Origin of the sequence: Litchfieldia stipae, assembly GCF_014837155.1 — a bacterium.
GTDB lineage: Bacteria > Bacillota > Bacilli > Bacillales > Bacillaceae_L > Litchfieldia.
The window spans coordinates 1-57,671 of sequence record NZ_JACYHA010000018.1 but is presented as its reverse complement, the minus strand read 5'-3'; the positions used below and the strand labels follow the sequence as shown (position 1 = coordinate 57,671).

Sequence of the window (57,671 nt, the reverse complement as noted above, 5' to 3'; positions counted from 1 at the left end):
GACAATGTCCGCAGAATCTGCTGCAAAACAGAAGGCGATGACCATTGTAAGTTCATCTTTGATTTAGCTTAGTATAAGTAGAATACAACAACACCCTAGTTGCCTAGGGTGTTTTACTTAGTCTGTTTTCTAGAAGATTGTTGCATTAGACTTAAATATAGAGAAAACGTGGTCTCTAGCAGCCTGACTACATGGAGACTCCCGTGGGATGCGTGAGCAAAGTGAGACCCCGCAGGAGCATTACGACGAGGAGATTCACCGGTCACCCCACAGGACGAGGAGTGTATTCAGGCTGCGACGTCATTAGCAACATTTTATGGGGAACAGCCTTTACTTATTTTCATGCTATTTATCTTCTTTAAATACATCTAAAGAATCTAATTTATTTCCATCAAAATCAAATAACGTTAGGTTTGCCCATCCATTGTCATGGCCAACTGACCATTCTTTCTTTGACGGAATCCAACAAGGCTCCCAATAATACACCCCTACCCCATGTTGATTTGGCGTATTCTTAATGATCTTAATTAAATCCTTTAAATACGCTGATTGTCCCTCGACTGTCGCTGGATAACCATCGATTAATTGTTCCTCTGAGTTAAAAATATTCTCAACACTAGGATCAGCAGATGCTAATGTCCAAGGATATGCAACTTCCACTACCACAATATCTTTTTCATATCGGGTAGCTAGATCGTTTAGATTCTCCTCTAAATCACTCATCGTTCCATGCCACCATGGATAAAAGGAAAGACCAATCACATCATATGTAACGTCTAGCTGATGAATCTTATCGAAAAACTTTCGACTGTTTTTATTGTCACCACCGCGATCAATATGAATCATTGTTTCAACATGATCCTCAGAAGTTAAAGCATCATGCAGACCAGACAACCCCGCTTTTATCAATCGAGCTAAATTCTCCCACTGCTTATCGTTATCAAAGCCGTCTTCCATGACTCTTCCTTCATCCCAAAGCATTCCGTTAATGATTTCATTCCCTATTTGAACCATATCAGGTAAGACAGCTTCACTTTTAAGAGTTTGAATGGTGTCCTTTGTAAAGGTATGTACAGCTTCAGTTAATTCAGTAAAAGATAGGTTTGCCCAATCCTTCGGTTTTGTTTGCTTCCCTGGATCTGCCCAGTAGTCCGAATAGTGGAAATCTAGTAAAAAATGTAAGCCATTCTCTTTGATTCGCTTTGCAACTTGTATCGTTCTCTCTAAATTACAATAGCCACCTGTAGGTTCGTTCCAAAGCCGCAAGCGGATTGAATTCACACCAGATAGCTTTAATAAAGCGATTACATCTACTTCTTTATTATTATCATAGAATTTCCCGCCCTCTGTCTCAATCTCATCAACAAATGAAATATCTACGCCATTTAAGAAACGTCTACTCATTTTTCAACCTCCAAATTGAATGTAGGAATCTATTATTTTGTGTGTCATATCTATTTTGACAGAAATTCATTGTTATGGGAATTACAAAAAAAGCCCGAACATAGATGTCATCCACAAAAGGGCATTCATCCATGCTCAGGCCTTATTTTCCATTCAGTCCACTTTGTAAAACTAGCATTTCCTCAGCCAGTTTCTGAATCCGACTTTCGATGTCTTTATCTGTTATTTCATTTTCGTCATTGAATGCATCATTGTGGATAAAAACATTTCCTGTTGGCACGACTCCCTTTAAGAAGGTAAGGATTGGTCTGAGTTGAAAATCAGATACAAGAAAATGTTTGTCTGAACCACCCGTTGACACAATTCCAGTCACTTTTGATTTAAAAGCATCTGTTGGAATGTGATCAAGCAAATTCTTTAACGCTCCTGTTATCGAGGCCTGATAAATCGGTGTCCCAAATACCAGTATATCAGCAGATATAATCTTATTTACGACTGATACAGTGTCATCATTATAATATGAAAGAGGGGTTCCACGAACAAACTCCACATCATACTCCTTCAAATCGATTAATTCTATTTCAATGCTTGAATCAATTCGTTTTGCAGCTTGTAACACTTCAAATACAATCTTTGATGTTTTCGCTCCGATTAATGAACCAGATACTCCTACTAGTTTCACTAGAAAACCTCCTTTGTTAAATGGAGAACTGTAGAAATTCTAAAACGATTATGCATAGAAATCTAATTCAGCTTGAATTTGTTTCTTGATTTTGTCCAAACACTCTTCAGTTGTCTTTGCAAAGATTCGTTTTCCATTTACAATAGCATATGGTAATTTCGCGCACATTCCACAGAAAGATAAGCAATCGCTTGTTAATACTGCTACTTCCGGAAATTCGTCTTCTAACATTCCCTCTACATCGATTTGTGTAATTAGACTACCATCGCATATTTCAACAACTACAATTCCCATCTCTAACTGATCCCTTCTATTAATCCAATCTACAAAACGTTTACTCTATAAATCCCAAAATTTCCTCTGCCTCTTTTTTATCCTGCTGCATTTGATGAATAAGTGACTCAAGTCCATCAAACTTGATTTCACCCCGTAAATATCTGATGAAGGAAACAGCAACCGTTTTCCCATACAAATCACCAGAATAATTAAGCAGATGCGCTTCAATTAAATATCCTTCACCATTAACCGTTGGGCGGTAGCCCGCACTGATCAGGCAGGCCCAGGATTCTCTCACCATACCTTCTTCATAAATCTCCGCAGTTCCAACATAGACACCTGGCTTTGGAAGAACATATGATTCAAGCTTCCCTAAATTGATCGTGGGAAAACCTAGCTCTCTACCTAAAGCATTCCCATGTATTACTTCTCCAATCACACGATACCGACGATTTAGGAGGACTTGTGCGGCCTCAACTTTGCCATTGCTGATCAAAGAGCGAATATCAGTGCTGCTTATCTTCATTCCATTTTCTCTAAAAAAAGGAATAACTGATACTTGTATATTTATTTTTTCACAGAGACGGATCAATTCATCTGTGCCAGCCCTACCCCCTGCACCAAAACGGAAGTCTTCTCCAACAATAAGTCTTTTCACATTTAATTGACTCAAATGCTCAAGGACAAATTCATCTGCAGGAATCTTAGCGTATTCCTTTGTAAATTCAACGTGATACAAGCGTTGAACACCATATTCTTTTAGAATCGAGACTTTATCCTTTAATGGAGTAAGATCATGTTCAAATTCTGGATCCTCATTCAACACATACTGTGGATGCTTTGAAAAGCTCCAAACAGCTAACATATCATCCTCTTGAATATATTCTTTTGCCTCATGTAAAAGTAATTGATGCCCTTTATGAATACCATCTAATTTTCCAATCACTAGCACAAGTGATGTTAAATCATGCGGTGGCTTAGTGGTTACATTTATAATCTCCATCTTATCCCTCATTTAGAATCAGTAAGTATGTCTTACTTATTTTTTTGGACTTCATGTCCGCCAAATTCATTACGGAGAGCTGCGACCACCTTTCCTGTGAACGTATCATTTTCTAATGAACGATATCTCATTAATAATGACATCGCGATGACAGGAGTCGCTGCTTGTAAATCAAGGGCCGTTTCAACAGTCCATTTTCCCTCACCCGAAGAATTCATGACACCTTTGATTTCATCTAAGTTGGCATCCTTTGAAAAGGCTCTTTCAGTTAATTCCATTAACCATGAACGTATAACTGATCCATTGTTCCAAACTCTTGCTACTTGTTCATAATCAAAATCAAAATCGCTCTTTTCAAGGACTTCAAATCCTTCTCCAATCGCAGCCATCATTCCATACTCAATACCATTGTGAACCATTTTTAAGAAATGACCACTCCCTGCTTTTCCAGCATATAAATAGCCGTTTTCAACTGAGGTATCTCTAAAGAGCGGCTCAACGATCTCCCAAGCTTCTTGATCTCCACCAACCATATAGCAGGCACCATTTCGCGCCCCTTCCATTCCACCAGAGGTACCCACATCCATAAAATGCACTCCGAGGTCTTTGAGTTGGTTATATCTACGAACAGATTCTTTATAATGAGAATTACCCGCTTCGATGACAATATCCCCTTTAGATAAGAACGGGGTGATTTCAGCAATAACATGATCAACAACAGCATGTGGAACCATCATCCACACAACTCTTGGAGCCTCTAATGATTCAATTAGCCCTTGTAGACTATTCACTCCTGCTGCACCATATGTTCTCATGTCTTCAACTGCTTGTTCATTTACATCAAAGGCAACCACCTTATGATGTTGATCGATTAAATTCTGTCCCAAATTTAATCCCATTTTACCTAATCCTATTAAACCGACTTTCAAACGAAAAACCTCCAATGATGTTATAAATATTTTGAACGTAACTCTTACAAAAAAAGTTGAGTGTTTTTTCTTAATTCCTAACTTCAGCTATTTCTTTATCTAACCACCAAGAAAAACCGTCTTGTTCTAGTAGCCTTCTAGAAGCTTCAGGACCATTTGATCCTGATGAATACTCAAATAATGGCAGTTGATTTTCTTGAAAAGCTTCCAAAATAGGTTGAATCCACGACCAAGATAGCTCTACTTCATCCCAATGAGCAAAGAAAGTGGAGTCTCCACAAATCGCATCAAAGATTAACCGTTCATATGCTTCTGGATTGTTTTCTTGCGTTGCTACAACATCCATATTCATTGGGTTAGTAGATAACTCTTGTTTCAGACTTTGACTCTTAAATTGGAAATAGGCTCTTTCATTCGGAGCCATTTCAATAATTAACAAGTTCGGCTCACCTTGTTCTTTATGCTCATTTAATGGTGTTTTGAACTCAATCACGATACGAGTTGATTTTTCCTTCATCCTTTTCCCAGTTCGGATATAGAAAGGAATCCCCTGCCAATATGGATCATCAATGACTAATTTCGCAGCAACAAATGTATCTGTTTGTGAAGTAGGAGCAACTCCTGGTTCACTTCTATAATCATTTACTTCCCGTCCATTAACATTCCCGGAATGATACTGTCCACGTATGATGCTTAACTTGGCATCACTTATTCTTACTGGACGAAGCGCTTGGACGATTCTCTTCTTTTCTTCATGTATGTTAATAACTTCCGCTCTATTTGGTTGATTAATTGCAACTAGCATCACCAATTGAAGAATATGATTTTGGAACATATCCCGAATGGCACCAGAGTGGTCATAATATGCAGCCCTTTCTTCGACCCCTACTACTTCACTTGCTGTAATTTGGACATTCGCTATTTGATATTTGCTCCATAATGTTTGCATTAACGGATTGGCACTAACTAATGACTCTAGTTTTTGTACCATTGTTTTTCCAAGGTAATGGTCAATCCGATAAATTTCCTCTTCTTTGAAAGCTTTACTTAAATTCTTGTTCAGCTCCCATGCTGATGGTAGATCTCGCCCAAATGGCTTCTCAATCATCAGTCGCTTCCAGCCTTTTGTTGTACCTAGTCCACTTTCATTGATATGTAAGGCAATTAAATCAAAAAAGTCTGGAGCTACTGAAAGGTAGAACATTCTATTTTCAGGGATATTCAATTCTTCTTCACGTTCTTTTACTACTTGTAGAAGTGATTGATAATCTTCAGCTTTTGTCACCTCTAACGTACAATAACGAAACCACTGAAGAAATGACTCCATTTTTGGATCATCCTGAATAGGTCTTCTTGAAAAATCCTGGATTGATTTTTTTACCTGTGCTTGAAAATCATGATCTGCGATATTCCGTCTTCCTAGACCAATTACCGAAATGGGCTTTTCTATCTTTTGGTCAATGAATAAATTATATAAAGCTGGGTAAATTTTTCGCTTCGCTAAATCCCCAGTTGCTCCAAACAAGACAAATGTCATAGATTCCATAGTGATAACTCCTTTAAAATCAATTTAATCCCGATTTCTTTTTATACCATAAAGTATAAAAATGTTGTTTATATTACAACATAGCCAAATAAGATTATCAATCTATTTGCTTAGACTATTCTGCTACCTTCGATAAATGAAAAAGCATAGCGAGAAGCTATGCCTTCCTATTCAAAAAGATGATTTATTAAAAATCATATTGTGCTTCGTTTCGTTTTCTTATCTCAGCAAAGGTCTCCGTTAATACCATCGTATCCTCAACCAATCGCTCAATTCTGAATAGAACATCATGATTGGTAATTTCTTTTCTGTAGAAGTCTTCTTCCCCAATAAATACATATGTCTGTACAATCTGTGCTTTCATATAAGCCAAAATCGGTTTTAATTGTTGCTCAGCCACTAGGTAATGCTTTGAGGAACCTGCTGTCACTAACATGCTGACTACTTTATCACGAAATGCATTTTGCGGTAACAAATCAAAGATGTTTTTTAATGTAGCTGGAATGGACGCTTGAAATACGGGTGTCCCAATAATGATTGCGTCTGCTTCCATGATGCTTTTCGTCACGTAGCCTGTGTCACCTTCATACTCTAAATAATTACGCCCATCACTGAATTGAATATCATAATCAGCTAGATCCAGCAAAGTCACTTCAGTATCAGGATACTTACTAGATATTTCTTTCACGGTGTAGTCCATGGCAATTCTTGTTTTTGAGCCAACCTTCGAACCCGCTAATGCAACAATCTTCATGTCCTATTCCTCCGATTTTCTTGTGTATTTTTTAATCGCTGGTAAAATTTCTGTACCAATTAATTCAATATTTTTCATTAAGCGCTCAAAAGGCACTCCACCAAAATCGATTTGCGCAATATATCTCTGATGTCCAAAAACTTCATGCTGATAGAGAATTTTCTCGATGATTTGCTGTGGACTTCCGATATTCATAATATTATGCGGGTCGACTCCTTGAGCAAAATGCTGTTTCGGGAATCCTGCACCGTTTGTCTTCTTCATTCCTTCGTTGATATGAGGGTACATATCCTTCAACGCCTGCTGAGAGCTTTCAGCTGCATAGAAGAACCCAGCTGTTGCTACTGGTAATTCTGCAGGGTCAAAGCCTTTGCTTTTAGCTGCTTCACGATAAGCATCAATCGTACGCTTAAAGACGGAAGCTGGTCCACCTAAATGTGCCATAAACATTGGAGCACCTGCATAACCAGCTTTAATCGCACTTGCAGGAGTACCACCTACTGCTCGCCAAATTGGAAGATGACCATTTTGTGGTCGCGGTAAAATCTGTGCATTTCTTAAAGGAGCACGGAACTCGCCCCGCCAATTCACACTCTCGTCTTCGTTAATCTTCATTAATAATTCGAACTTCTCTTCGAATAGCTCTTCATAATTTCTAAGGTCATATCCTAATAATTCAAATAGCCCAACTCTCGACGCCCGACCAGCGATAATCTCAGCTCGGCCTTTAGAGATTAAATCAAGTGTTGCGAAATCTTCATAGACCCTGACAGGATCTGATGTACTTATAATCGTTGAAGAACTACCAATCTTTATGTTATTAGTTGCTTGAGCAATCGCTGATAGAACAACTGAATGTGCTTGAGTAACAAAATATTCTTGATGACTCTCACCAACACTAAAAAAATCAAGACCTGCTTGATCAGCTAGCTTAGCATATTCAATAATTTCATGAACGCGTTGCTCTGCTGAAATTCTCTCACCTGTTAGTGGGTTGGGTAAATGGTCTCCGAGAGTATAAATTCCAAACTCCAACCCTTTACTTGGATCAATGCCGTATTTTTGCATATATATCACCCGTTTTATCCTATAGTTTTTCTCACATTGAGAATATTTTAAAATCGCATACTTACTAGTATTTCCTAACAAACTGTATATCGTGCAAAGTAATTTCATGGTGCTTTGCTTTATAGCTTTTGGAATTAATGTTGTTTTTTCACATCAGAATAGATGGAGTTTGCTATCGTTCTAATATAAACCTCTGATGTTTGAAATAACAAATAATTTGCTTTAACCAACTAAAAGAAGCTTCTCCTAAGTTCAAGAGAAGCTTCTTTAATAATCAAATTTTGAACCTATATAACAGGATTCTTTGAGCTAACGATTATCTTCCCGTTTTCTTCTTTGACAGGAATAATGATTGGACGTTCTTCTGGTGTTTTATTTGGCGAATGTAAAGTTAACATCAAGGAATCTTCAAATGTATGGAATAGCATTCCATGACCACCGTTGTCCTGATAAATAGTCTCCGAATCATGTTCCCAGGGTCCGGTCAGCTTTCCACTAGATGAGCGTGAAATCCCTTGAGCGTATGATTTATTTTTCATACTTGCCCAGAGCATTAATAATTCCCCGTTAGATGCCTTATACATAAATGGCCCATCTGTCACATAATTATCTCTTTCTCTAACTTCTTCATCAGGATAATTTAGAGGTAACTCTAGCTGAGTTGGCCATGGAGCCTCTGAAGCTTGAAACAATAGAACAGGATCATCGATAGCCTGCTTCAAATCCTCAGACAATCTCACTGCACAAATTTCACCATCGCCAACCTGTAACCATTCATGACAGAATACCATCCATGGCTGTTCATCTTCATCAATATACAAAGTCCCGTCCAAGGAGAGCCAGTCTTCTGGCGTAACTGAGCCTTCACTATGTGGTTCAAATGGTCCTAGTAAACTCTCAGATCGCAAAATCGCCGTTCCTCTGTGTTTACCATCATTTCTGAGAAAAGTAGCAAACATATAGTAACTACCTCTGTACTCATGAACCTCAGGAGCCCAGAATTGCTTGTTCGAATAGAAGTCTTCTTTTGGTGCAAAGACCTGAAATGGTCCTTCCCAGTTTTCTAAATCATCTCCCACATACACATCAAAGCCTGTACCGTCAGTCCAGACATTTTTATCTGTACTACCATATAAGTAATACTTCCCATCTTTTTTATTTGTAAAGATAAACGGGTCTCTCATTTGAATATCCTTGTTTTCTATCATTTGAACATCGTCTCCTTATTCTTGAAAGATGACTATCTTACATTCGGAATTCATGCTGTTCTGACTTAAGATGCTATTCTTTTTCAACCTACATAAATACTATCATAATGCAGCATTATGTAGGTGATCTAAAGTAGTGAGACACACTTTTTTCATTTTGAAGAGGGTTCTCCCAAAAAAAGTTGAACATTATTAGTAAAGGCTGTTTTCTCAAAGATTGTTGTTTTTTGAAGTTAATTATTTGAGTATAGATTTCTAGCAGACTGAATACACGGGGGACTCCCGTGGGACTAGTTGGCTCCCACAGGACGCGGAGTGTATTCAGGCTGCGGTATCAAAAGCAACAATATATACGAAAACAGCCTTAGTAAAAGAATTCAAAAGGTGGAATGTTTATGAATACATCTGTTTCTCCCCTTGCTTCTAAGATTAATAATGTATTTATTCATGTAAGTGACTTAAGGAAATCAGCAGAGTGGTATAGTGACTTACTTGGGATACCGTTTCATCATGATAAAGTCAGTTCTCCAGTGTACAATATCCCAGTAAGCTCTGAAACAGGACTTACTTTAGACGATCACACATTTGACCCAGATTTCAAATTTAATCCTGCAGAGCACGTGTTATTTAATTTCTATTCCAAAGATGTTGATGAGGCCTACCGATTTGTTAAAAGTAAAGGGGGAATCGTTGTTAAAGAAATAGAGCGTATAGGTGATTTTGCCTATTTCAACTTCAAAGATTTAGATGGTAATGTTTTAATGATCTGTAATGGATAAATAATCTACGGACTATTTATCCATATAAAAAGACTACCTCCTCCATGTTGAGAAAGTAGTCTTTTCGCCTTTTGTCTCTTTATTCGTTTAAATCTTCAATCGAATCAATGTCCATGTATGCTGGTACAACTAATCCCAGCTTTGTTCCAGTTAGGTTCGCACCTAGGTCTTCAAACTTTCCTTCGTATTCTGCATAGTAATCAGCATGCGTTGTTGGTAACCATGCACCAACCATTGCATCTCCACTACCGTCTGCTACACCAGCCCACATTGGCCCTGCATCAACCTGAATGAGGTTAACGTCATATCCAACACTCTCAAGTGCTTGCTCAACAACATGTGTACTTGCAATAACATCATCCCATGCTACGTATAGTAGCTTAATCTCGTCACCATCAACTTCATTTACACCCTCAGTCCAAGCGCTAACTAGGTCTGCGTTATCACTCACCCACTGTGCTGCTGCTTCAGCTGGTTCACTACCTTCTTGAATTAAATTCATCACCGTTTCAATATGCTCTGGCTCCCAGTTAAATTGATCAAGAAGCTTATAAGCATCAGGATGATCATCACTCAATCCTTGACGAACGATTGTATTCACATCTTCGGCTCCACCATATACTCCTTTTGGATCCTCAAGATATTTTAAATCATAGCTTGCGAACTTCCAGTGTGGGCTCCAACCAGTGATAATAATTGGCTCCTCTTTGTCATACGCTTTTTTCAAGGCTGCTGCCATCGCTGCACCAGAACCTTCAACCACTGACCAATCATCTAAGCCATACTCTGGTAAAACTTCGTTAATTGTTAAATTCATGATACCTGCACCTGGATCTATTCCGACAATTTTGTAATCAACCTGATCTCCTACTGAATCTGATGTGCTTCCAGCTTGATCTGATCCACATGCGGCTAAACCAAAAGTAAGTGCTAGTGCTGAAGTAACTCCAACTAATTTCTTTAACATTATACAGTTCCCCCTTGTTTTTTCTTTCCTATATTTTGTGTTATTCGGTCTAGTAAAATAGCAATAACAACGATTGCCAAACCAGCCTCAAACCCGACACCTGTTTTAATTTGCGTAACGGCACGATAAACCTCTGTACCTAATCCTGGAGCTCCAACCATTGATGCAATAACGACCATTGATAGAGCTAACATGATACTTTGATTGATCCCCGCCATAATGGTAGGCATCGCAAGCGGAAGCTGTACCTTCAATAGCTTCTGCTTGGTTGTAGAGCCAAATGCTTCTGTTGCTTCTATTAAATCTTCTGGTACCTGCTTAATTCCTAGAATCGTTAAACGAATCGTTGGAGGCATCGCGAAAATAACAGATGCAATAACCCCAGGAACCACTCCGATACTGAAGAAAAAGATTGCTGGTAGTAAGTATACAAATGCAGGCATTGTCTGCATTAAATCAAGAATTGGTGTGACGACCTGTCTAACCTTTTCACTTTGAGATGCCCAGATCCCAACTGGAATCCCAATGACAATTGAAATTAACACAGCTGTTAATACAAGAGCTAACGTTTGTAGCATGTGTTGCCAGTAACCTAAATTATCAATAAGTAATAAACCTAATAGTGCAAATAAGGCAATTCTCCAATTACAAACCTTCCAAGCTAGTAAACTCACGATAATAATAAGAAGAATAGTTGGGATAAAACCTAAGCCTGATACAATTCCTTCAACAAAAAATTGAACTCCATCTGATATGCCATCAAACAATCCACCAAAAGTAACAGTCATCCAATCTACTAAAACATCAATCCAACTCGCTAAGGGAAGCTTTGGTAAAATTCCTTCCATCTTACATCACCTCCTTAGCTACTGCTACTGCTGCCTCAGGATCAGGATCAGAATCCTTAACCTCATTGATATATTGTTCATTTCCAGTTAATGCACCGATTACTGCACCCTTAATTAAAATTCCTTTTAATCGATTATTTTCATCTGTTACAGCAACTGGGATGGTTGATGTTGAAACTTTATCAAATAAATCAATCAACAATGTATCTGTTCCAACCACATTTGTGTCCTTATCAAGGATGTCCATTAATGACTTGTTTTCATCAGCGGCTTGTGAAGCATCCTTTGCCGTAATAGCTCCAAGAAGCTTCTGCTGTTTATCAACAACATAGATAGAAGAAATCCCAAGACCCTTCATTAGTTTAAGGGCGACACGTGGACCTTTATCAACCTGAACCGTCTCTGCTCGCTTCATCACATGACCGGCAGTTAGAACCTTCGAAAGATCGACATCCTCTACGAATCTCTCAACATATTCATTAGAAGGATTCATCAATATTTCCTCAGGTGTTCCAATCTGGACGATGTTCCCATCCTTCATCAGAGCAATTCTGTCACCAATACGAAGAGCTTCATCTAAATCATGGGTAATAAATACGATCGTTTTTTCCATCGTAGATTGTAATTCTAGCAACTCATCCTGCATATCTTTTCGTATCAACGGATCCAATGCGCTAAAAGCTTCGTCCATTAAAAGAACATCAGGATCATTTGCCAGTGCTCTCGCTAATCCCACACGCTGTTGCATACCACCACTTAGTTGACTTGGGTATTGATTCTCATATCCTTTAAGTCCGACTAATTCTAGTGCTTCTAATGCTTTTTTATTTCTTTCATCCTTTTCAACACCCTGAATCTCCAACCCATATTCAGTGTTCTCTAGCACTGTTCTATGTGGAAATAAGGCAAACTTTTGAAAGACCATACTAATTTTCTTTCTTCTAACTTCTCTTAATTCTTCCTTATTCATCTTCACGACATCTTTACCATCAATTTGGACCTGGCCAATTGTTGGTTCAATCAGTCGATTCAACAAACGAACTAACGTAGATTTACCACTCCCTGATAAGCCCATAATCACGAAGATTTCGCCTGACTTCACTTCGAAAGACGCTCGGTTAACCCCGACTGTACATCCAGTTTCCTTTAGTATTTGTTCTTTTGTCTTTCCATCCTTTATTAATTGTATTGCCTTCTTTGTTGACCTCCCAAAAATCTTGGTGACGTCATTTACCTTTATTTTTATATGGTTTTCTTCCATTCCTTCACCTCATTTGTTTCTTCACTTGTTACTTTATTAAGTATAGACTATTCATTGTTTCTAACTCAAACAGTGTATTCCGTGATAATCGTCTATATCGTACGTACAGAAATAACTGTACGTACTAATCACAAAAAATTCTTAATAATCCTCCTATATGCTCCCATTTCCTTCAACAAGAAGCACTTTACTTTTAACCAATAAATATGTACTCTATAAGCTAACTACTGATTTCAAATATATAGGATGTGACATAGTTGAAAGACAATGAACGATTAGCAAGAACCAGGTCAATGGTTATAGATGCGATTGCTCAAAATATGAATCTTTATGGAATTACACCTTCAGCAGGACGACTATACGGCCTCCTTTTTTTCTCCGATAAACCGCTTACACTTGATGAAATGAAAGACGAGCTTGGGATGAGCAAAACAAGCATGAGCACCGCCGTCAGAAGCTTACTCGATTTAAATATGGTGGAAAAGGTTTGGGTAAAGGGTGAACGAAAGGATTTATATACGATAAAAGAAGATTGGTATCAATGCTTTTTTGATTACTTCACGATCAAATGGCGAACAGCCATTACAATGAATAGCATTGCGATGGAGAAATCCATCAAAAACTTACAAGCACTTATTGCCGACCCTACTACTTCTGAAGAAACCCGTGGACAAGCCGAAATCGATATAACCAAGCTTCAAGAACGACTCGACTATTACGACTGGCAAGACAGACTGATCGACAGCTTTGAAACAAAGGACATTCTAGACTTTGTTCCGATTGAAAAGAAGAAGGATTAACACAAGAAAGACTACTTTCTGAAATGGAAGTAGTCTTTCTTGTGTATTCCTCTTAGATCATCCGCATAATGGTATTTAACTCTACTCTTGAATCTTCGATACTATTATTTCTTTTCCAAAGGTTCCACCACAATCTCAACCCTACGGTTTTTCTCTCTACCTTCCTCTGACTCGTTTGTGGCAATCGGCTTTGTTTGACCATAACCTTTCGTTTCTAAATTTATGTTCTCCACATTTACTTTTTTCTCTAAGTAGCTTTGTACTTCTCTTGCCCGCTCTTCTGACAACTTTTGATTATACGTCTCTTCTCCTTGGCTATCAGTATGTCCGTAAATCAATACATTTGCACCCTCATATTCATTGAGATCCTGACTCAACTGGTCGAGTGTTTCAATGACATCTGATTTCAACTCACTTTTGTCAAAGTCAAATAACAAATGACTTGGTACCTCAATAATGATTTCATTCTCCTCCACCGAGACAGTTACATTTGAATCAAATTTCCCAGGTGAAAATGTACCCGGCTTGAATGTTCCTGGCTTAAAATTGCCAGGCTTAAATGTTCCCACCTCAAACTTTCCTGGCTTAAAGTTTCCAGGTGAAAATGTACCTGGTTTAAATTGTTGATCCTCCTCCCCTTCATTTACCTTTGCTTCGCTCGCCTTACTAGAATTCTCATTAATACCTGTTTCTTGGTTTTTCTCAGTGCAGCCTACAATTAAGAAAACAGCTGAAATAGCTAAAAAAACCATGTGGATAGATTTCACTTACAAAGAGCCTCCTTTGCCATTGATTTTTTCACAAGTTTATTGCTCTTCCTACTTCACTTTAACCTCAACTTTCGTGGGATACATGAGGAAAGCGTGACGTGAGCAGGAGCACCGCGACACGGAGTGTATTCTAGAATGTGGCTTCAAAAGCAACATTTTATTCGAAAACACCCCTTCTTTTATAATCACCTGTGCGTTTTTTATAGATTTCTTCAATTTTATTACAATATATTATGCAGATAGCGTCAATAAAACAGCAGTTCCATTAAAGATCGCATGAATAATAATCGCTGGTAAAATAGATCCTGTTCTTTCATACGTCCATGCAAACACGAGGCCAGAAACAAAGTTGATCGGTAATGTATTGTAAGTGGGAATATGGACTAACATGAAAATGATCGAACTAATCAACAGACCTGCACCTACTCCCCATTTTCCACGAAACCATTTATAGAGAAAGCCTCGATAAAAAATTTCCTCATAGATTGGCGAAATAATGGCAGCAGACACAAAGCCAATTAAGATCGTGAACCAATTAATATTTCTCTGGATTGATTCAGTTTTTCCATTTTCCCAACTGATATTAAATACATCCATCACTATCACAATCATGACACTAACAATGATTAACACAATCAGCCATACCGCAATCCACTTCCAATATTTAGATGGAAATCGAGTTACTCCAACTGATTTCCACGTAAGTCCATGTGGCTTTAAAGCAACGAGATATAATAAGGTGGTAAAAACTAATGCCATAATCAACCCTGTTAGTGTCCCTGAATACAGACTATCTTGAAAGATACGATATAAAAAATCATGCGTTATATTTTCAATTAGTACGGGTACAACCACAAATGTAACAAAAAGTAAGATGAGAACCTCTTTCCAAGACCATTTCATTGGTTTAATCATCAATTTATCCTCCTAAATATGTTATGTTAGATTTAGTATATTTGGTGACGTAACGTCACCTGCAAACACTTTTTTAGGAGGGATACAATGACTCTGTTTTCAACTGGGGAAGTTTCACAAAAACTTAATTTATCATTACGAACATTGCGCTATTACGATCAAATTGGATTAGCCGTACCATCGATTAAAGAAGAGAGCGGCAAACGGTACTACTCAGAAGAGGATATGTTACTTTTAGAAAAAATCATCCTATTAAAGTCTACATCTATGTCTCTTAAAGACATAAAGAATATGATTAATCACGTAACAATCGATAAAATTTTGTCAGTACATAGCAAGCAGCTAGAACTACACATTGAACAGTTAACCCAATCCCTCCAGCACACAACCACATTATTAAACATATTCAAATTAGAGGGTAAACTCGAATGGGAGCAGCTATTACCACTGCTTTCAGAAGATGAAAACAGAAAAAACAAAGAAAGAGAAAAGCAATTCTGGAATCAGCTATTCACCACAGAAGAACAATCAATCATATCTGAAAACCTCCCAAAAATGGAAGATCCACTAATTATTAAATGGATTAACATTATAAAACGAATCGAGCTATGCATAGAAAAAGGACACACTCCTAGTTCAATAGAAGCACATCTAATTGTAGTCGATGTTGACTTATTAACGAAAGAATCCTTTGGAGACAATCCCGAGTTAATAGAGAAATTTTGGACAGTACGAAAATCAGAAGAAGCTTCAGCTCAATTAAACTTATATCCTATTAAAAAAGAAGTATTGGACTTTCTAGAAGAGGCTATTGTTTATTATGAAGGGACTTTGAGGGAAAATAGTTAAATAGTTGATGAAATATAAGAAGGCCTTGTTATGTGCTAAGACATTGCAGGGCCTTGTAGGGAAAACACTTAAAGCCTAATCTTAACTTCCGTGCCATCACTTGTTTTTACATCTACCAAAACAAGCCCTTTGTGTTTTTTTAGTTCTTTGAGTATTGGCTTTAGAATGTTTTTATCAATTTGCGGAATCGTAATATCCACGTTTTTTCTTTCCCGATGATCCTTCGTCCATTTCTCCATTTGTCTCTGTAGTAATTTCGAAGACAAAATGGAAACAGCCACATTTAGAATCACACTAGGTATTGGAATCGTGAATCGAGTGTCTTTTGTTTTCACTTTTATCGTCAACATTGGAAATCACTATTCAATGATGACAGAAACGGAATCTCCGTTTGCTGACTTAACATCAACAATTTGGCCATCTAATTCGTTTTCAATTGCTTCGATAATAAGATTTATATCAATATCTTTCACATATTTCTCTGATTCTGGCATACTCGATGCAATGCTATGCCCTGCCATTAACACTACCTTTACAAGTTTTATTGGCAAATTGACTGTGACATTATCATTTTCAGTTGAAACTACACGAATTTTTAATGTTTTGTCTAAATACTTCCCTGTCTTTACTGGTTGCTTGCTACCTGTTTCGTCTTTTTCTCTTAATAATTGAATCAGTTCTGAGCCCTTATCCGCATCAATCTTTCCTTCTTGCACCATTGTTAACACTCTTAAAATTTCCTCTTTCATAAAAAACGCCCCCTTACTCATTTTTTAATAGTTTAATGGCTTCCTCTGGAGTGATTTCACCATTTTCTAACATGGTCACAACCTTTTTCTCGTCTACTTCATTTTTCTTCTTCTGTTCATAACCAAGGGCTGAAATAATGTCAGTGAGTTTACCTCGAACAGTCGGATACGAAATCCCCAATTCTTTTTCAACTTCTTTGATATTCCCTCTACATGTTAGAAATACTTCGACAAAATGAAGCTGATCGTTTGATAATGATGCTAGTTTGGATAACTCAAATTCATTTTCGATTGTCGTACTACAATGAGTACACTGCAACTTTGTTATCTTCAATGTTTTACTACATACAGGACAATTAGTGATTACTTTATAAGCCATTTTGAATTCCTTTCCTTGAATTTAATTTGATTATACGTCACAAATATTAATGTGTAAATTGAAATATTAAATATTTTTCACAAAAATATTAAAATAATTAACAACAAAATTAATTTTTTCGCACCCCCCTAAATAAAATACCTTTAAATAAGTTTGTTATGTTTTAGGGGAATTCACAAATACTTCCACAATAAACCTATTAACAATACGACCAATCATGTCGAAATTACTGTTAGGGAATAGTTTTATTCCTATAGGCAGCCTAGACCAACAGAAAAAGGAGAAACATCTATGAATTGGATTAAAAATATTAAAATCACTCAAAAATTTCTATTTCTATTAATCGTTACTCTATTAAGCCTTTCAACGATAGGAATTATAAGTTTTATGGAATTAAAAAAAATGGGAAATAAATTGGAGGATATGTATCATAATCGACTAATTCCCATTGAAACAATTAGTACAATGAAAAATAATCAGCAATATGTTCGTTTAGCACTCATTGAATTAATGGTCAATACGGAAGAAGCTCGTAACGAGGAGCTTTTAACTGCGGTCGAGACTAGAATTGAACAAAATCAAGAACTTATGGAATCCTATAAATCAAGTAACCCAAACGAGATAGAATTACTAGAAAGAAATACTGAATTAATAAATGAATTTCTAGGAATCAAGGATGAATTACTAGATTTAACGTTGAAAAATCAAAATCAAGAAGCTTATGGACTCTATGTTGCTAACTTAGCTCCCATATTAAATGAAGTTGATGATTTGTACACGGAACTTATTCAACTAAATAGTAATATCGCTCAAACAACCAATGAGGAAAACACGGATGCAATTCGCTCATCTATTATATTATTAATTGGCTTCATTACTCTTGCGTTAGTCCTGTATATTGTCATTAGTTGGACCATTGTCCGTTTCATTTCTAATCCAATTAAAGAAATGGAAGAATTGATAAAAGAGGCTGAGAACGGAAACTTAACTGTTCAAAGCAACTATGAATCTAAAGATGAAATAGGCTCGCTTGCCCATTCATTTAATGGGATGCTTAATCAATTAAGAAGCTTAATCATGCAGGTACGAGAATCATCAGATCAAGTCGCTGCCTCTTCTGAACAATTAATGGCAAGTGCAGAAGAAACGAACAATGCAGCTGAACATATTGCGGAGACTAGTACGCTGCTAGCATCAGGTGCAGAAACTTCTGTAAAAGGAACAGAAAGTGTATCTATTTCCATGCAAGAAATGGCTATGGGAATCAATAATATAGCAAATTCCATTTCTCTTGTTCATGAACATTCGAATGCAACTACAGATGAATCCGAAAAAGGAAATATAGCTTTAAATAAAACTATCAATCAAATGAGATCCATTAACGAGACTGTACTATCTTCATCTAATATCATTAAAGAACTTGGTAACCGCTCAACGGAAGTTGAAAAAATAGTAGCTGTCATTTCTGGAATTTCTGAACAAACAAACCTATTAGCACTAAATGCGTCTATTGAAGCTGCAAGAGCTGGAGAACATGGGAAAGGTTTTGCAGTCGTTGCTAACGAAGTAAAAAAACTTGCAGAAGAATCTAGACGTTCAGCAGAACATATTACTCACTTAATTCATGATATTCAACGAAACACGATGGATGCTGTAGCTACAATGGAAGATTGTACAAGTGAAGTAAAAGAAGGACTTGAGTTAATTAATCTAACAGGGAAATCATTTAGTAGCATTCTCTATTCTGCTACCGATGTATCAAAACAATCACAAGAGGTATCTGCGGCGGCAGAGCAAATATCGGCTAGTGTTGAACAAATGGCTTCCAATATTCTTGGCATTTCCAAAAATGCTGAGGAAGCATCCTTCAATTCTCAAAATGTTGCAGCAGGTGCAGAGGAACAACTTGCCTCTATGGAGGAAATTACTGCTTCTGCAAATGCCCTAGCAAAAATGGCTGAAGACCTCAAAAATATGGTAGCCATCTTTAAAATTTCATAAGAAGCTGCTAAGAAATCTATAATCAAAGCAAATAAATCAATGATATGTTGATTTATTTGCTTTTTCTTTTACCAGAATTCGTATCCCTACATTTTATAATGAAGGATATTAACCAATTGGACATTCATTTCATCAGCCGATTCTTGAAAATCATGGCGATACCATTCAATAATTAATCCGATAATGGCATTAGCTGAATAGGAGTACAAGTATTCAGTTGGATTTCCAGAGTGGACGATATTTTTATCTTCAATACAAAGAGAACGGATGGCATCAAATAGCATGTAATAATATTCCGTGGATACTTCTTTGGATAGGATGATTTTATAAAAATCCTCATATTTTTTAATATGATGAAAAATACGCACAGTTTTGGGGTCCAAATTTTCAGCGGTAAAAAAAGCCTTATGACGATAGGGTTCATTGTAAGACTTCTGTAGATCTGACATAATTTCTTCAAATAACTCCTTGAAGACATCCCCCACTTCCTGATAATGAAAGTAAAATGTACCACGATTTATTGATGCTTCCTTACAAAGCTCGGTTACTTTTATAAGAGTTAATGGTTTATTTTTTAGTAGGTTCGTTAATGCTACATGTATATTTTGTTTTGTTTTTAGAACCCGTAAATCATTTTTATTCAAGTAGCCCGCTCCTTTATTAAACACTTTCTGTTTTTTTGTTCAATATTGTACACTATGTATTTTTTTGCTTATTGAATGCGATTACAATTTAATACTATTATTTTAGTTACAAACGTGCAAACGTTCAATACCAAAGGAGGTCTTTTTCAATGAGATTACAAAATAAAGTAGCTATTGTAACTGGTGCAGCTTCAGGAATGGGAAAAGCAATTGCCGAGCTTTATGCAAAAGAAGGAGCAAAAGTAGTCGTTTCTGACTATAATTTTGAAGGAGCAAAAGCCGTTGCTGAGCAAATTAATAGCGTTGGTGGAACTGCAATCGCTAACCGCACAAACGTTGCTGAATTATCTGACTTAGAGCAACTATTTACTGAAACAAAAGAAGCTTTTGGTAAGCTAGATATTCTAGTGAACAACGCAGGTATTATGGACGGAATGGAACCAGTTGGAGAAATTTCTGATGAGAAATGGGATCGTGTATTTGCCGTTAACACAACTGGTGTGATGCGTGCAATGCGAATTGCTACAAATATCTTCTTAGAACAAGGTCATGGTGTCATCGTAAATAACATTTCAGCAGGTGGCTTACGTGGTGCACGTGCAGGTGCAGCATATACCGCTTCTAAACATGCTGTAACTGGATTAACAAAAAACACTGCCTACATGTATGCTCTTTCTGGTATACGTTGTAACGGAATTGCCCCTGGTGGTGTCGAAACGAACATCGGTTCATCGATGACAAGTATCTCCGAATTTGGATATGGTCGTCAAATGACTGGATCAGGTACAATGCCGCGTGTTGGAAAGCCTGATGAAATTGCTCAACTTGCTGTATTCTTAGGTTCTGATGAATCAAGCTTCGTAAATGGACAAGTCATTGCTGCAGATGCAGGGTGGACTGCTTACTAATTTTTGAGGCTAACATACAAACAGATTCACTCTATTTGAAAAATAAACGAAAAATTTCCTGTTATATTTGGAAACTACTATATTTCCCTAATAATAAAGGAAGTTTTTCCGGTTATATTGCCAAAATCAATGAATTTTGACTTATTTTGAACAGATAACCGGAAAAACTTCGCTTATTTACGCTACTTTAGCCCCAATATGTAAATTAGCGGTAAATTCTCCACTTAAGAAATCTTACCCTCTCTTTAAGAGAGGCACTAAAAAAGCATGGTGAATTCCTATTATGAATTCCCATGCATTTTCACGTCAATAGAACCTCTATGCAATATTCTTTTCTTCAGAGCTTACAAATAGCATATCAATATCTTCTTTAATTTCACGTAAAGATTTTGCCTCTTGTACGAGTTCTTCCATCATGTTCAGCTGGTCATCACTAATCTCCATTAATTCTTCAAACATCTCAACAGACTCCTGAGAGATTGAAGTGATCTGTTCAAAGGATGACATGATTTGTTGAGAACTAGCCGACAACTCTTCTGTCGTTGCACTTGAATCATTATTATTATCAGCAATCGATTTAATAGAAGTTAGAATTTGTTCAAATTTATTTCCAGCATCTGTTAAAGCCTGATTTGTTTCTTTAAATTCTACTGTACCTTGTTCCATCACCTTAACAACATTGTCTGTTTCTGCTTGAGTGCTCTTAACAATGTTGGCAACTTCATCGGCTGAACCTTTTGCTTGTTCTGCCAGCTTACGTACTTCATCAGCAACAACAGCAAACCCTCTCCCATGCTCACCAGCACGAGCAGCTTCAATTGCGGCATTTAAGGCAAGCAAATTGATTTGTTCCGAAATCCCTGTTATCACTTTAACAATCGTTCCAATTTCCTTAGATTGATATCCTAAGTTTTTAATAGAACTATTTGACTCAGACATGATTTCATTAAAGTGTTCCATCTTTTTAATAGAAACTTGAAGTGCTTCATTTCCTTGTTTCGTTAACTCTAGAGTTGATTGTGAATGATCGGATATTTGATTTGCACGATCTGCTAAATCGACAATTGCTGCAGTCATTTCTTCAAGAGCAGTCGAGCTTTCTTCTGTTGCCAGACTCTGTTTTGTTAAACCTCTTCCCACCTCATCGATTGCAGCTCTTACAATATCCCCTTTTTCCGAGGCTATCTCTCCACTTTCAACGATGATCTCTTCTTTTTGATGAATAGTTGTTGATAATGTCTTTACTTTCTCTTCAAAATCATTAAACGAAGCAGGAGCTGCTACATCTCCATTTTCTTCTTTACCTAGTTGAATTTTCTGTTTCATTTTATAGTAACACAAGGCAAAATAAACTGTTGTTGTTGCTAAAATAATTACTGCGCCTATCAATATAGTCTTCATGTTGTAATCACCTATTCTCTTAAGTCCTAAATTTCTACTGTCTAAAAACATATGTATACCGTTTTGTTGATCATGTTATTGTTATGTATTACGTGACTTACTTAATATTGGTCAAGATATTCACCTGAGAATTTAATTCTTTCTAAAGCATTACGGATTTGAACCTGTGCGATTTTAGATGATGGCTTAACTAGTATTAATTTCTTAAAACCTAACATCATATAATACTGCAAAGCTTGGTCTAATTGTGGAACTACTTTTGAAGGAGTCGTCGTTTGATTTGTTGCATCAACTACAAAAACAAACGTATTTCTCGTAACCCTGTTAATGGTCTCCTCTAAATCCTTCATATACTCAGCAGCATCGTTTTCTTTAATTAATCCTTGTACTTGTACACGAACTTCACGATTTGTTTCATCAATCTCCATTTTGTACTTTCTCTTATCTACTATTACTCCCATACCAATTCTCCTTTCAAATGGTATTAATCTAAAAAGATTTTTGAATATACCTTATATGTATAAATGGCACAACAAAAATTGATTATATAATAATAATATAGGGAAAACCACCTATAAACGAGTTTAATAGGATAGGTGGATAGGTAAAGCTAGGTCTTTGGACCCGAATGTTTCAAGGTGTGATTTTAGAAACACCATATTTTACATACTTCTTGCCAGTTTCTGGTATTCAACTTCTTTTAAGTGATGCACTAGCACAATCATAATTTTCCAGCATCCAAATTACTATTTTTTAGTCGATTGTATGATTGACAGATATATCGGATGCTGATATATTATATGTATCAACAGTCGATATAACGTCTCACGATAGGTGGTGTAATGATGGAGGATAAGGCACCGTTAACTGAGGGTGTATATTATATTCTTTTATCCTTGTATGAACCAAGGCACGGGTATGGAATCATGCAATTTGTATCTGAACTTAGTAATGGTCGTGTTGAGCTAGGAGCAGGAACGATTTATGGAGCAATAAAAACATTGACTAAAAGAGAATGGATTATTCCATTGGATGAGGATGGGCGCAAAAAAGAATATGTGATCACAGATGCAGGTAAATGTATTGTGGAATCTGAAATCAAACGGCTTTTTGAGCTATATCATAACGGCATAGGAATTACGAAGGGAGAGAGAACGCAATGAGGATAGTAAAATATCGTTTTTATGCTGATTACGAAAAGGAAGAAAAATGGGTAAATGAAATGGCCGCTCAAGGCTGGCATCTAAAGAAATTCTCCCTTGGACGGTTCACATTTGAGGAAGGTGAACCCGGTGCCTTTATTTATCGGAATGAATTTATTAATTTGTCTGTGGATGAGAAAAAGGATTACTTTGAATTTTTAAAGAATAGTGGAATTACAATCATTAACGAATTTGGTGGTTGGGTGTACATGAGGAAGGCTGCTTCCGACGGGCCATTTGAACTATATACGGATTCTAATTCAAAGATTGCCTATTATAAGCGCGTGTTAAATATATTTCTCTTACTCTTTATCGTTAATGCTTGGATGGGGTATGCGAACATAAGTATTTTTTGGGATAAAAATGAAAAGGTATTTATTAGTCCCTATATCGGAATTCTAAATGTCCTTGCGGCTATACTAATTGCCATTCCAATCATAAAAATCTTTCGTCGGAAAAAGGCTTTGGAGAAAAAACAACTATTTTTTGAGTAATTGGTGGAAGCAGATGTCGTCTTCCCACTTTTTCTTATCGAGATATCTGGATGTTCTGTCTTCATCCACCTGTTCATTCAGTGAAAAGACCATCAGCCTAATTCAACCTACTTGGCTTATGGTCTTTTTGATGCTTCAATTGTTTGGCTTCCTTCTTAAACGTTGGTTCTCCACTTCTTTCCTTTTAACTAATTACTGTTTTTTCTTTCGCTTGAAAATGACGATAGAAATGATAAAACTTATAATCAATAGAGAACCGAACCAAAGAATGGTTAACAGGAGATTGTTACCAATAGGTGTTCCAATAAGTAGGCCACGAATTGATTCTATAAGTGGAGTCATTGGTTGGTTTTCTGCAAAGGTATGTAGCCAGCTAGGCATTGTCTCTGTAGGCACAAAGGCACTACTAACATATGGGAGGAATAACATCGGGAAGGTTACAGCGTTTGCTGTTTCCACACTTTTTGCCATTAACCCCATCGCTACAAACAGCCAATTAAGTGATAACATAAATAAAGACAAGAGCCCAATTATACCAAGCCACTCTATGAATCCCGCATTCGGCTGGAATCCAATGAGGATGGCAACAAGAAAGATAATCGTTGTAGCCATTGCATTACGAATGAACCCTGCTGTTACATGACCAACCATTAATGAAGAAGGTAGGAGAGGCATACTTCGAAGACGTTCAAACAATCCACCAACCATATCCTGCGTTACACTTATGGCTATTAGCGAACTGCCAAATCCTGCACACGTGATAATGACTCCAGGAACAACATAATTTACATACTCTGTCCCCGTCTGAATCGCTCCTCCAAAAATATAAACAAACATAACCATAATGGCAACTGGTAGTCCGATAGCCATTAATAGGGACTCTGGCTCACGGAAAATATGCTTTAAGCTACGATGCGACATTGTCCAACCATCTGATAAAGCCCAATAAAACTTTGATTTACGCATTGGCAGATTTCCCCTTTCTTTTTCTGCTTGTTACATCCATAAATACATCATCAAGCGTTGGTTTTCGGAAGTCGATGGAGCTAGGCTCTAAGCCGTGTTCATAGAGTGTGTTAAGTAGTTGACGCAAACTTCCTATAGAACAGGTATTAATTGAGATCATTCGCTCACTTTCATTTATTTGACCTTGTAAAAGCGTTAGAGCAAGCTGGCATGAACTCAAATCATCAAAGGTTAATTCTATCTTCTCGTCACCGATCAAGCTTTTTAGTTCATCAGCAGTTCCTTCTTCTACAATCTTTCCTCCATTGATGACAGCAATCTTATCTGCAAGTTGATCTGCCTCTTCCAAATATTGTGTCGTTAAGAAAATGGTCACTCCACTCTTTGCAAGTTGTCTAATCAGATCCCACATGTTTCTCCGACTACGTGGATCAAGTCCCGTTGTTGGTTCATCTAAGAAAATAACTTGCGGAGAGGCTAGTAGACTAATAGCAATATCAAGTCTTCGGCGCATTCCACCAGAATAAGTCTTTACTTGTTTCTTGGCTGCATTTGTTAACTCAAATAGTTCAAGTAGTTCAATTGCCCGCTTTTTCACTAAATGGCCGCTCAAGTGATTTAGACGTCCCATCATCAAGAGGTTTTCTTCTCCCGTCAACAATTCATCCACTGCTGCATACTGCCCAGTTAGACTAATGGTTTGTTTCACTGATTTAGATTCGCGATGCACATCATATCCTGCAATCAAAGCTGAGCCGCTATCAGCCTGAATTAATGTTGATAAGATGCGCACTGTGGTCGTCTTACCAGCACCATTCTCACCTAGCAATGCAAAAATAGATCCTCGTGTCACCTCGAGATTCAAATTATCTAAAACTAAGTGCTTCCCATAGGACTTCTTCAGATTACGAACAGAAATAATGTTCTCTTTCATCACTCCACCCCTTTTTTGATTGATTCAGTCAGTCAATACATAGATAAAAATGATGACTGGTTTTTGATTGACTAAACCAGTCAATTTAAAAATATAATAAATCTCCTCACTCGTCAACAAATAATTTTGACAAAAAAAAGGAGGAGAGGTATGAATGAGATTAACGTGTCGTAATCATTCTCATAAAAATGTCGATTTTTCGGTCCATATTTTCACGCCACCAATCAGGATCATCAGCCATCACACCAGAAATAATGGTTAGAAATAATCCGACTAGTTCTTCAGGGTCCCCCTGAATAATTTCACCCGCTTCTTGTCCTTCTATAAAAATAGGAATAAAAAATTCAATATACATCATTCCTACATTTTTGGTGAAATCGAGTATATGGCTAGGAATGCCGTCCGTATTTTCTAAGTGTTGAATCACACGAAATATATTACTACTTTCTGACTTACTAGATGAAAGGGCAAACTTCGTAAATTGTCGTACTTTTTCTATGGGTGACACTGCCTTCGCTGAAAGCTCATTAAGATATTTACGTGTTTCATTTAATTCCACAGCCCATTCAAGGCTCTCGTATAACACTTCTTCCTTTGATTTGAAATAGTGATAAACTAATCCGTGACTAATTCCCGCTTCCTGTGCGATTAAACTAATCTTTGTTAATTTAATCCCATTCTCTGCAAACGTTTTAAGCGCAGCTCTCATAATTTGTATCTTACGTTCATTTCGAATATTTTCTAATTGATCTTCATTTAACGGTGCCATACATATCAATTCTCCTAAAGTATTGGTAACATGATTCTATCATATCACGAAAAAAAGACTAAACAGAAGTAGTCTTGATTATGTCTTCTTAAATATTACTAGATAACTTCTATATAATTAAAAAAGAAGCCTCTCAAAAGTTCAATGAACTATGAAAAGCTTCTTTTAATTTATCTTACCAACAAACCCAGTCATATCAAGGGTTCAAGGGGCAGATTACATCATGCCGCCCGTAAAAGCAAGAGAGTGTAATAGCTTAAACTTGTTGTAAAAGCTCACACTCTTTATAATAGTTACTTTGTCACAGGGCTTCAACCTAAAGATTTCCCACTAGTTACTAGGCCTCATAATCAACAAATTACAATTTGACATTTATGTTGTAAATCATTTTGCTCACATTTAATTCTACAGTAGCAGGAACTTCTCGCATGGGATACTCCCTGCATTATTGTTTAAAACTTTTAAATAACGCCGCATATTTTGAACTGTGATTCAAATAGAAATATCTAATATTTTGATATCTGTTTCCCACTTAATCTATTAAGATATTCCTTATCATCACAAATTGATGTCTTCTTCTTCAATTGTAGATAAGTCTTCTACAGTTAATTCAAGCTTATTCTGTAATCGAACTGCTTGTCTTCTAATTGTTTCTTCGTAAACATTACGCATAAATCTTCCATTGCCAAAATGGTCTTCCTGCAAAGCAAGATCTATTTTGTTTTTTATTTTGGACTTGGCAGCTTCTGTCACTGTGTATCCTTTACCTTTAAACAACAATTCACCGATTTGCATTAACTCATACACTGTATAGTCCTTAAATTCGATAATATGTGGAATTCGTGAGCGTAATCCTGGATTAGTGTCGAGAAATTCTTCCATTTCATTTGTATACCCTGCTAGAATAACAATTAGATCTTCACGGTAATCTTCCATTGCCTTTAATAGCGTATCAATCGCCTCTTGGCCATAACCATTGGAAGAACCAGCATCTTGAGCAAGTGAATAGGCTTCATCTATAAACAATACTCCGCCCAAAGCTTCTTGAATTTTCTCCTGTGTTTTAATCGAAGTCTGTCCAACATAGCCAGCAACTAGACCAGAACGATCAACTTCAATCAACTTATTACTTGGTAATATACCTAAGTTGTACAGCAAGTCTGCTACAATTCTAGAAACCGTCGTTTTCCCAGTTCCCGGGTTCCCCGTAAAAATCATATGGAGTGCAGCACCTTCATCAACTGGTAATCCTAAACTTTTTCGCTTTTGTTGAATACTAATTTGTGCTTGTAAACTTCGTATGAAATCTTTAACTTCATTAAGGCCGATAATGGATTGTAGATTTTCATCTAGATTGAAATCTTCCTTCCCATTTTGCTCATTGATGAAATCCTCAGGAAGCAATTTAACGATCTCATCTTTCTCTAAAATACCTTCGGTTACAATTCGGCCAGATTGTTTACGAAGAGCTTCTTCGAGAACATTTCTGACAAGCCTACCATTTCCCGCATCTGCTTTTGATCGTTTTATTTCCCTTTGAAGGAGCTGTGATAAAGCATCTAGCGATGGCTCTGTTAACGTGTATCCTTCCTTCGTGGTCATCAACTTTGCAATTGCTAACAATTCACTGATCGTATAATCAGGGAAGTTGATGTTAATTGGAAAACGTGATTTTAGCCCCGAATTGGTTTTTAAGAAGTCTCTCATATCTTTTTCATAGCCTGCTAATATTACGATAACACTATCCCTGTGGTCCTCAATTAGCCTCACTAACGTATCAATGGCCTCTTTCCCCATACTATCTGTACTAAGTGCATAAGATTCATCAATGAAAAGAATTCCACCTAATGCAGACATAAATACCTCTTTGACCTTTTCAGGTGTTTGGCCTGCGTAAGAAGCTACTAGGTCACCTCGGTCAACCTCTACCATCTTACCTGTTTTTAACACGCCCATTTTCTTTAACAATTCCCCAACTACTCGAGCAACCGTCGTCTTTCCGGTTCCTGGATTACCTGTAAAAATCATGTTTAAGCTTTGTGTCGTTACTGTCTTAATCCCTGCGCTTTGACGAAGTTTCTGTGCAAGAAGTTGTTTTTCAAGGGAACGTACAAATTCTTTCACCTCATGTAATCCAATAATTTTACCAAGTTCCTTTTCAAGTTTAAATTTCTTGTCTCGGTTTTCCACTAGAAAATCTGATGGCTCAAAAGTTACAAGCATTTCAGACTCTTCATAGGAACCAGTCGAAATTCTCTCAGATTGCCTTCTGATTGCTTCCTCGAAAATATTCCGAACCATTCGTCCATTTCCTGATTCAGCGGAAGATAGTTGGACTTCATTTTCAATTCGTTTCACTAAAGCCTCTTTCGCTTCAAGAGGTAAAGTATAATTTAAATCCGAAACCATTTTCTCACCAATTTCGACTAATTCACTCGCTGAGTAATCAGCGAAGTTGATGTTAATTGGAAAACGAGACTTCAGACCTGAATTTGTTTTTAGGAATTCCTTCATCTCTTTTTCATAACCCGCTAAGATTACAATTACATTTCCCTTGTGGTCCTCTGTAAGCTTCACCAACGTATCGATTGCTTCTTTTCCGAAACTATCAGTACTTAAGGCATATGCTTCATCGATAAATAAAATCCCCCCAAGTGCAGACATAAATACCTCTTTTACCTTTTCAGGCGTTTGACCAGCATAGGATGCAACTAAATCACCACGGTCGACCTCTACCATTTTACCTGTTTTTAAAACACCCATATCCTTTAAAAGGTCACCCACAACTCGAGCAACTGTTGTTTTTCCTGTACCTGGGTTTCCAGTAAAGATCATATTTAAATTTTGTGTCGTCTTTTCTTTATACCCCGCACTATAGCGTAGTTGTTGGGCAATGATTTGCTTCTCAAGCTGCCGAACAAAGTCCTTCACTTCTTGTAATCCAATGATTCTTTTGAGTTCTTTTTCAAGTTCGAAACCTTTCTTCCGCTTATCGATAATAAAATCTGAAGGTGCGAAGGTTACTAAGAAATCATGCTCCGCACTTTCTTCGGTTGCAATTCTATCAGATTGCCTTCTAATCGCTTCCTCAATAATATTTCGGACCATTCTTCCATTCCCAGATTCAGCTGATGAAAGCTGGGTCTCAGATTCAATTCGAACTGCTAACGCTTCCTTGGCTTCCTGTGGTAATAGATAGCCTGTACCTGCAACCATTTTTGCCCCAATCTCAACAAGCTCTGATGCTTTGTAATCTTTAAAATCAACGGTGATTGGAAATCTTGATTTTAGCCCTGTATTTGTTTTTAAGAACTCTTTCATCTCTTTTTCATAGCCTGCTAGAATAACAACGATATTTTCTCTATGGTCCTCCATTAACTTCACAATCGTATCGATTGCCTCTTGTCCGTAGCTATCGGCAGCTAAAGCATAGGCCTCATCAATAAATAAAATTCCTCCTAGAGCGGACATAAATTTATCTTTTGTTTTCGGAGCAGTCTTTCCAACATATTCACCAACAAGGTCCCCACGGTCCACTTCCACAAAATGCCCTGATTTTAAGGCACCCATTTCCTTCATCATATTACCAAGGAGTCTGGCAACTGTTGTTTTCCCTGTTCCGGGATTACCGGTAAAAATCATATTCAGGCTTTGCTTAATACTCGAATTAATACCGACAGCTTTTCTCTTTTTCTGAGCAACGAGCTGTCGTTCCATTGTCTTCATGAACTGTTTGACTTCACCAAGGCCGACTATTTTATCCAACTCGGCTTCTAAATCAAAATCATTCACTTTATCCAAGCCAAGATCAGCCATTGTTAATAGATTCAATTCTTCATCGCCAATTGGATTAGTTGGGTCCATTGTTTTTAAAATTCTTGCTGATTGGGCAGCAATCGCTTGCTCGACTACGTTCCGAGCCAAACGCCCGTTACCCGAATCATTTTTCCCTGGGATTTGCTTTCTAGTGAATTCTTCAATTAATCCCTCTTTACTATCTTCTTCGATTGTATAACCTTCACTTTTCGCAATAACTTCCGCAATCTCTAACAGCTCTTCAGAAGAGTAATCTGGAAAATCTATTAAGTTGTTGAATCTTGAACGAAGACCTGGATTCGTTTTTAAAAATCCTTCCATTTCTTCCTTATATCCCGCGAGGACAACAACCATGTCATCTCGGAAATCTTCCATTCCTTTGACAAGAGCATCAATTGCCTCTTTTCCAAAATCACTGTCTCCGCCTCTCGCCAACGAGTAGGCTTCATCGATGAATAATACACCACCTTTTGCAGACTCAATCACAGCTTGGGTTTTCGGTGCGGTTTGCCCGACATATTCAGCAACCAGTTTTCCACGGTCCACTTCCACTAAGTGTCCACTTGATAAGTATCCTAATGCCTTTAAGTACTTAGAAACAAGTCTTGCAATAGTTGTTTTCCCTGTACCTGGATTTCCTGTGAAGATGAAATTCATCGATAATCGTGTTACTTTTGCACCACGAGACTGACGAATTTTTTGAAGAGCCAGAAATTCTTCTAATTGGAATATTCGTTCTTTTACTGGCTTTAATCCAATGACTTTACCCAGTTCTTCTTTAACAGCATCGAGGTTTTGTTCGTTAGCTTTCTTTTTTGTTACAGTTATCTTTTTAATTTCATCATCTAAAATGAGGTCATCCTCTGCTGCGACAAGTTTATAAGTTATACCAGGTTGTAATTTCCCTAACATACGTAATTCCGTAATTGACTGATATATATCTTCCTCGATGTATCCCTTTATTCCATGAACGCCTATCATTGGATTAGCCTTACCTACAATGAAGGAGGTAACATCTGTAGAAATTCTTATATTCAATTGAAGCTTATCACTTATACGCTTTTGATATTTCTTTATATATTTTTCAGCAATTTTTTCTAGAATTTCAGGTGATATTACAGAAGTTTGTGCAATATCTTTTATTTTTTCTAATGCCGTCGAAGGAAAAATAGTACGTACATCTCTAAAATCCTTATCAGAAGAAAGAATAATTAATTTATCATCCATTTCTAATGTATCAATTGCATTTTGAGCCAAACTGCTATATGTTTTTTCAAGCATTTGCCAGTTCGCATTAAATACATAACGATCCTTTAATTTTAGTTTTCCATGGATTATTATTTCAGAGAGTTTGGAAACAATCTCAGGCGAACATTTGTCTACATTGTCAATAATAATGACCTCTGCTTTACTAGAAAGACCTTTATAAATATCAGATAAAAATGTACTCTCTACGTCTGATGCTCCTTTTGAGCTTGAAATATCAATATAATGAATGTCTGCATTTTTATATAGATTGTATTCATACATGATTGCTGTTAAAAATCGAATTGATTTCGCAATACCTGTTCCTTTTTGACCCGAAACGAAAATCGTGTTTTTAAGTGAAATGTCCGGACGTTTATATACAAAACTACGCATATATCCATTACACAACTGTTCAACAAAATCCTCTTGCCCTAAAATATATTGATTTAGACGCTGCTTTGCATCCTTTAAAACTTTCTGATATTTATCTACCTCATTATTCACTTGCTTTTTATTTGTTTCATAATTACTATTGATATCAGTTTTTGTATTCATATTTGTTTCATTCTTGCTTGAGGTTTCTTGCGTTTTTTGTTGTTTTGTATGTATACGAGTAATGTTCATCATTAGTTCTCGGAATTTATAAGCATAGGACGAATTAGGATTTTTAATCAGGAACTTTTTACAATACTTTACGGCTTGATCTTTTTTACCAGCCTTCGCTAGTGCAGAAGCATAGTTATATTCTAGTTCATCATTTTTCCCAAGCTTGAGCGCTTTTTCAAAATGAATAAGAGCAGTCTCTATATCTTGGTTTTCCTCTAAATACGTTTGACCAAGAAGAAAATGAGCATCAAAACTAGTAGGTTCTCGTTCTACAGCATTTAAAAGATAGGATTTGGACTGAACAAAATCCCCTTTTTTTAGATATAGTTTGCTTATACCGATTAATATTGTAATTGAGTTAGGATCGAGTTGGTATGCATCTTTGAGCAATGTCTCTGCTTTTGCTAAATCCTCAGTCTCCACACAAGCGATTCCAAAATAAGTCATATATTCACAGTTATTTGCATCAAGTGTTAGTGCTTTCTCGAAATACCTTTTGGCTTTTCCATAATCTTGATCATGTACATATAATAAACCTGCCAAATAAAACATCCCTGGATGATCTGGATACTGAGAAAGTAAGCTCTCAATTTGTATCAACGCCTGAGACAATTGCCCAGAATGTACATTTGATTCAAACAGTGACTTAAACGCTAGAAACTCTTCTTTGTTATACAAATTTTTCGATGTCATGGTCGGCCTCCTAGTACTTACTGAATAAAAAAGCCCCTATAATAGGAGCTTTTCGTAAATACTCGTTTGTATATTATTTTTTAGCCATCGCTTGCAATACAGCAGCAATGTTTTGATTTCTTTGTTGTCTCTTTCCAGTGTGAACTTCAAAATTATCCTTCCAAACAGGGATTCTACTAATTTTCCAAGCCCCATATAATAGTGCACCACTAATTACAATATTAATAAATGAACCTGTAGATAACGCAGTTAATAACCAAATAACTGGAATAATAGCTAAACCTGCGAATCGCCCCTTTAGAAATCTTGTTTTTAGAGCATTCTCTCCTAAATCGATAAAGGTTTGAATAGATTCTAATAAATCACGATCTGTTGCATAAATTTTTGCTTCTCTTAGAAGTACAAGTCCTGTTTCTGCACTCTCTTTGGAAATAAAACTATAATAGCCTTCTTTGTAATACATTTGCATTAAACATTTATTATAATAGTTTAATGCTAATTCATTTCCCAAACTTGGATCTTTCCCATGCGTTTCAATAAGTTTCTTTAAGATTTCAATCGCATGATCATATTCTCCCTTAAATCTAGCTAGGTATGCCAATCTAAAATGGTAAGCTCTTTCAGTAGGCTTGATACTCAAAGCTTTTCTAATCAATTGTTCTGCGTAATTAATCTTCTCTGCATCACTCAAACGTGGGTGATCCATATATACATCTGATAAGTCATAATAGAATACATCATTATTAGTTGCAATATCTATTGCTTTCTTATATTCATAGATTGCATCATCAAACTCGTTCCACATGTAGTGCGCACGTGCTAATACAGCCCATGCATTAGGGTTACTAGAACTCTTTTCAGTTGCTCTTTTACCAACTACAACCGCATCTGCAGTTCTACCTTTTTCAAGTAGAGTCCAAGCTTCGTCTACTAATTCATCAGCATTCAAGTTAGTATGATCAACCGTGCTCTGTTCTTCTGTGTTGAATTGATACTTAGAAGCTTCAAGTTCTTTATCATATTGTGCTCTTTTCGCAGGATCTAATAGAATTGCTTCTGCTTCATTTAGAAGCTCAATTTTTCGTTCTGCATCTTGACGTCGTTTTAAATCTGGTGCATTTGTACGACCTAGCCATTTGCGCTGAGCTTCTATAAGTTTCTCCTTCAATTCATCCTGGCTAATGGATGAGTCTACCTGTATTAATTCATAAAAATTTTCCAATGATAGTGCCCCCTAAAAAATATAAATAAATGCCCCATTATCCTAGGTACTCTGTTTATTCAACTGAGATACCTGCCAATTTTTCAGCCTTCTGTTCAATGACTGATTCTGATAGATTTGATTTTCTTTCGATATGCATTTCACCTAAATGTTTCCCTGTGTGTTCATCTTTCCCAAAGACATGTATAACACCATTTTCATCATATGAAAGGATAAAACGTACAGGATATCCTTCCTGCTTAGGTTCTCCTAAATCAATATCAGACTCACCAATTATTTTCACGAATTCTGGATCTTCGTCCTCACCTTCCGTGAGTTGAACATGAATAAATTGCTGACCATCTCTCACCGTACTAAAAACATCGTATCTTTCAGCAGGAATCGGTGTGTTTCTTTTTAAAATGATCTGATTCATCATTTGATTTGTTTGTGAGTTTACAATTAACATTCCTAAACTATGAGAGTTCACATCGACCACTCTTGTTTTATGGACTGGTTTTTCCTCACCAGAAGAATTACTTCCTTTCACTTCTAAGAGACTTCCTTGAACAGCCGCACCTAGAGCAACTACTTCATCAGGATTAACATCTTTTGAAGGTTGGATCCCTGACATCTTTTCTATTACTTCCGAAACGGCTGGGACTCTCGTAGATCCACCAACTAGTAAAATTTTATCAATGTCAGACCAGTTCATTTCGGCATCCATTAACACATTTTTCATAATAAGAGTTGTACGATTGAGTAAAGGTGACAACATTGCGTCAAAATCATCTTTTGTTATATCAACCTTTACTGTTTTACCCTGAGAAGAAAGAGTAATAACGGATTTTTTACGAGAAGAAAGCATTTTTTTACATGCTTCTGCCTTTTCACGTAGGTCCTGAACTGCATTTAAATCATCATATAAATCTAGCCCATGCTCTTCTTCAAACTTCTGCTCAACAAATTCGAAGATCTTATTGTCGAAATCAAAACCACCCAGATTTCGGTCTCCACCAGTCGCTTTTACTACTATTTCATCTTGATTTAATTGAATGATAGTGACATCAAATGTGCCACCACCTAAATCATAAACCATAATATTTTGTTGTTTATCGCGATTTGCAAGACCATAGGCTAAAGCAGCAGCTGTTGGCTCATTTATAACTTTCAGAACATTCATTCCGGCGATTTTACCAGCATCCTGAGTTGCCTTACGTTGGGCATCATCGAAGTAGGCAGGAACAGTTATAACTGCATCATTAACCGTGCAGCCGAGCGCCTCTTCAGCATCTACTTTTAGGCGTTTTAAAATAATTGCGGATAGTTCTTCGGGGGTGAATACATCTCCTGTATCCAAAGGGAATTTATAGCTCGAATTACCCATATGTCGTTTGATAAATTGTACAGTGTTACCTGGATCAGACGTTGCAATACTCTTTGCTGTCGAACCTATTACGGGAGTTCCATCTTCAAAAAAAATGACGGAGGGAGTTACCCTTTCACCTTCACGATTAGGCACAATAGCTGGATTTCCATTCTCATCTATGTAAGCTACTGCTGAGTTAGTTGTTCCTAAATCAATTCCAATAATCACCTAATCAGCTCCTTGTAAATTAATATAAAATTTAATAATTTGGTAATATAATAGTAATACTTTGGACTTATATTTATTCTAATTAGTAAAGATTTAAACGTCAATATTAAATACCTATATTTAGCAAATATTAAATACGTATATTTCCAATCATTTGTAAATTTATTTTAATTACACCTAATTGTTTTATAAAAAAAGGAAGACTCAGAACATGTTTGTTCTAGAAGCTTCCTACTACTATCTTATATTTTTTCATCTACCAATCGAACCATAAAGTATTCGATAATAGACTCGATTGTTTTAAATTTATCTCCTACAAGATTTAAATCTAAATTAAACTCCAGTTCAAAGATATCGTGAAGTTCAAGTAGTACTGAAATAAGGACACCGACATCTCCTACATATTGAATTGGAGAACCGTCAATCTCGATTTCATCAATAGGGGTTTTACCTTTCTCTGTGATTACTGCTAATACGGATGCAATCACACTTTGTATAATGTTTTCTTTTATTTCTTTTAATGATGCCATTTTATTCACCTCATAAATAATTTTAGATTCTGTTTCTTCTCTAGGAATTCTATTAATCTTTCTCAGTGTTTATATCATTTTCTCTAGCCGGGAAATCAGGCATCATTACAGTTTTCTCTACTTCATAGCTATTACCGTCTTGTCCTAATATTACTTCTCTTATAGTAACAGGCACCATTTTTATTTTTGGTGGTACTATCTCCTTTTTTATTTCCTTTTCTTCTTCCATGCTTCATATCTCCTTTCAATTATTTCGGCTACTTTTATAGATACTGGCCTAGGTTCAGGATTATTTTTATACTCGGACCATGCTTCAGCAATAAACTCTGCAACTTTTGTCATTCCATATCCTGATAATTGATTTTTCCCATCACCAGTATTTAAAGTCTGCCGGTAAAGGTCTATTATATCTGTATCCGTACTTAATGAAAGCAAGGCGTCTATTTGATGCCCCATTTCATGGTCTACAGTAGATTTTATATTATCGCAACCAACAGGCTTATGTTTACTAGCTACGTCCTTCTCTTTTATATGGGTGAAATATACATGGTCGCAGCCATATTTTTCGTTAATCGTTATTCCATTAAATTCACTAATTATTCCCGATGGTGCTGAGAGAGACTGTGCGATGGTATTTTCTCTAATTGGCAACCTATCCATTAAAGCATCCACATCTGAAATAACATAAGGCATGAGGTCTTCTTCTAAAAATGTTGGGTTGCTCTGCTTATAACTTTCCAGATACATTTGTTCTAGTTCAGTTCTTATTGTATTATTTCGCGCTTGCGCAGAACCAATAAACTTAATTCTATCTCTAAGTTCTGGGAACATTTCAATGTTTTCAGCAATCCCCTTATTCCACTCCTGGGCGACCTTTGGGTCTAGTCCTGTGTAATCAACCATATCTGTAATTTTGTTAGCCAATGCCCATTGTTCTAAATCTTCAATTGCAGCATCCTCTATCTCGTTTATGTTATCCAGGTCTTCCACTCGGCCATTTAAAGGCGTATCAAAAATGAAATGTTGATTATCCTTATTATCAACTGGTATTTCTATGTCTTCAGGCTTTTCTCCATTATCCTTTTGTTTTTCAACAAAATCTTTAAAATCCTTAAATAGATTTCTGGCCTCAGTAGAAAAACTTTCCTTGTTATACTCCCACCAAGCTTTTGGGCCTTGTTTGGCAGCCTCAAGCTGAGCTTTTAAGCCATTTTGAAACATTTCACTAATTTTTGTACCTTCTCCATTCTCAATTCGCTTTTCATGACGTTCCAGTAAAACATCACGTATATTACTTAAAGTTTCATGGCGTTCTAAATAGCGGTTTGTTAGTTTTTTTCCGTCTTCATATAAATTTCTTGTTTCTTCACTAAAGCTTTCTTTATTGTACTTCAACCAGCCTATAGGACCACCCTTCGTTGCTTCTAGTTGAGCCTTAATTCCATTTCGGAACATATCCTTTAAGGATCCACCTTCGCCACTCTCAATTCGTTGCTCGTGGCGTTCCTTTAATACTTCACGTATGTCACTTAACATATCATGGTGGTCTATAAATTGGGATGCTAGCTTTTTGCCATCCTCAAATAGGTTTCTTGTTTCTTCGGTGAAGCTTTCTTTATTATATTTCAACCAACCCGTCGGGCCTTCTTTCGCTGCCTCTAGTTGAGATTTTATCCCATTTCGGAACATATCCTTTAAGGAACTACCTTCTCCGTTTTCAATTCGCTGTTCGTGACGATCTTTTAATAATTCACGTATGTCACCTAACATATCATGGCGGTCTATATAACGAGATGCTAGCTTTTTGCTATCCTCAAACAAGTTTCTCGCTTCTTCGCTGAAACTTTCTTTGTTATATTTTAACCAATCTATCGAACCTTCTTTCGCTGCCTCTAGTTGAGCTTTTATTCCATTTCCCAACATTTCCTTTAAGGATCCACCTTCGCCATTCTCGACTCGTTGCTCGTGGCGTTCCTTTAATACTTCGCGAATGTCACTTAACATATCTTGGCGGTCTATAAAACGAGAAGCTAGTTTTTTACTATCTTCAAAAAGATTCCTTGCCTCCGTACTAAAACTCTCCTTGTTGTATTCCCACCAATCCTTCGGCCCTCGTCTCGCTGCTTCAATTTGACCTTTTAGGCCGTTGTGGATCATTTCTTTTAAAGTTTGGCCTTCTCCATTTTCAACGCGTTGTTTCTGACGCTCTTCAAAGACTTCTTTGATGTCTTTGAACGTGTCATTTTTTTCTATTAAAATACCAGCGATTCTTTTCCCATCTACGTATATATTGGAAATATCCTTTTTTAATTCCTCTTTATTATAATTTAACCATGCTTCAGGACCTTCCTTTGCCATTTCCACTTGCTTTATCCAGCTATTTTTGAGTATTTCAACAATGCCCTTTCCCTCGCTTTCAGTTTCCCACCATTGCAATTTATCATGAACAATATTCCAAATTGTATCGTCTTTCTCTTCTGTTTCCTTTTTCTTATTTTCTTCCGAGGATTCGATTTGAGAATAAACTTTATCATTTGGCAAGTCACTTTCTAGGTTTTCTAATTCAGGGGTTCTATACTGCTCCGACCCAATTTCTGGTGCTTTTCCTGAGTTTTCTTCTGGTATATTACTTTCTAGGTTATCTGTTCCATTCTTACTTTGCTGTTCGACATTTGAATCTAACGTTTTCTCAGGATTTTCTTGTCCGCCTCTTTCTATTAGCTCTTCTTCTGGATTCTCTTTTTTCTGGTCATGATTTGAGTCTAGCGAATCTTTACTTTCTTCTGGATGATTGCCTTCTACACTTTCCTGTGCGTCTGCACTTTGCTGTTCAACATCAGACTCTGCCACTTTTTCTGAACCTTCTTCTAGCCCAACACCTTCTAGTTTCTCTGCTTCACGAGTCTCTTTTGCTTGCTCAGGATTTGAGTCTAGCGATTCTGCGATTTCTTCTGGTAAATTTCCTTTTTTATTTTCCTGTGCGTTGGCACTTTGTAGTTCAACTTCAGATTCTGGCGCTTTTTCTGAACCTTCTTCTTGGGTTCCACCTTCTAGTTTCTCTTCTTTAAGTTCCTCGTTTGTTTGCTTAGGACTTGAGTCTAGCGCTTCTGAGTTATCTTCTGGTAGACTACCATCTATATTTTCCTGTGTATTTTCACTTTGCTGTTCAACACCAGATTCCGGTGCTTTTTCTGAACCTTCTTCTAGGGTTGCACCTTCAAGGCTTTCTTCTTTAAGAACCTCGTTTGTTTCCTCAACATTTGATTCAAGCGCTTCTGAGTAATCTTCCGGTAGATTGTCTTCTACATTTTCCAGTGTATTTTCACTTTGCTGTTCAACACCAGATTCCGGTGCTTTTTCTGAACCTTCTTCTAGGGTTGCACCTTCAAGGCTTACTTCTTTAAGAACCTCGTTTGTTTCCTCAACATTTGATTCAAGCGCTTCTGAGTTATCTTCCGGTAGATTGCCTTCTACATTTTCCAGTGAATTGTCGCTTTGCTGCTCAACACCAGATTCCGGCACTTTTTCTGAACCTTCTTCTAGTGTTACACCTTCAAGGCTTTCTTCTTTAAGATTCTCGTTTGTTTGCTCAATATTTGACTCTAGCTCTTCTGCATTATCTTCCAGTAAAATGCCTTCTACATTTTCCAGTGTGTTGTCGCTTTGCTGTTCGACTTCAGATTCTGATGCTTTTTCTGTGCCTTCTTCTAGGGTTGCACCTTCAAGGTTTTCTTCTTTATGATCCTCGTTTGTTTGCTCAACATTTGATTCAAGCACTTCTGAGTTATCTTCCGATTGACTACCTTCTAAATTTTCCTGTGTATTGTCACTTTGCTGTTCCACATCAGATTTTAGTACTTTCTCTGAACCTTCTTCTAGCCCTTCTCCTTCTAGTTGCTTTTCTTCTGGTTTCTCACTTGGTTGTTCCAGAATAGATTCTAGAGATTCTGCATTGTCTTCCAGTTGACTACCTTTTAAATTTCCCTTTGTATTGTCACTTTGCTGTTCGACATCAGATTCTAGCACTTTTCCTGAACCTTCTTCATGTCCGTCTCTTTCTAGTTGCTCTTCTTCTGAATTTTCATCAGGCTCCTCAAGATTAGACTCTAGTTTTTCCGAATTATCTTCTTGTACATTACCTCCTATGGTTGCTTCTTCTGATTTGGCATCTTCACTTACTTCGACCTGGCCATTAGCTGAATCACCAGCTTCCAGACCATCATCTGGAGAGTCCGTAACCATTTCTTTATCGACTTTTTCTGACTGTTCATTTTCTAGGGAGTTATCATTGCTTTCTATCGACTGCTCATCCTTTAAATCCTGCTCATATGACTCGAAATTATATGCTTCCGTTTCTTCCTCGTTAATTTCTTCGTTCTCTTGATGTTCATTTAGTTCATAAGTTTGTTCGTAGCTTTCAAAATCATAGACTTCTTTTTCTTCTAGCTTCTTTCGGTCTTCTACATCAGTTGCTTCATCAGCTTTTTCTATCTGCTCATATTTTGAAAAGTCGTAGGCATCATCAATAACTGATGCCCTTTCCTTTTCCCCATTGTCTTTAATCTCTTCTTGCTCAAGCTTATCCTCTTTACCTTCGTTTACTTGTTCTTCATATTCAGTTTCTTCTAATCTATCTCTCATGACTCATTCCCCAGTAGATTATATTCCATGAATTTTATGACGATCTCTCGTTTATTACTTTCATCTAGGTCGCTTTTCTCTAAAATAAGATTTAATGTGCATAGCTTCGTATGGTAATTCTGAAGAGTTGGGTTCCCATTTTTATGAAGCATGTTGAAAAAACCATTAAACCACGATACTTTATATTGCGCTTTTTCAGCATCTTCTACCATTTTATCCATCCAACCTTTTTCCACAACAAAATCTTTGACCTTCAGCATCTCATCACGATGGTCACATTTTTCCATACAAAATGCACATGCCGGACCAAACTCAAAACGCTTATCGTAGTTTGGAAACTCAGTACGTGTTTTCTCCTTCAAGTCTTGAATTACATCACTTCTCGAATGATCATAATCTTCTTTTACGAGTGGCATTTGTACTAACTTCGGCCTTGTATCGCCTTCAGCATATACCGCTGCAAATCCTCGTTTCAGAGAACTTATGTACTCAATTTGATTATCATTCATGTTCATTGATTGTCCGATTAACTCTCGGTCTTCCCTCATTACAATTCGGTGAACAATTTTTAGGTTTGTATTTTTCAAGGTATCAGGCGCTAATTTAGTAGGCACTTGGTCCGCAATTAAAAAGCCCTGTCCATAACTTCTGATTTCCGCTAATAGATTTGTAAAAAACTCTACTGATTTTGCACGTGGGCTTGCATCCCCACCACCCGAAACATTAGCCAACAATCGGTGCGCCTCTTCTATTAAAATAAGATGCTCGAATTTTTTATTTCTCGTAAGCTTTGTTTTTCGATATTCATAGAGCTGTACTAAAATAATACCCATCATAAAGGCTTTTACATCATCATCACCAATATCCTCTAGCTCCATTACTACAGGCGATGATAGCAATCTATCAATTGGAATCGATTTGTCTGTATTTAACATAGCTCCTTTGCCACCAACACGTAAGGAATGAATCCGCGCCTTTAGAGCAGCCGTAATATCAGATTTAAGACGTTGATCATAACCTAGTTCATCCACAACTACATCGATTTTGTAATATAAATCATCTAAGGTCGGATAAGTGTTGTACCCATACTTATTTTTATTGTTTAAAATGTCCCAGCCACGATCTTCATAGATTTTATAGATGCTAGTCTCTAATACAAATGGCATTGGTGGATAAAGCTCAAAGCTCGCCTTAAAGGTAGAAAGGACGTAATCAATATGGGTTTGAAGAGGGACCCCCTCCATTTTCTCAAATGGATTTATACGATATGGTACTGAATGCTCATCTTCAGCACCTAACGTAAACACACGTACATCTTCAAAGCCCTTCATATTATACAATTCCCAGTACTCCCTTTTTGCCGATTCTATTACCATAAAAGGAATACCGTGCTTAATCCAGAGATTCCGAAGCAAATTCTTAGACGTATTAGACTTTCCCCCTCCAGTAATCCCAACAATAAGACCATGGCGGTTCATATCATTTAATTCCATTTCATAGGCAGTATCAGCTTCTGACAATGTTACAAATGACTTCGTTTCCTCGCTTCCATTAATGATTTTCCCAACCTGAAATCCATTATCCTCTGCAGTCATATATCTTCTATCAGCAACATCAAATTCCACATATTGATCGATATAAAATCCTGGCATCTCTTTTCTTGGAATTTGAGCTAATGTTGCTAATTCATCTGTCGAAAGAATTGTTTGATAGAGATGTTTATAAAAATGGACAGTCTTTGCGGGAACCTTTCCTGGAACTTCCCATACGCCTACTGGGTGTATCTTGGATTTATGAGGTGGTAAATCATTTGCTGGTAACTGAAATGTAGATGCATGTGGTAAAACATGATCAATTGGTATTGTTCTCATCTTTTCTGGTCTCGAATCGTCACCATTGTAAATCGAAGTAATCAAATTTCGAAGCTTGGTTGCATTGCTTAGGTTATTTGAAAGATAGTACCCAGCAACTCTCCACATTCCTTTGGTTCTTCCTTTTTCTATACTTGTTTCCATAAAGTTTAGGTTATCAACATATCGTTGTAATGTTAAATTCGTGGATTCCCATGATTCCTTTCCCAACATACCACCTGATTCAGACATTTTAATAAACTTACTCACGTCTTCAATCTCCATTAGGACTTTAGAATGTGCCAAATTAACTTGAAAAGGACTCATCGATTTAGCAACGACCATATATGCCCAGGAAGTTCCATACATCCCCTTACACAGACGTTCAATTTGATGACCTTTACTTTCTCCAAAGGTTTTATTTGTTGGAATTCCTGTAATAATTCCTCCATTATGACCAACTGAACGGACATGATTTGTCATTTCTCCCATTTGTATTTCTTCCATTTTTATAAATGGATAGGAAGCTTGCAAGGATGAGGTTAATACGGAAAGGTGCATATCATTCATCCCAACATAAACACCAATCTCCTTTGGACTCCCAAGCAAGAGAAAGACAAACGATGTTTGCAAGGAAGAGAATCCTCCTAAAATATCGCTCATAATTGAATCGAAATCAAAATTTTCCTCAAGTTCCCAAAAACTTGAAAACCCCTTCACTTTCACAAAACTCATTTGACCAAGTGGTTCCATATCCAAAACCGGCTGTAAATTAGGGTTGTCCAAGTATGATTTTCTTACTAGGTGATCTTTTTCTTGTATTTCTCCCATATTTAACGTCTGTAATCTCACAATTATCCCCCTAACATATATTGAAAAAGCACTCATTTAGTAGAGTGCTTTCATATTTAACGAAAGATTTTCTTAAAACCTATCCAAATGAATGCCACAATTAGAATAAGTGGCAACACGGCCATTAAAATTTGCAGCACTAAATTCATAGCACCGGCAACAATGAAGTCAATAAAATTAATCCAATCGAAAGAATAGACAAAATAAACTAACGAAATTACAAAAAACAATAGAAAAAGTGATATAAATCGAACTATACCTGCACTCATGATACTGTTAACTGAAGCTATTGTTTTACTGTCAACATTTTCTACGCCTTGCGCAACTAGTGTTCCATAGTTATCACGCATTCCGTAAACACGAACTCGATTGTTATCTGCAACTTTCCCTCTCAGTATTTTTCCGTAAAGGACAACTTCAGTTCCTTTACGGGATTGATCATACACCTGAAATGTATTAACATATCCGTCTTTTACAAAAGGAACCCCTTTGGTTAAAGAATTCATCCATCTTTCAAAGAACTTAAGAGGTAAAATCTCTTCCCGAAAATTATGTACCTGTCCTTCAATAACTTCATGTTTCTTCTTTACTTTCTTTTTCTTCATTTTGTCAATAGTCGCTATTTTAACCTTCTCAGCGGTTGCATTGGTATTTTGGTAGTTTGCAGTATCTTCATATAGTGCGCTGTTTGTATGCTTACTCCCTGTGCTCCCGCTATCTAAAAAATTATCATATATGTCAGAAAAGTCATCCTCAAATTGTGCCTGAGACTTTTTCATTCGTAAAAAGTTCCCGCATTTCGGACACTCACCTGTACTACTTGAATACTCTGCCCCATCATTACAACTTGCACATTCCTTAACCACCTTATCTCCCCTCGTTTCATCTTCTATTTAATGTTTTTATATATAAATTAAGTATGATTCTACTATACTATTAAGAATACTATAGACCTAAAAGTAAGTTAACAATTTTTTTGGTTATATAGTGCCTTTTTCATATATATACCACTTATGGGTAAATTTATTCTTTATTTTTTATTCATTAATATATTACATCTCTATATTGAAATTACAACCTTAATTATCAAATATAAACGAGTAAATTTTTATTGTTGGTTCTACGTCGAATGTTATGGTAGGAGTTTTAGCTCCTACTCCTCTAATCAACTTGAAAATCTATTGATTTAAATTGATGATGTAATAAAATCTTTTATCTTAACCATTCATATCATTTAAACCCAGAGGCATTACGTTTTATTACCTTTGTTTGGTTGTTCAACTCTTTATAAAACCATTTTTAAAATTATAGGCAAAACTATTTAATATCACTCAAATATCACTTAGAGGATATTGGAGCATTATAAAGTTATAAGCGACACAAATAAAATTGTATATTACACAGGGATGCCCTGTTCATTGGATGTGAAAGTACCACCCAAAAAGCATATTACTTGGATGAAGTATTTCTACATTTAAATGAACAGGGCATAAAACTAATGTCTGCCAACTAATAATATGAGTAAATAGACCTTATGAATCTACTCTGTATTTGTAGATCCACGCACAAAAACATGAAAAAAGAAGCTTCCCAAAAGTTTAATCAACTAATGAGAAGCCTCTTTTATTTACATAAGTTAGCATTTTGTTGCTAACCAATCAAAAAAACTTATTATCAAGGGTTCAAGGGGCAGATTACATCATGCCGCCCATTCCACCCATGCCGCCCATGTCAGGCATTCCGCCACCAGCGTTTTCTTCTGGGATGTCAGCTACTACTGCTTCAGTTGTTAATAACATTGCTGATACAGATGCAGCGTTTTGAAGTGCAGAACGAGTAACCTTAGTTGGGTCAACGATTCCAGCTTCGATCATGTTTACCCATACGCCAGTTGCAGCGTTGAAGCCTACACCGATTGCTTCGTTCTTCAAGCGTTCAACAACAACTGATCCTTCAAGACCTGCATTGTGAGCGATTTGACGTACTGGCTCTTCAAGTGCACGAAGTACAATCTTGATTCCAGTTGCCTCGTCACCTTCAGCTTGGATTGAAGCTACTTTGTTGTATACGTTCACTAGGGCAGTACCACCACCAGATACGATACCTTCTTCAACAGCAGCACGAGTTGAGTTAAGTGCATCTTCAATACGAAGCTTACGCTCTTTTAACTCAGTTTCAGTTGCAGCACCAACTTTGATGACTGCTACACCACCAGCTAATTTAGCTAGACGCTCTTGTAATTTTTCTTTATCGAATTCAGAAGTCGTTTCTTCTACTTGTGCACGGATTTGATTTACACGTGATGCGATTGCAGCAGTGTCTCCAGCACCTTCAACGATTGTTGTATTTTCTTTTGTTACAACAATTTTTGAAGCACGACCTAGTTGAGCAATCGTTGCAGATTTAAGGTCAAGTCCTAGATCTTCAGTGATTACTTCTCCACCAGTTAAAGTAGCGATATCTTCAAGCATAGCTTTACGACGGTCACCGAATCCTGGAGCTTTAACAGCTACAGCATTGAATGTTCCACGAAGCTTATTCACAACTAGAGTTGCAAGAGCTTCCCCTTCAACATCTTCAGCAATTAGTAATAGTGGCTTACCTTGTTGTACTACTTGCTCAAGAACAGGAAGAATTTCTTGAATGCTAGTGATTTTCTTATCAGTGATTAACACATATGGATTGTCTAGAACAGCTTCCATTTTGTCTGAATCAGTTACCATGTAAGGAGATGCATATCCACGGTCGAATTGCATACCTTCAACAACTTCTAATTCAGTTGAGAAACCTTTAGACTCTTCGATTGTGATAACACCATCGTTACCAACGCGCTCCATCGCCTCAGCGATTAATTGACCAACTTCTTCGTCAGCAGCAGAAATCGCAGCAACTTGAGCGATTGATTCTTTACCTTCAATTGGCTTAGAAATCGCTTGTAACTCTTCAACAGCAGCAAGAGTAGCTTTTTCAATTCCTTTACGGATACCCATTGGGTTTGCACCAGCGGTTACGTTCTTTAATCCTTCACGGATCATTGCTTGAGCTAATACAGTAGCAGTTGTTGTTCCATCACCCGCTACATCATTTGTTTTGCTTGCAACTTCAGCAACAAGCTTAGCACCCATGTTTTCAAATGCATCTTCTAATTCGATTTCTTTTGCAATTGTTACACCATCATTTGTAATCAATGGAGAACCATATTTTTTCTCAAGAACCACGTTACGTCCTTTTGGTCCAAGAGTTACTTTAACAGCATTTGCAAGAGCGTCTACACCACGAAGCATAGAACGACGAGCTTCTTCACTAAATTTAATTTCTTTTGCCATTTGTCAAGACCTCCTCAAGATTTATGATTATTTTTTCTATGATATGTGCTGTATGTTTAGATAACAGCAAGAATGTCGCTTTCGCGTAAAATTAAGTATTCAGTACCTTCATATTTAACTTCAGTACCAGCGTATTTTGAGAAGATAATACGATCGCCTTCAGACACCTCAAGAGCAACACGCTCACCACTGTCTAATACACGACCTGTACCAACAGCAACAACTTTTCCTTCTTGTGGCTTTTCTTTTGCAGAGTCTGGTAAAACAATACCACTTGCAGTTTTCTCTTCTGATTGAACTAGTTCAATAACAACACGATCACCTAATGGCTTTAACAAGTGAAACAACCTCCTCAAATATCTTTTTTCGTAATTTTTACCTATTTATTAGCACTCATCCTCTTCGAGTGCTAACACAATTATTATATTAATGAATCTCATTTTCTTTTGCAAGTATTTACTATAAAAAAAATTAAAAATTAAGTGTACTAATTATTGAATGAAATATAATAGATGTCATATGTATCTTGAGAGAGCTTATTTAACCCACCCTCCTAGATTATGTCACAACTTCCAAAATATAAACCACGGATTCATCTTTTTTCTATTTTTATTCATTTAATATAAGATTGAATCTCTGAACAGGCGAATTAGTAATTGTTCGATTGATAACTATGGTAAAATACCAGAGTGAGCATGAAATAGAAATAAGAATGACTAACATACATTGCTAGATAAAGGAGCTATTATATTGGAAAAACGATACTGGTATGTCATCCTAACCTATGTACTTATGCAGTTATCCAGTTTAGTTGGGATTCCCTTACTATTATATTTTGAATTGGTGACTGGAGAAAACACACGAGAAGCGATTACAAATGCACAAATCTTATGGATTATCATTAGTTTTATACTCGGACTTGTGATTACGTTAATTCTTTTACGTAAGGACTTAACAGCAAACTACCGATCCATTCAAAGGTCCTCTGTGGGAGAAACCATTGCCTGGTCAATTGGCGGAATCTTTCTTGCGATGCTAGCACAAGGGGTAGCGGCCAATATTGAGGTTCAACTTTTCGGTATTGAAGCAGGCTCTGAAAATACTCAACAAATCATGGAGCTTGTCAGAATGACTCCTCTATTAATTATAGTAGTATCTGTGATCGGTCCTATTTTAGAAGAGATTATCTTTAGAAAAATCATTTTTGGATCACTCTATAAACGATTTAACTTTTTTATCTCTGGTATCGTAAGCTCGGTACTCTTCGCTGTCGTTCACATGGAATTCGAGCATTTATTATTGTATTCTGCCATGGGCTTTACATTTGCCTTCTTATATGTGAAAACAAAGAGGATTATCGTACCGATTTTCGCGCACGTAGCCATGAATACATTAGTTGTTGTGATTCAAACGGTGTTTGCTGATGACATTGAACGAATCATGCGTGAAGCAGAACAGCTACAAGGGTTTGTAGCTTGGTTATTATAACAATTTGGAGGATTTAATCTATGCGTCGTACGTCTCCCTTACTTATGGGAATTATATATTTACTGATGGGATTATTATTTACGTATCTCGCGATTGGAAGTGTAGAGGAAAGCATCTGGAATTTTCCAACGATTATCCTAATCTTATTTGCAACCTTTGATTTCGGTGTCGCCATCCGTATGTTTCTATTACACAAAAAAATCAAAAAGATGATGAACAATAAATCATAATTCTTAGTAGACTGAATACACCTAGACTCCCAAGATAGCAATGGAGTGAGTCGTGTCTTCAGTCTTTTTTTGAATAAAGCACACCACCACCAAAACAAAAAATGCCCACCATCAATAAAGAACAATCTCTTCATCAATGATTGGCATTATTTCTATTTAATACTCTCATTCTCATACATGAGTTCAGCTTGCTTAGCTTTACGATAAGCCCCTCTAGACACGATAATACTGACTTCATATAACCCCAACAATGGGATTGTGACCATTAAATGTGACAACAACTCCGGAGGTGTAATTAATCCCCCAATGACGAGTAAGATAAAATAGGCGAACTTTCTTATCTTTACTAAGAACATCGGTGTTACAATCCCTAATCTCGTTAAGAACATCACCACAACCGGTAACTGAAACAAAAAGCCAAAAGGCAATGTTAACTGCAGTAAAAATTGAAAATACTCATTAATCCCAATGACCTGTTGTATATCCAACCGCACCGCTAGCCGTCCCATAAAGTTTACGACAAACGGAAACAGGATAAAGTAAGAGAAAGACAAGCCGACTAAGAATAAGCCTACAGAAATAGGAATATAGCTTAATGTGACTTTTCTTTCTTTTTCATATAATCCTGGACTAATAAATGCCCACAGTTGAAATAGAATCCATGGAGAAGTAATGACAAACGCAATCACAAAGGCAAATTGCATATAAATCTTAATCGGATCTGTCAGACGAAACGCATTCATCGTTAGTTCCTTTGCTTCATCTGCTTGCTGTAGAAAGACAATTGCAGGCTCTGCTAGAAAAAAGCTTCCAACCATGGCAAAGAAGAAGAAAACGACCACAAAGATCAGTCGTTTTCGGAGTTCTCCTATATGATCATAAATCGACATTTCTTTTTCAGTCATTATGTTTCATCCTAACCTACTACTTTGTCTCTTTCTTTTTTTCTTCTTCATCATCTGCTAACCCTTTAGTTGCATTCTTGAATTCACGAAGGGTATTTCCAGCAGCCTTACCTAGTTCAGGTAATTTCTTTGGACCAAAAATAAGCAGTGCAACAAACACGATCAATAAGAGGCTTCCCATCCCAAGACTTCCCATGTCCATTCACCTCCTTAAAGTAGTTTCACAATTTATCAATAGTAATAATTAATTTAACAAATACGAGCCTAGCTCATTCCTATTTTACCATCAATTTATTCACTTGGATAATGTTTAAGAAAATAAACTAATGATTGAAGCTCAACAGCCAAATCAATATGATGCACTCGAATCGTATCAGGAACATTTAAGCGAGCTGGTGTGAAATTAAGAATCCCAGTGACCCCACAACTCACTAATCGATCTGTAATCGTTTGGGCAACTGATGCTGGAATCGTTAGAATCGCTACCGACACATCCTCAGGTAATTCCTTTTCTAAGTTGTCTAGATGATATACAGGAACCCCACCAATATTTGTTCCAACCTTTGATTCATCTACATCGAAAGAGATTTCGATTTTTGTATTATTATTTTTAGAAAAATTATAATTTAAAAATGCCGTCCCTAAATTACCTACACCAATCAAAGCAACTTTAGTCACTTCATCTTGGTCTAATGTCTTTCGGAAAAATGAGAGGAGATAGTTTACATTGTATCCATAACCTTTTTTCCCTAACGCACCAAAATAAGAAAAATCACGTCTAATTGTTGCCGAATCAACCTTAACTGCGTCACTTAACTCAGCGGATGATACTCTTTGCTTACCTGAAGAGTGCAAGTTCTTCAGGAAACGATAATACAAAGGTAATCTCTTTGCTGTTGCCTGTGGTATTTTGGATTGATTGATATTCAAAGTATTTCCCCCACAATCTTATCTTCTAAATAATTAATTCGCTCTATGATAGTCTCCGTTTTTTCCACCGGTTTTAACCTTGAGAAAAGTCGGACCAATGACCATCCCTTTATCAACGGCTTTACACATATCATATATTGTTAAAGAACATACTGAAGCAGCGGTTAACGCTTCCATTTCAACCCCAGTACTCCCTTTTGTCTTCACTTCTACTTCTATGATTAATTTATAGTCAGCATCACCATCGCTAGTTGTCCAAGAAAACGAAATATCCACTCCACTTAGCGATAATGGATGACACATCGGAATAATATCAGATGTTTTCTTAGCAGCCATAATACCTGCCACTTGGGCAACGGCTAATACATCACCTTTTTTTATTTGTTGGTTAGTAATTTGTTTGTAGATTTGTTCACTAACCGTGATGCTTGATTGTGCAATAGCTGTTCGAACCGTTTCTGTCTTGGCCGAAATATCAACCATTTTAGCTCTACCCTGTTGATTAAAATGAGTAAAATCAGTCATGAATTTTTCTTCACCTCTATTTAAGACTATACACTATTTCTACCGATATGTCTTATGTAGCTCTCCATTAGAGCAATACTTAGTTGCTCACCCTAGACATAATAAGATACACTGATAATAGAAACAAGAGGTGAACTTACAATGATCTTATTACAAGTGAATCAATTACAGAAATATTATGGTGCTGAACTTATTTTATCTAATATAAAACTAGAAGTACAATCTAAAGACCGAATTGCGATTGTTGGCCGAAATGGTGCTGGTAAATCCACTTTATTAAAAATGATTGCTGGACATTTATCCATTGATGGTGGAGATATCATTAAGCCAAAAACAGTGACGATTGATTATCTCGCCCAAAACACCGGACTTGAATCCTCACTAACGATTTGGGATGAGATGCTTACCGTATTTGAACCACTAAGGAAGCTAGAAGTAGAATTAAGACGACTTGAGATTGAAATGGGCGACCCGGCAGCCTACTCTAATGAAGCAGAATATCAAAGACTTCTAACTGATTATGATAAATTGCAAATCGAGTATAAGGAGCGCGGGGGATATCAATATGAAGCAGATATCCGCTCAATTCTCCATGGCTTTCATTTCTCCGACTTTGATTATTCTACGAAAATTTCTACCTTAAGTGGTGGACAGAAGACTCGCCTAGCTCTTTGTAAGCTATTATTAACAAAGCCTGATCTTCTTATTTTGGACGAGCCTACTAACCATTTAGATATTAGCACACTGAGTTGGCTTGAACAGTATCTGCAAGGATATCCAGGAGCCATCTTGATCGTATCCCATGACCGTTATTTCCTTGATAAAGTTGTCACTCAAGTTTATGAACTCTCTCGAACGACAGCAATGAAGTATACAGGGAACTACAGTCATTATTTGAAGCAAAAGGCTGAGAATTATGTATTAGAATTAAAGAAATTTGAAAAGCAGCAAGAAGAAGTGGAGAAGCTAAAGGATTTTGTTGCAAGGAATTTAGCAAGAGCTTCCACCACTAAACGTGCACAAAGTAGACGAAAACAACTTGACCGGATGGAGCTATTAACTAGACCATCAGGTGATGAGAAATCAGCCTCATTTCATTTTGATATCGAAAGACAAAGTGGTAATGACGTTCTAAAAGCTAATGATATCGCAGTGTCCTATAAGAATAGTGAGGAACCTATTATTCAAAATATCCAATTTGCGATTACCCGTGGTGAAAGTGTTGCTCTAGTTGGCCCAAATGGGATTGGAAAATCAACATTATTAAAAGCCATTACAAAAACCCTGGAACCTCTTAAAGGAGAATTTCATTTTGGTTCTCATGTAACCATAGGCTATTATGACCAAGAACAAGCGAATTTGAAATCTAACAAACGCGTCTTAAATGAGCTTTGGGATGAATACCCACTTAAACCTGAGAAAGAAATCAGAACAGTCCTAGGGAACTTCTTATTCTCTGGAGATGATGTCTTAAAGATTGTCTCTACCTTAAGTGGTGGAGAAAAAGCAAGACTTGCTCTTGCAAAACTCATGCTTCAGCAGGCTAATCTACTCATACTTGATGAACCAACAAACCATCTTGATCTTGATAGCAAGGAAGTATTGGAGAATGCCTTAATTGATTACCCTGGAACCATTCTTTTCGTATCCCATGACCGCTACTTCATTAATCGACTTGCTACAAAAGTCTTTGAGCTATCTAAAGAAGGGCTAAAGGAATATTTAGGTGACTATGATTACTATGTAGAGAAAAAGCTCGAAATGGAAGAACTTAAGCGTTTAGCTGAAACTGAAATGGCTAGTAGACAAAAGGCTGGTCAATCTCTTGATAAATCAAGTTATGCACATGATAAAGAAGCCAAGAAGCTCGAAAGACAGCGAAAACGGAGAATTGAAGAAATTGAGCTTGAAATTTCTAGTATTGAAGAAAAGCTTGAAGAGAACGAACAATTACTTTGCGACCCTGACATCTATCAAGATCACCAGAAAGTTCAAGAGATTAATACAGAAAATCAAAACTACTCATCTAGATTAGAAGCTCTAATGGAAGAGTGGGAACAACTTCATGAAATCAGTGGATAAGTTAGTTATCCACTGATTTTTTTACTCACAAAATAATTTACAGATGATGTTATTCACAAATTTTGAGTTATCAACCAACTTATACACAATATCCACAGTCAAGACGATATTTATCCACATTTCTATAACTTTATAACCATCAAGCACTTCTAAGGTTCTATAAAGTTATCCACAATTAGGTGTATAATTACATAGTACTTATTCACAGTTTATCCATATTAAAACATCTGTAACTAAAAATCAAAAAAAGGATACAAAAGTAAGTGCATGGCACTACTTTTGTATCCTCTTAACTATTTTCCAAATCAAGTCCAGGGTTGCCATTCAAACGATAATTAGATCTTTTTCCTTTTTCAAACATAATACTCCCGACTGCTGCAATCATTGCTGCATTATCTGTACAAAGCGATAATGGAGGTATTACTAATTCAACCTCAGAGTCTGAATAGTTTTCCTCAAGCTTCTTGCGAAGTCCTTTATTAGCGGCAACACCACCAGCTAATAGTAACTGCTTCACCTTAAATTCCTCAGTAGCTCGTCTTGTTTTCGTCACAAGGACATCAATGACACTTTCTTGAAAGCTTGCTGCCAAGTCTTTTGGCTCTATCTTCTCTCCACGTTGTTCAGCATTATGAAGCGTATTAATCACAGCAGACTTTAAGCCACTGAAGCTGAAGTCATATGAACCATCCTCTAGCCAAGCTCTTGGTAATTTAATTGTTGCCTCTCCCTCATGAGCAAGTCGATCAATATGTGGTCCACCTGGATAAGGTAACTGCAGAGATCTCGCAACCTTATCATATGCTTCTCCAACAGCATCATCACGTGTTTCACCAATTACCTTATATTCTCCATGCTCTTCCATCAATACAAGCTCTGTGTGGCCTCCTGAAACGACAAGAGATAAGAGTGGAAACTTAAATTCTGTTAAAATTCGATTTGCATAAATATGTCCTGCGATATGATGCACACCTATTAGAGGGATATTATGAGCAAAGCTTAGTGCCTTAGCAGCATTGACACCAATTAAAAGCGCACCTACCAGCCCTGGTCCTTCCGTGACAGCAATCGCATCAATTTCCTTGAAGGACACTCCAGCTTGGTTTAGTGCCTCTTCTATTACAATCGTGATTTCCTCTAGATGATGCCTAGAAGCAATCTCAGGGACTACTCCACCGAATCGCTTATGACTTTCTATTTGTGAGGCAACAACATTGCTAAGGATTTCTCTTCCATTCTTAATAATAGCAACGGCTGTTTCATCACAGCTCGTTTCTATCCCCATAATGATTTGATCATCAGTTTTCATATAAATTCACCCACATCACAATTGCGTCTTCTTGGTTATCTGTATAGTAATTCTTTCTAATTCCTCCAGCAACAAACCCATGCTTTCGATAGAGTGATTGTGCAACATGGTTGGATACTCTTACTTCAAGTGTCATTCGAGTTGCCCCTAAGCTCATCGCACTCATCTTCACCTTTACCATAAGTGCCTCTCCAAGCTTTCTACCTCGGTACTCAGGCAAAATTGCAATATTAGTAATATGAGCCTCGTCAACAATTATCCACATTCCACAATAACCAATCACTTTGTCCTGTTCTAGCATCACAATATAATGAGCAAAATGATTATTCATAAGCTCGTTATAAAAGGCCTCTCTACTCCAAGGTGTAGCAAATGAAGCATTCTCTATTAAAAGGACATCATCAATATCTTCTACTGTCATTAATCTAAATGTAACTGTAGCTTCCATTCTATCACCTTCAAGACTGCTTATTTGCAGCAAGCCAGTTTGCTTCTGCCTCAGCAAGTCGAATATAATTTGGTACAAACGTATGAACATCTTCTTCCTTCTTCGTCATCCCTAAAAACGCTAATTCACTAGGTCTAGGATTGGAGCTAGTCACTTGTGCAAAGAAAGCAAGATCGCCTAATTGCTCTTGAATGACGTCTTTATGTAAATGAAGATCATTGCCGATAAACAATATTTTCTGATGATTCTGCTTCAAAAAATCTAGCCATTCAGTCAGCTGAATAATTTGATCATCCTTATGTAGAACAAGCTTGTCTTCAGTATAAGAATAGAGACCAGTATACACTTGACCTCTTCTTGCATCAAATATCGGTGAAATCATTCCATCAAAGTATCGTCCATTTGCAGCCAAACCTTCTAAACTAGACACCCCAACTAGAGGAATCTTCAATGTCCATGCCAAAGTTTTAGCAATTGTTACACCAATTCTTACCCCAGTATAAGATCCTGGCCCTTTGGCAACAACGATCTTAGTAAGTTCGCTTGGCTTTACGTCACATTCAAGCATTAACTGCTCAATGGCAGGCATTACCCTGACTGAATGGTTCTTTTTAAGATTTGTTATATATTCACCAATCACCTTGTCTTCTTCTACTAGAGCGATCCCTAAGACTAGATTTGATGTATCAATTGATAAAACTTTCATTAGATAAATAGCTCCTTACATAATTGGATATACCTTTGCCCTATTGGTTCTAAGACGATCTGACGCTCTGATTCTCCGTTATATAGAATACGAATGGATAAGCGTTCATCGGGTAATTGCTCCTGAATAAGAGTCGCCCATTCAACGACCGTGACTCCATCCCCTTCAAAATACTCATCAAAGCCTAAATCCTCTTCACTATCAGCTAATCGATAGACATCCATATGATATAAAGGCAGACGACCATGGTATTCTTTTATAATCGTAAAGGTTGGACTGTTGACATTTCTAGTAATTCCAAGACCCTTAGCCAACCCTTTTGTAAATGTTGTTTTACCCGCCCCTAGATCTCCTTCAAGGGTGATTACATCTTGAGCCTGTAGCAACTCCCCAAGACGAACAGCAAAGGCTGTCGTTTCATCTGAAGAATGGGACATTAATTTGAATTGTTCCATTAAATCACCTTGTTTACTTTTTAAAATGATTATACCCTTTTTTCTCTAAAGTGATAAGCGAACCCTCTTGCTTTAATACCACTCCTGGATTTCCATCTGATACCGTACCTATTTTCGATAAAGTGGTTTGTCCATTCTGTTGCAAAATCTCCCAGTCAGCTTGTGACATGGTACCTATTAATTCAAAATCCTCGCCACCAAATAGTGCCTTGTCAATCGCATGTTCCACTTGGCAATTGGTTAATTCTTTACTAAGTGGAATGAGCTCAGCCTCAAGGGTAATCATTACTTGACTAGCTTCAGCAAGTTCATTGGCTTCACTAGCTAAACCGTCACTTATATCATTTAATGATACACGTTCCATCTTTGAAAGCATTCTACCCACTTCAATTCTTGGATTAGGATATTGATGCCTATGAATAAGATAGCTCTCCTCTTCATTAAAGCCTCCGTTTCTCCCTCTCTCAAGAAGTAACTCTAATCCCGCACTTGAATCACCAATGGTACCCGTAACAAACACAACATCTCCAGCCTTCGCATGACTTCTAAGTAGCTGCCTTCCTTTTTCAGTCTCTCCTATAACAGTAACCGTAATCATTAAAGAATTTTTTGATGAAACTGTGTCGCCACCAATGAGATCCATTCGATATGTAGTGGCTATCTCACTCATCCCATTATATATTTCAAGTAGCTCCTGTTCACTCCAGTTACTTGGAATCGCAATCGATACTAAATAATAGAGCGGAGTTCCACCCATCGCAGCAACATCACTAATATTAACAGCTAACGCTTTATATCCAATTTGATAGGGTGACATAGTTTGGTTAGTAAAATGTATTTCTTCTACTAACGTATCTGTACAGATGATTTGTGATTGACTTGGAGATGGTATATATACAGCAGCATCATCACCAATACCTGTTACAAGTGTATCTTGATGATGGATGGTAGAGGGACGAATCCGATTTATAAAAGAAAATTCATCTTGTATTGACATAGTTACGACACCTTCTAAGATTTAGTATTCATTAGTCTCTAGTGTACATGATTTTACTACGCACATCAAAACTTCTAAAAAAGGGCATAAAAAAAACGAAACATCGTTTCGTTTGCGTTAATATGTATATGGCGGTCCCGACCGGGATCGAACCGGCGATCTCCTGCGTGACAGGCAGGCATGTTAACCGCTACACCACGGGACCAACGTTTTGGTTTATTTGTAAGTTATAATAAAAATTGGTTGCGGGGACAGGATTTGAACCTGCGACCTTCGGGTTATGAGCCCGACGAGCTACCAGACTGCTCCACCCCGCGATAATAAAAATTATAGATTTTTAGATACTCCACCTAAATTTAGTGACTGTCCTGATCTCAGAAAGCTTACGCTAGAAGCAACTCGATCAGTACAACTCGCAGGTTATTCTTGAAGTAACGCTCGTTGCTCCACCCCGCGATAATAAAAATTATAGATTTTAGGTACTCCACCTAAATTTAGTGACTGTCCTGATCTCAGAAAGCTTACGCTAGAAGCAGCTCGATCAGTACAACTCGCAGGTTATTCTTGAAGTAACGCTCGTTGCTCCACCCCGCGATAATAAAAATTATAGATTTTTAGATACTCCACCTAAATTTAGTGACTGTCCTGATCTCAGAAAGCTTACGCTAGAAGCAGCTCGATCAGTACAACTCGCAGGTTATTCTTGAAGTAACGCTCGTTGCTCCACCCC

The 57,671-nt window shown here is 37.0% G+C and carries 53 protein-coding genes and 2 tRNA genes (1 of these 55 running past the window's edge); 11 read left to right on the top strand and 44 right to left on the bottom strand.

Annotation, left to right across the window (positions count from 1 at the left end; genetic code table 11):
* Positions 1 to 72: the 3' end of a helix-turn-helix transcriptional regulator gene (locus F7888_RS17615; RefSeq protein WP_191781755.1), read on the top strand. 561 nt of this gene lie to the left of the window's left edge; the window shows 72 of its 633 coding nt (coding positions 562-633); the start codon falls outside the window, past its left edge; it ends in the stop codon at positions 70 to 72.
* A gap of 273 nt (positions 73 to 345) precedes the next feature.
* Here the strand turns inward: F7888_RS17615 and F7888_RS17610 are convergent, their stop codons facing one another.
* From F7888_RS17610 to F7888_RS17570, 9 genes are all read right to left on the bottom strand, one after another.
* Positions 346 to 1,404 carry a glycoside hydrolase family 53 protein gene (locus F7888_RS17610; protein ID WP_191781753.1) on the bottom strand — a complete coding sequence of 353 codons (1,059 nt, stop codon included), beginning with the start codon at positions 1,402 to 1,404 and terminating at the stop codon, positions 346 to 348.
* Positions 1,405 to 1,546: 142 nt separating this feature from the next.
* A complete protein-coding gene (locus tag F7888_RS17605; protein WP_191781751.1) occupies positions 1,547 to 2,086 on the bottom strand; it encodes an NADPH-dependent FMN reductase in 540 nt (179 codons plus the stop codon).
* A gap of 48 nt (positions 2,087 to 2,134) precedes the next feature.
* Positions 2,135 to 2,380 (bottom strand): YuzB family protein, encoded by a 246-nt coding sequence (locus tag F7888_RS17600; protein WP_191781749.1) that lies wholly within the window; start codon positions 2,378 to 2,380, stop codon positions 2,135 to 2,137.
* 40 nt (positions 2,381 to 2,420) lie between these two features.
* Positions 2,421 to 3,365, bottom strand: coding sequence for a bifunctional riboflavin kinase/FAD synthetase (locus tag F7888_RS17595; protein WP_191781747.1), 945 nt, complete (start codon positions 3,363 to 3,365; stop codon positions 2,421 to 2,423).
* A 32-nt stretch (positions 3,366 to 3,397) separates the two neighbouring features.
* The gene (gene gnd / locus F7888_RS17590) at positions 3,398 to 4,294 is read right to left on the bottom strand and encodes a phosphogluconate dehydrogenase (NAD(+)-dependent, decarboxylating) (RefSeq protein ID WP_191781745.1); all 897 of its coding nucleotides are present in this window, start codon (positions 4,292 to 4,294) and stop codon (positions 3,398 to 3,400) included.
* 70 nt (positions 4,295 to 4,364) lie between these two features.
* Complete coding sequence (zwf, locus tag F7888_RS17585) at positions 4,365 to 5,840, bottom strand: glucose-6-phosphate dehydrogenase (protein ID WP_191781743.1); 1,476 nt, start codon at positions 5,838 to 5,840, stop codon at positions 4,365 to 4,367.
* 187 nt (positions 5,841 to 6,027) lie between these two features.
* On the bottom strand, positions 6,028 to 6,594 hold the full coding sequence (locus F7888_RS17580) for an NADPH-dependent FMN reductase (protein WP_191781741.1): 567 nt from the start codon (positions 6,592 to 6,594) through the stop codon (positions 6,028 to 6,030).
* Between the two features lie 3 nt (positions 6,595 to 6,597).
* Complete coding sequence (locus tag F7888_RS17575) at positions 6,598 to 7,662, bottom strand: LLM class flavin-dependent oxidoreductase (RefSeq protein WP_191781739.1); 1,065 nt, start codon at positions 7,660 to 7,662, stop codon at positions 6,598 to 6,600.
* A gap of 287 nt (positions 7,663 to 7,949) precedes the next feature.
* The gene (locus F7888_RS17570; RefSeq protein ID WP_191781737.1) at positions 7,950 to 8,870 is read right to left on the bottom strand and encodes a glycoside hydrolase family 43 protein; all 921 of its coding nucleotides are present in this window, start codon (positions 8,868 to 8,870) and stop codon (positions 7,950 to 7,952) included.
* Positions 8,871 to 9,265: 395 nt separating this feature from the next.
* Here F7888_RS17570 and F7888_RS17565 point away from each other — a divergent pair, with 395 nt between their 5' ends.
* Positions 9,266 to 9,649 carry a VOC family protein gene (locus tag F7888_RS17565; RefSeq protein WP_191781735.1) on the top strand — a complete coding sequence of 128 codons (384 nt, stop codon included), beginning with the start codon at positions 9,266 to 9,268 and terminating at the stop codon, positions 9,647 to 9,649.
* Between the two features lie 79 nt (positions 9,650 to 9,728).
* Here the strand turns inward: F7888_RS17565 and F7888_RS17560 are convergent, their stop codons facing one another.
* The 3 genes from F7888_RS17560 to F7888_RS17550 are packed head-to-tail and all read right to left on the bottom strand — an operon-like array spanning position 9,729 to position 12,725.
* Positions 9,729 to 10,616: a glycine betaine ABC transporter substrate-binding protein gene (locus F7888_RS17560; protein ID WP_191781733.1), complete on the bottom strand. Its 888-nt coding sequence runs from the start codon at positions 10,614 to 10,616 to the stop codon at positions 9,729 to 9,731.
* A complete protein-coding gene (locus tag F7888_RS17555) occupies positions 10,616 to 11,464 on the bottom strand; it encodes an ABC transporter permease (protein WP_191781731.1) in 849 nt (282 codons plus the stop codon). The genes F7888_RS17560 and F7888_RS17555 overlap by 1 nt, the downstream gene beginning before the upstream one ends.
* A gap of 1 nt (position 11,465) precedes the next feature.
* Positions 11,466 to 12,725: a quaternary amine ABC transporter ATP-binding protein gene (locus F7888_RS17550; RefSeq protein ID WP_191781729.1), complete on the bottom strand. Its 1,260-nt coding sequence runs from the start codon at positions 12,723 to 12,725 to the stop codon at positions 11,466 to 11,468.
* 257 nt (positions 12,726 to 12,982) lie between these two features.
* Between F7888_RS17550 and F7888_RS17545 the strand changes: the two genes are divergently transcribed.
* Complete coding sequence (locus tag F7888_RS17545; RefSeq protein ID WP_225228871.1) at positions 12,983 to 13,525, top strand: GbsR/MarR family transcriptional regulator; 543 nt, start codon at positions 12,983 to 12,985, stop codon at positions 13,523 to 13,525.
* A gap of 104 nt (positions 13,526 to 13,629) precedes the next feature.
* On the opposite strand, the gene F7888_RS17540 is transcribed toward F7888_RS17545, so the two are convergent.
* Both F7888_RS17540 and F7888_RS17535 read right to left on the bottom strand, forming a co-directional pair.
* Complete coding sequence (locus F7888_RS17540; RefSeq protein WP_191781727.1) at positions 13,630 to 14,292, bottom strand: OmpA family protein; 663 nt, start codon at positions 14,290 to 14,292, stop codon at positions 13,630 to 13,632.
* A gap of 234 nt (positions 14,293 to 14,526) precedes the next feature.
* A complete protein-coding gene (locus F7888_RS17535) occupies positions 14,527 to 15,210 on the bottom strand; it encodes a CPBP family intramembrane glutamic endopeptidase (RefSeq protein WP_191781724.1) in 684 nt (227 codons plus the stop codon).
* Positions 15,211 to 15,297: 87 nt separating this feature from the next.
* Between F7888_RS17535 and F7888_RS17530 the strand changes: the two genes are divergently transcribed.
* On the top strand, positions 15,298 to 16,059 hold the full coding sequence (locus tag F7888_RS17530; RefSeq protein ID WP_191781723.1) for a MerR family transcriptional regulator: 762 nt from the start codon (positions 15,298 to 15,300) through the stop codon (positions 16,057 to 16,059).
* A 68-nt stretch (positions 16,060 to 16,127) separates the two neighbouring features.
* Here F7888_RS17530 and F7888_RS17525 read toward each other — a convergent pair whose 3' ends face one another.
* From F7888_RS17525 to F7888_RS17515, 3 genes are read right to left on the bottom strand one after another with little or no spacing between them, the layout of a single operon-like run.
* Positions 16,128 to 16,409: a hypothetical protein gene (locus tag F7888_RS17525; RefSeq protein ID WP_191781721.1), complete on the bottom strand. Its 282-nt coding sequence runs from the start codon at positions 16,407 to 16,409 to the stop codon at positions 16,128 to 16,130.
* Positions 16,410 to 16,418: 9 nt separating this feature from the next.
* Positions 16,419 to 16,808 (bottom strand): SHOCT-like domain-containing protein, encoded by a 390-nt coding sequence (locus F7888_RS17520; protein WP_191781719.1) that lies wholly within the window; start codon positions 16,806 to 16,808, stop codon positions 16,419 to 16,421.
* A 13-nt stretch (positions 16,809 to 16,821) separates the two neighbouring features.
* Positions 16,822 to 17,187 carry a DUF2089 domain-containing protein gene (locus F7888_RS17515; RefSeq protein WP_191781717.1) on the bottom strand — a complete coding sequence of 122 codons (366 nt, stop codon included), beginning with the start codon at positions 17,185 to 17,187 and terminating at the stop codon, positions 16,822 to 16,824.
* 291 nt (positions 17,188 to 17,478) lie between these two features.
* Here F7888_RS17515 and F7888_RS17510 point away from each other — a divergent pair, with 291 nt between their 5' ends.
* Entirely contained in the window at positions 17,479 to 19,188 is a 1,710-nt protein-coding gene (locus F7888_RS17510) for a methyl-accepting chemotaxis protein (protein WP_191781715.1), read from the top strand.
* Between the two features lie 86 nt (positions 19,189 to 19,274).
* On the opposite strand, the gene F7888_RS17505 is transcribed toward F7888_RS17510, so the two are convergent.
* The gene (locus F7888_RS17505) at positions 19,275 to 19,832 is read right to left on the bottom strand and encodes a TetR/AcrR family transcriptional regulator (RefSeq protein WP_191781713.1); all 558 of its coding nucleotides are present in this window, start codon (positions 19,830 to 19,832) and stop codon (positions 19,275 to 19,277) included.
* A 149-nt stretch (positions 19,833 to 19,981) separates the two neighbouring features.
* Here F7888_RS17505 and F7888_RS17500 point away from each other — a divergent pair, with 149 nt between their 5' ends.
* A complete protein-coding gene (locus tag F7888_RS17500; protein ID WP_191781711.1) occupies positions 19,982 to 20,740 on the top strand; it encodes an SDR family oxidoreductase in 759 nt (252 codons plus the stop codon).
* A 318-nt stretch (positions 20,741 to 21,058) separates the two neighbouring features.
* Here F7888_RS17500 and F7888_RS17495 read toward each other — a convergent pair whose 3' ends face one another.
* Positions 21,059 to 22,141, bottom strand: a complete 1,083-nt coding sequence (locus F7888_RS17495) for a methyl-accepting chemotaxis protein (RefSeq protein ID WP_191781709.1) — start codon at positions 22,139 to 22,141, stop codon at positions 21,059 to 21,061.
* Between the two features lie 101 nt (positions 22,142 to 22,242).
* Positions 22,243 to 22,602 (bottom strand): hypothetical protein, encoded by a 360-nt coding sequence (locus F7888_RS17490; protein ID WP_191781706.1) that lies wholly within the window; start codon positions 22,600 to 22,602, stop codon positions 22,243 to 22,245.
* 381 nt (positions 22,603 to 22,983) lie between these two features.
* Between F7888_RS17490 and F7888_RS17485 the strand changes: the two genes are divergently transcribed.
* Entirely contained in the window at positions 22,984 to 23,304 is a 321-nt protein-coding gene (locus F7888_RS17485; RefSeq protein ID WP_191781704.1) for a PadR family transcriptional regulator, read from the top strand.
* Positions 23,301 to 23,837, top strand: a complete 537-nt coding sequence (locus F7888_RS17480) for a DUF2812 domain-containing protein (protein ID WP_191781702.1) — start codon at positions 23,301 to 23,303, stop codon at positions 23,835 to 23,837. The genes F7888_RS17485 and F7888_RS17480 overlap by 4 nt, the downstream gene beginning before the upstream one ends.
* A gap of 192 nt (positions 23,838 to 24,029) precedes the next feature.
* Here F7888_RS17480 and F7888_RS17475 read toward each other — a convergent pair whose 3' ends face one another.
* The 13 genes from F7888_RS17475 to groES form a co-directional block, all read right to left on the bottom strand.
* On the bottom strand, positions 24,030 to 24,803 hold the full coding sequence (locus F7888_RS17475; protein ID WP_191781700.1) for an ABC transporter permease: 774 nt from the start codon (positions 24,801 to 24,803) through the stop codon (positions 24,030 to 24,032).
* On the bottom strand, positions 24,796 to 25,737 hold the full coding sequence (locus F7888_RS17470; protein ID WP_191781698.1) for an ATP-binding cassette domain-containing protein: 942 nt from the start codon (positions 25,735 to 25,737) through the stop codon (positions 24,796 to 24,798). The genes F7888_RS17475 and F7888_RS17470 overlap by 8 nt, the downstream gene beginning before the upstream one ends.
* 160 nt (positions 25,738 to 25,897) lie before the next feature.
* Complete coding sequence (locus F7888_RS17465) at positions 25,898 to 26,506, bottom strand: TetR/AcrR family transcriptional regulator (protein WP_191781696.1); 609 nt, start codon at positions 26,504 to 26,506, stop codon at positions 25,898 to 25,900.
* A gap of 558 nt (positions 26,507 to 27,064) precedes the next feature.
* On the bottom strand, positions 27,065 to 32,869 hold the full coding sequence (locus F7888_RS17460; protein WP_191781694.1) for an AAA family ATPase: 5,805 nt from the start codon (positions 32,867 to 32,869) through the stop codon (positions 27,065 to 27,067).
* A gap of 73 nt (positions 32,870 to 32,942) precedes the next feature.
* Positions 32,943 to 34,091, bottom strand: coding sequence for a tetratricopeptide repeat protein (locus F7888_RS17455; RefSeq protein ID WP_191781692.1), 1,149 nt, complete (start codon positions 34,089 to 34,091; stop codon positions 32,943 to 32,945).
* Positions 34,092 to 34,146: 55 nt separating this feature from the next.
* Positions 34,147 to 35,667, bottom strand: coding sequence for an Hsp70 family protein (locus F7888_RS17450; RefSeq protein ID WP_191781690.1), 1,521 nt, complete (start codon positions 35,665 to 35,667; stop codon positions 34,147 to 34,149).
* Positions 35,668 to 35,909: 242 nt separating this feature from the next.
* Positions 35,910 to 36,197, bottom strand: coding sequence for a hypothetical protein (locus F7888_RS17445; protein WP_191781688.1), 288 nt, complete (start codon positions 36,195 to 36,197; stop codon positions 35,910 to 35,912).
* A gap of 52 nt (positions 36,198 to 36,249) precedes the next feature.
* The gene (locus tag F7888_RS17440; RefSeq protein WP_191781686.1) at positions 36,250 to 36,426 is read right to left on the bottom strand and encodes a hypothetical protein; all 177 of its coding nucleotides are present in this window, start codon (positions 36,424 to 36,426) and stop codon (positions 36,250 to 36,252) included.
* A complete protein-coding gene (locus F7888_RS17435; RefSeq protein WP_191781684.1) occupies positions 36,405 to 40,838 on the bottom strand; it encodes a hypothetical protein in 4,434 nt (1,477 codons plus the stop codon). Before F7888_RS17435 ends, F7888_RS17440 begins: the two co-directional genes overlap by 22 nt.
* Positions 40,835 to 43,540 (bottom strand): ATP-binding protein, encoded by a 2,706-nt coding sequence (locus F7888_RS17430; protein WP_191781682.1) that lies wholly within the window; start codon positions 43,538 to 43,540, stop codon positions 40,835 to 40,837. Before F7888_RS17430 ends, F7888_RS17435 begins: the two co-directional genes overlap by 4 nt.
* A gap of 56 nt (positions 43,541 to 43,596) precedes the next feature.
* Positions 43,597 to 44,406: a hypothetical protein gene (locus tag F7888_RS17425; protein WP_191781681.1), complete on the bottom strand. Its 810-nt coding sequence runs from the start codon at positions 44,404 to 44,406 to the stop codon at positions 43,597 to 43,599.
* A gap of 828 nt (positions 44,407 to 45,234) precedes the next feature.
* Positions 45,235 to 46,866 carry a chaperonin GroEL gene (gene groL, locus F7888_RS17420; RefSeq protein WP_191781678.1) on the bottom strand — a complete coding sequence of 544 codons (1,632 nt, stop codon included), beginning with the start codon at positions 46,864 to 46,866 and terminating at the stop codon, positions 45,235 to 45,237.
* Between the two features lie 56 nt (positions 46,867 to 46,922).
* Positions 46,923 to 47,204, bottom strand: coding sequence for a co-chaperone GroES (groES, locus tag F7888_RS17415; RefSeq protein WP_191781677.1), 282 nt, complete (start codon positions 47,202 to 47,204; stop codon positions 46,923 to 46,925).
* Positions 47,205 to 47,616: 412 nt separating this feature from the next.
* Here groES and F7888_RS17410 point away from each other — a divergent pair, with 412 nt between their 5' ends.
* Both F7888_RS17410 and F7888_RS17405 read left to right on the top strand, forming a co-directional pair.
* Positions 47,617 to 48,354, top strand: a complete 738-nt coding sequence (locus F7888_RS17410; RefSeq protein ID WP_191781675.1) for a CPBP family intramembrane glutamic endopeptidase — start codon at positions 47,617 to 47,619, stop codon at positions 48,352 to 48,354.
* Positions 48,355 to 48,374: 20 nt separating this feature from the next.
* Positions 48,375 to 48,584 (top strand): YdiK family protein, encoded by a 210-nt coding sequence (locus tag F7888_RS17405; protein WP_191781673.1) that lies wholly within the window; start codon positions 48,375 to 48,377, stop codon positions 48,582 to 48,584.
* A 152-nt stretch (positions 48,585 to 48,736) separates the two neighbouring features.
* Here the strand turns inward: F7888_RS17405 and tatC are convergent, their stop codons facing one another.
* From tatC to moaC, 4 genes are all read right to left on the bottom strand, one after another.
* The gene (tatC, locus tag F7888_RS17400) at positions 48,737 to 49,489 is read right to left on the bottom strand and encodes a twin-arginine translocase subunit TatC (RefSeq protein ID WP_191781671.1); all 753 of its coding nucleotides are present in this window, start codon (positions 49,487 to 49,489) and stop codon (positions 48,737 to 48,739) included.
* Positions 49,490 to 49,508: 19 nt separating this feature from the next.
* Positions 49,509 to 49,685, bottom strand: coding sequence for a twin-arginine translocase TatA/TatE family subunit (locus tag F7888_RS17395; RefSeq protein WP_191781669.1), 177 nt, complete (start codon positions 49,683 to 49,685; stop codon positions 49,509 to 49,511).
* Positions 49,686 to 49,780: 95 nt separating this feature from the next.
* Positions 49,781 to 50,419 carry a redox-sensing transcriptional repressor Rex gene (locus F7888_RS17390; protein ID WP_191781667.1) on the bottom strand — a complete coding sequence of 213 codons (639 nt, stop codon included), beginning with the start codon at positions 50,417 to 50,419 and terminating at the stop codon, positions 49,781 to 49,783.
* A 33-nt stretch (positions 50,420 to 50,452) separates the two neighbouring features.
* Positions 50,453 to 50,944, bottom strand: a complete 492-nt coding sequence (gene moaC / locus F7888_RS17385) for a cyclic pyranopterin monophosphate synthase MoaC (RefSeq protein WP_191781665.1) — start codon at positions 50,942 to 50,944, stop codon at positions 50,453 to 50,455.
* A gap of 141 nt (positions 50,945 to 51,085) precedes the next feature.
* Between moaC and F7888_RS17380 the strand changes: the two genes are divergently transcribed.
* Positions 51,086 to 53,026 carry an ABC-F family ATP-binding cassette domain-containing protein gene (locus tag F7888_RS17380; RefSeq protein WP_191781663.1) on the top strand — a complete coding sequence of 647 codons (1,941 nt, stop codon included), beginning with the start codon at positions 51,086 to 51,088 and terminating at the stop codon, positions 53,024 to 53,026.
* A 289-nt stretch (positions 53,027 to 53,315) separates the two neighbouring features.
* On the opposite strand, the gene tsaD is transcribed toward F7888_RS17380, so the two are convergent.
* From tsaD to F7888_RS17345, 7 genes are all read right to left on the bottom strand, one after another.
* The gene (tsaD, locus tag F7888_RS17375) at positions 53,316 to 54,335 is read right to left on the bottom strand and encodes a tRNA (adenosine(37)-N6)-threonylcarbamoyltransferase complex transferase subunit TsaD (RefSeq protein ID WP_191781661.1); all 1,020 of its coding nucleotides are present in this window, start codon (positions 54,333 to 54,335) and stop codon (positions 53,316 to 53,318) included.
* Complete coding sequence (gene rimI, locus F7888_RS17370) at positions 54,325 to 54,783, bottom strand: ribosomal protein S18-alanine N-acetyltransferase (RefSeq protein ID WP_191781659.1); 459 nt, start codon at positions 54,781 to 54,783, stop codon at positions 54,325 to 54,327. The genes tsaD and rimI overlap by 11 nt, the downstream gene beginning before the upstream one ends.
* Before the next feature lie 10 nt (positions 54,784 to 54,793).
* Complete coding sequence (gene tsaB / locus F7888_RS17365; RefSeq protein ID WP_191781657.1) at positions 54,794 to 55,489, bottom strand: tRNA (adenosine(37)-N6)-threonylcarbamoyltransferase complex dimerization subunit type 1 TsaB; 696 nt, start codon at positions 55,487 to 55,489, stop codon at positions 54,794 to 54,796.
* Positions 55,489 to 55,944: a tRNA (adenosine(37)-N6)-threonylcarbamoyltransferase complex ATPase subunit type 1 TsaE gene (tsaE, locus tag F7888_RS17360; RefSeq protein ID WP_191781655.1), complete on the bottom strand. Its 456-nt coding sequence runs from the start codon at positions 55,942 to 55,944 to the stop codon at positions 55,489 to 55,491. The genes tsaB and tsaE overlap by 1 nt, the downstream gene beginning before the upstream one ends.
* Positions 55,945 to 55,957: 13 nt before the next feature.
* The gene (gene thiL, locus F7888_RS17355) at positions 55,958 to 56,941 is read right to left on the bottom strand and encodes a thiamine-phosphate kinase (RefSeq protein ID WP_191781652.1); all 984 of its coding nucleotides are present in this window, start codon (positions 56,939 to 56,941) and stop codon (positions 55,958 to 55,960) included.
* 129 nt (positions 56,942 to 57,070) lie between these two features.
* Positions 57,071 to 57,146 (bottom strand) — tRNA-Asp (locus F7888_RS17350).
* 35 nt (positions 57,147 to 57,181) lie between these two features.
* Positions 57,182 to 57,258: transfer RNA gene (locus F7888_RS17345), tRNA-Met, on the bottom strand.
* Between the last annotated feature and the right edge of the window lie 413 nt (positions 57,259 to 57,671).

What these genes read in the sequence shown, in the direction of transcription:
- F7888_RS17470 (WP_191781698.1), bottom strand. Translation starts at nt 25,737, where the DNA reads ATGAAAGAGAACATTATTTCTGTTCGTAATCTGAAGAAGTCCTATGGG.
- F7888_RS17500 (WP_191781711.1), top strand. Translation starts at nt 19,982, where the DNA reads ATGAGATTACAAAATAAAGTAGCTATTGTAACTGGTGCAGCTTCAGGA.
- F7888_RS17440 (WP_191781686.1), bottom strand. Translation starts at nt 36,426, where the DNA reads ATGGAAGAAGAAAAGGAAATAAAAAAGGAGATAGTACCACCAAAAATA.
- groL (WP_191781678.1), bottom strand. Translation starts at nt 46,866, where the DNA reads ATGGCAAAAGAAATTAAATTTAGTGAAGAAGCTCGTCGTTCTATGCTT.
- zwf (WP_191781743.1), bottom strand. Translation starts at nt 5,840, where the DNA reads ATGGAATCTATGACATTTGTCTTGTTTGGAGCAACTGGGGATTTAGCG.
- F7888_RS17595 (WP_191781747.1), bottom strand. Translation starts at nt 3,365, where the DNA reads ATGGAGATTATAAATGTAACCACTAAGCCACCGCATGATTTAACATCA.
- F7888_RS17475 (WP_191781700.1), bottom strand. Translation starts at nt 24,803, where the DNA reads ATGCGTAAATCAAAGTTTTATTGGGCTTTATCAGATGGTTGGACAATG.
- F7888_RS17480 (WP_191781702.1), top strand. Translation starts at nt 23,301, where the DNA reads ATGAGGATAGTAAAATATCGTTTTTATGCTGATTACGAAAAGGAAGAA.
- F7888_RS17575 (WP_191781739.1), bottom strand. Translation starts at nt 7,662, where the DNA reads ATGCAAAAATACGGCATTGATCCAAGTAAAGGGTTGGAGTTTGGAATT.
- F7888_RS17510 (WP_191781715.1), top strand. Translation starts at nt 17,479, where the DNA reads ATGAATTGGATTAAAAATATTAAAATCACTCAAAAATTTCTATTTCTA.
- thiL (WP_191781652.1), bottom strand. Translation starts at nt 56,941, where the DNA reads ATGTCAATACAAGATGAATTTTCTTTTATAAATCGGATTCGTCCCTCT.
- F7888_RS17515 (WP_191781717.1), bottom strand. Translation starts at nt 17,187, where the DNA reads ATGGCTTATAAAGTAATCACTAATTGTCCTGTATGTAGTAAAACATTG.
- F7888_RS17445 (WP_191781688.1), bottom strand. Translation starts at nt 36,197, where the DNA reads ATGGCATCATTAAAAGAAATAAAAGAAAACATTATACAAAGTGTGATT.
- moaC (WP_191781665.1), bottom strand. Translation starts at nt 50,944, where the DNA reads ATGACTGATTTTACTCATTTTAATCAACAGGGTAGAGCTAAAATGGTT.
- F7888_RS17380 (WP_191781663.1), top strand. Translation starts at nt 51,086, where the DNA reads ATGATCTTATTACAAGTGAATCAATTACAGAAATATTATGGTGCTGAA.
- tsaD (WP_191781661.1), bottom strand. Translation starts at nt 54,335, where the DNA reads ATGAAAACTGATGATCAAATCATTATGGGGATAGAAACGAGCTGTGAT.
- F7888_RS17435 (WP_191781684.1), bottom strand. Translation starts at nt 40,838, where the DNA reads ATGAGAGATAGATTAGAAGAAACTGAATATGAAGAACAAGTAAACGAA.
- F7888_RS17520 (WP_191781719.1), bottom strand. Translation starts at nt 16,808, where the DNA reads ATGAAAGAGGAAATTTTAAGAGTGTTAACAATGGTGCAAGAAGGAAAG.
- tsaB (WP_191781657.1), bottom strand. Translation starts at nt 55,489, where the DNA reads ATGAAAGTTTTATCAATTGATACATCAAATCTAGTCTTAGGGATCGCT.
- F7888_RS17600 (WP_191781749.1), bottom strand. Translation starts at nt 2,380, where the DNA reads ATGGGAATTGTAGTTGTTGAAATATGCGATGGTAGTCTAATTACACAA.
- F7888_RS17555 (WP_191781731.1), bottom strand. Translation starts at nt 11,464, where the DNA reads ATGGAAGGAATTTTACCAAAGCTTCCCTTAGCGAGTTGGATTGATGTT.
- F7888_RS17535 (WP_191781724.1), bottom strand. Translation starts at nt 15,210, where the DNA reads ATGATTAAACCAATGAAATGGTCTTGGAAAGAGGTTCTCATCTTACTT.
- F7888_RS17395 (WP_191781669.1), bottom strand. Translation starts at nt 49,685, where the DNA reads ATGGGAAGTCTTGGGATGGGAAGCCTCTTATTGATCGTGTTTGTTGCA.
- F7888_RS17465 (WP_191781696.1), bottom strand. Translation starts at nt 26,506, where the DNA reads ATGGCACCGTTAAATGAAGATCAATTAGAAAATATTCGAAATGAACGT.
- rimI (WP_191781659.1), bottom strand. Translation starts at nt 54,783, where the DNA reads ATGGAAGCTACAGTTACATTTAGATTAATGACAGTAGAAGATATTGAT.
- F7888_RS17550 (WP_191781729.1), bottom strand. Translation starts at nt 12,725, where the DNA reads ATGGAAGAAAACCATATAAAAATAAAGGTAAATGACGTCACCAAGATT.
- F7888_RS17565 (WP_191781735.1), top strand. Translation starts at nt 9,266, where the DNA reads ATGAATACATCTGTTTCTCCCCTTGCTTCTAAGATTAATAATGTATTT.
- F7888_RS17560 (WP_191781733.1), bottom strand. Translation starts at nt 10,616, where the DNA reads ATGTTAAAGAAATTAGTTGGAGTTACTTCAGCACTAGCACTTACTTTT.
- tsaE (WP_191781655.1), bottom strand. Translation starts at nt 55,944, where the DNA reads ATGGAACAATTCAAATTAATGTCCCATTCTTCAGATGAAACGACAGCC.
- F7888_RS17530 (WP_191781723.1), top strand. Translation starts at nt 15,298, where the DNA reads ATGACTCTGTTTTCAACTGGGGAAGTTTCACAAAAACTTAATTTATCA.
- F7888_RS17610 (WP_191781753.1), bottom strand. Translation starts at nt 1,404, where the DNA reads ATGAGTAGACGTTTCTTAAATGGCGTAGATATTTCATTTGTTGATGAG.
- F7888_RS17570 (WP_191781737.1), bottom strand. Translation starts at nt 8,870, where the DNA reads ATGATAGAAAACAAGGATATTCAAATGAGAGACCCGTTTATCTTTACA.
- F7888_RS17490 (WP_191781706.1), bottom strand. Translation starts at nt 22,602, where the DNA reads ATGGGAGTAATAGTAGATAAGAGAAAGTACAAAATGGAGATTGATGAA.
- F7888_RS17525 (WP_191781721.1), bottom strand. Translation starts at nt 16,409, where the DNA reads ATGTTGACGATAAAAGTGAAAACAAAAGACACTCGATTCACGATTCCA.
- tatC (WP_191781671.1), bottom strand. Translation starts at nt 49,489, where the DNA reads ATGACTGAAAAAGAAATGTCGATTTATGATCATATAGGAGAACTCCGA.
- F7888_RS17485 (WP_191781704.1), top strand. Translation starts at nt 22,984, where the DNA reads ATGATGGAGGATAAGGCACCGTTAACTGAGGGTGTATATTATATTCTT.
- F7888_RS17405 (WP_191781673.1), top strand. Translation starts at nt 48,375, where the DNA reads ATGCGTCGTACGTCTCCCTTACTTATGGGAATTATATATTTACTGATG.
- F7888_RS17580 (WP_191781741.1), bottom strand. Translation starts at nt 6,594, where the DNA reads ATGAAGATTGTTGCATTAGCGGGTTCGAAGGTTGGCTCAAAAACAAGA.
- F7888_RS17495 (WP_191781709.1), bottom strand. Translation starts at nt 22,141, where the DNA reads ATGAAGACTATATTGATAGGCGCAGTAATTATTTTAGCAACAACAACA.
- F7888_RS17460 (WP_191781694.1), bottom strand. Translation starts at nt 32,869, where the DNA reads ATGACATCGAAAAATTTGTATAACAAAGAAGAGTTTCTAGCGTTTAAG.